We start from the raw sequence: 57,671 nt of genomic DNA, 5'->3' as shown, positions 1-57,671 counted from the left end.
GCCGATGCCTCTCGCGGCGCAGTGTGGGAAGAGGTCATCCTGAATCTCGACGAGAGTGTCTCCATCATCGGCCTGTCCGCCACAGTGTCCAACTCGGAGGAGTTCGGCGAGTGGCTTTCCGCCGTGCGCGGCGACACCACGGTTATTGTCTCTGATCATCGCCCGGTGCCTTTGGACCAGTGGATGATGATTGGCCGCAAGATCTACCCGCTGTTTGAGCCCGAGTCCGGCGGCCAAGTCAATGCCGAGTTGGCACGGCGCATCCGTCGTCTTGAGGCGGGCGATAGCGACGACGGGCGCAACGACGCCCATTCGGGCCAGGGCTTCCGCGCCCGTGCCCGCCACAAGGGCGGTGACCGCGATGCACGTAACTCCCGCGGTGGGCGGGGTGGCCGCGGCCGTTCCGGCGCCTCCCGCCCACAGGACCGCTACCGTCCGCTGGGCCGCCCTGAGACTCTCCAGGTGCTGCAGGGCATGGACATGCTCCCTGCCATCACGTTCATCTTCTCCCGCGCGGGTTGCGATGGCGCGCTCCACCAGTGTCTGCGCAGCCGCATGGTGCTCACCACGCAAGAAGAATCCGAGCGCATCAAGGCCATCATCGACGCAGGCGTCGAAGGCATTCCAGAAGAAGACCTTCAGGTCCTTGACTTCAAGCGATGGCGCGAAGCATTGTCCCGCGGCTTTGCGGCCCACCACGCGGGAATGCTTCCTGCATTCCGACACATCGTCGAAGACCTCTTCGTGCAAGGCTTAGTCCGCGCCGTATTCGCCACCGAGACTCTTGCCTTGGGCATCAACATGCCTGCTCGCACGGTCATCCTGGAAAAGCTGGTGAAGTTCAACGGCGAGGCGCACGTCGATCTCACCCCGGGCCAGTACACACAGTTAACCGGCCGCGCGGGTCGTCGCGGCATCGACACCATCGGCAATGCCGTGGTGCAGTGGGCCCCAGCTATGGATCCGCATGCGGTCGCAGGTCTGGCCTCCACGCGTACCTACCCGCTGATTTCCACGTTTGCGCCCGGCTACAACATGGCTATCAACCTGCTGGGCATGCTGGGCTTCGAGGAGTCACTACGCCTGCTCGATAAGTCCTTCGCGCAGTTCCAAGCTGATGGCTCGGTCGTCGAGGAGACCCGTGAGATCGAAAAGGCGGAGCACCGCGTGCGGGAGCTGCGCAATCAGCTTGACGACGCCATCGATGCACTCGCACCTCCATCACGCGATGGTGAAGACCCAGCAGAGGTCCTCATGGACTACATCCGCCTGCGTCGCAAGCTCACCGACGAGGAGAAGTCGGTGCGCGCCAACAACAATGCGCAGCGCAACCAAGAGGTCGCCGTGGTGCTCAGCCGTCTCCAGCTGGGCGACGTCATCGCCATCGCCGGCAAGAGGCATCCCATTCTTGCCGTCGTGGTCACTCCCGCGAATCAAGTCGCGGACCCACGCCCATGGGTGACTACCGAAACTGGATGGTCTGGCCGCATCGATGTCTCTGGCATCAACAATCCGCCAATCGTCGTGGGCCGCATGAAGCTCCCGCGTCCGGTGCAGAAAAACCCGCGTCGCAACACCAAGTTCATACAAGATTCCTTCAAGCGCAACCGCTACGACCGCCCAAAGAAGATGCGCATGGCGCCGCGCAACCGCACCAACAAGAGGGTGGGCGAGCTACGCGACGCCATCCGCAACCATCCGGCCCACTCGTGGCCAGCAACCGACCGCGAGCAACTGGCGGGTATCGCGCAAAAATTGGCGCGGCGCGAAAGGGACCTCGAGAAGGTCAGCAAGAAGGTCGAGCGGGCTACCGATACCTTGGGCAAGACCTTCGGACGTATCGTCGACTTGCTCTCTGAGATGGACTACGTCGAGTTCGAAGACTTTGGCGAAGACCGCCGCCCAGTCATCACCGATGAAGGCGAGCGCCTTTCCCAGATCCACAGCGAGTCAGACTTGCTCGTAGCGCAGTGCTTGAAGCGTGGCATCTGGAATGAGCTAGACCCAGCGGAGCTAGCCGGTGTGGCATCCCTGTGCCTCTTTGAAAACCGCAAGGAAACCCGTGGCGAGCCGGAAGCGGCCACGGATGCCATGGCCGATGCCATGGAAGCTACGTATCGCATCTACACCGAGCTCATTGCCGACGAGGCCCGCCATAACCTCCCACGCACCCGTGAACCGGAAGCCGGCTTCGCACTCGCCATCCATCAGTGGGCCGCCGGAGCCCCGCTGGGATACTGCATGGCTGCCGCGAACGAAGCCGGTGCGGAACTTACCCCCGGCGACTTCGTGCGCTGGTGCCGCCAGGTGGTGGACATGCTGCAGCAGATCGCCAAGACCGGCTACGAGGAAGACATCCGCCGCAATGCCCGGCGCGCCATCGATGCAATTCAGCGCGGCGTCGTGGCCATCGGCGCTTAAGCACACCGCGTCCCCTGAAATGAAAGGGCGCGGGGTGCGCGGGTAGGCTCATACACATGTCTGATTCGAACAGTACTTTTCCAGTGTCTGTATACGCCGACCGCTTGCAGCGGGCTCAAGAGGTATCCGCCGAGAAGGGGATTGACCTGCTTATTTTGGGTACCGGCGCCGACTTTGCTTATCTTACTGGTTCCTGGGTCTCCTCCCACGAGCGCCTGACCGCTTTGGTGCTTGGCCCCACGGGCAAGCCTTTCATCGTTGCCCCGTCTACGGACATCGAAACGCTCAACACCTCGCCTGTGGCGCAGCTCGGTTTGGAGTTGCGCGGCTGGAGCGATGGCGAGAACCCTTATGAGCTCGCCTGCGAGCCTCTGCGCGCCACGACATCTTCCAGTACCCCCACGGTGGCGCTTGGTGCATCGCTGACCGCTGACCACGTCTTGCGCATCCAGGGCCTGCTTGCTGAGTCCGCCCAGTCTGGTGCACAGCCTCAGTACGTGCTGGCCACCTACTCCTTGGCCGAGTTGTTTACCCGCAAGGACGCCGCCGAGCTGGAGGAGCTGACCAAGGCGGGCGCGGCTATCGACGCCGTCCACGCTGCTGTTCCTGGTCTGCTCATGGCAGGACGCACCGAGGCTGACGTCGCAGCGGACCTGCGCGACCTGATCCTCCGCCAACACGTGGAGGTCGACTTCATCATCGTCGGTTCTGGCCCTAACGGTGCCAACCCGCACTACGACTACGGTGACCGCGTGCTGAGCAAAGGCGATCCAGTGGTCGTTGACATCGGAGGCACCCTGCCTTCGGGTTATCACTCCGACACCACCCGTACTTACGTTGTGGGCGGAGATCTGAGCGCAGCGCCTCAGGACTTCCAGGACGCTTACGCAGTACTGGAGCGCGCCCAGGCAGCTGGCCGCGCAGCAGCCAAGCCCGGCGCGACTGCACAGGAAGTCGACCGCGCTACCCGTGAGGTCATCGAGGAAGCCGGCTACGGCGAGTACTTTACGCACCGCACCGGACACGGCATTGGCCTGTCTACCCACGAGGAGCCCTTCATTATGGCTGGCAACGAGTTGGTCCTTGAGGAGGGCATGGCCTTTTCCATCGAGCCGGGCATCTACGTGCCAGGCAAGTGGGGCATGCGTCTTGAGGACATCGTGTACACCACCGCGGATGGATACGAATCCGTCAACCAGGCCCCCCGCGAGGTCCGCTAGATGGCAGGTGTGTTAATCCTCGGCGGGCGCAGTGACATCGGTGGCGAGATTGCGCAGCGTCTTGCTCCGGGAAACGAAATTGTCCTTGCAGCACGCGGCACCCACGGCATGGACGAGCGCATTAAGAAGCTCCGTGCCGCGGGCGCAATTGCAGTCCATACTCTCGACTTCGACGCCACCGCCGTCGAGCAACACCGTGCCGTATTTCGGGCGGCACGTGAGCTGTGCGAGCACAGCGACGGAATCACCACCGCCGTAGTGGCTTTCGGCATCCTTGGTGACCAAGACCGTGCTGAGCGCGATGAGGCCCATGCTTTCGATATCGCCTTGGTGGACTATGGCGCCCAGGTATCGATGCTGACGGTACTTGCTGATGAGATGACCCGCGGCCACATCGTCGCCTTCTCATCCATCGCTGGGTGGCGTGCCCGGCGCGCCAACTACGTATATGGCTCCACCAAGGCTGGTCTCGATGCTTTCTGCCAAGGACTTGCCGATCGCCTGCACGGCAGCCCGCTCGCACTCATTACCGCGCGCCCGGGCTTTGTCATCGGTTCCATGACCACCGGAATGAAGCCAGCACCGCTTTCGGTGACCCCAGACGCGGTTGCCGACGCCGTGGTTGATGCCATGTCTGGAAAGGGCGCGGGCACTGCTGACGCGCCGCGCAGCCGCACCCTCTGGATTCCGCGTCCCCTCCAGGCGTTGGCATGGGTCATGCGCGTGGTTCCGCGCCCCGTGTGGCGCCATATGCCGCGCTAGCTTGTTCTTGCTTGTTACAGCAAAGGCGAATTCACGTCGAAGATAAACCCGCGTGGTGCCAGCACTCGCAGGACCACTTCGGCGTCGCCTTCCGCGATGTCATGGAACACGAGCCCCTGCCACGGGGTGACCGTAATATCGACGTCGAGGCGTCCGATCAGGTCCGCGAACTCCGCCGGTATTACTCCCTTGTGCAGTCCTGCTCCTAGGTCAACGCGCCCTTCAGGGGTATGCTCAGCCAGCCAGCCGATGGGCTGGGCCGGCTTGTCCGATGTCTCCGTTGCAGGCAGCTTCAGTTCTTCCGTTCGGCCTGTATCCGCAGACGCTTCCTCCGGCGCCTTCGCCGCCGCTTCTTCAATCGCATTAACCAAGGCGGGCACGAGGTCCTCGATGGCCAGCACGGCGTCGGAAAGCACGCCCTGCGTAATCAGCTGAGCACTGTCAGTGCCGCGTAAGAGCGCGCCAAAGTCGACGCCCTCCGCAACAATGTCGCCACTTCCGTCATCGACGCCTAGGAGAAGCTCGGAAGCTGCCTCCAGCCCCTCACAAACCGCCGCAATATCGCGGGCCAGTTCACGCGCGACTGCCGAGAGAGGGGAAGCCAAGACAGGCCGGCTTAGCGTGCTCAATGCAGGAGCGCTAACGCGAGCAACAAGCTGCGTTACGTCGTGAACACCGCGCAGCTCCAATGCTGCATTCTGGGCGAGGTAGACATTGCCATCGCCGAAATCCTGAGCCAGTCCTGCGATTTCAATCCAGTCTTCCGCCGTCGTCGCACCGGCTACCGGTTGGAAACGTGCGACGGTTCCATGGACGGCGTCTTCAAGCAGCAGCGGCGAACCTACGTGAGGCGTTTCAGTGATAACGTGAGGCGCTTCAGGGGTATCAGTCATGGCTGCGAGTCTAACCGTTGCGTTCACCGCCCCTAGATTCCGGTTGTAGAAAACACGTCAGCGGGTGTTGGCCACGGCATGTATGCCGCGGATGGGTAGGGTAGAGGCCATGCCATTCGTTCTGTTTATCGCCTATACCTTGCTTGAGACACTCGCCTTTTGGGCCGTGGCCAAGTGGATTGGAATCCTGTGGGCACTCGTGGCCTTGTTTGTGACGATGTTCTTCGGCATGTCCATCGCAGGCATTGAAATCCGCCGCATCATGAGCCGCCAGATTGTGCGCGGGCAAGACGGGATCTACTACATGGACGGAAACCAAGCTGGCAAGACCGCCGGCAACGTGGGCCTGACGCTGGCAGGCGGCATGTTGCTATCGATGCCGGGGTTTGTCTCAACGCTCATCGGCGCGCTACTCATTTTTGCGCCGACACGCTCCCTGGCGCGCACGATTCTCGCGGCTTCTATGGTGCGCAAGATTGAACACATGGGTACCCGCATCTTTGAAGCTTCGCCCATGGCGCAGCACCATGATTCCTATGGAAGCTTCGGAAACGCTGCGGACTACGGTTCAACAACGGGGTACCCAGGCGGTGCCCAGGGTAGCCGCCCAGAGCCGGAGGTCCTCGACGAGGAAGAGATCCGTCAGTGGACCGAGAACCTCGATCCCGATGACTTCACCGGTGGCTCGTCCGACGACTCCGGAAACGATGCGGGAGACTCCAAGAAGTAATGAAACAGTTTCTGTGCCGCCTAGCGCTTGCCGGCGTTTCAGGCGGCGTTACTTTTTGCGCTGTTGAGCCACTGGGTTGGTGGCCCATGGGGATCCTCGGTATCGCGTTGCTCTTTGCCGCCTTGGTGCCGTGGAGAGGCTCAAGCGTGAGCCTGAAAGCTGGAGCCGCAATCGCCAGCCTTCACGCGTTTTTTCTCTATCTGCTCACCTTGCCGTGGATCGGGGAGTTGGTAGGCAATTTCCCCTACATTGCTTTGGCATTCTGGCTCTCCCTCTATGCCATCTTGCTGGGTATCGGCGGGGCCGCACTTGCCCGCATGAGGTCGGGTTTCCTCTTGTTCCCGTGCTTTTACGTAGCGGTCGAGATGTTGCGCTCGAGCGTTCCCTTCGGCGGCTTTTCCTGGGTCCGCCTTGCGTGGGGACAGATTGAAGGGCCGCTGGCCAATCTGGCGCCGTGGGGCGGGCCCGCGCTCATCACTTTCGCCACCGTTATGTGCGCGTGCGGATTGGTGGGTTTGGCACAGGTCCGCGGAAAACTCCGTGCGGCTGCGCTGGCGGCAGTAGTGCTTCCCTTGGTGGCAGGGCTCGCTGCGGAGCTCGGTATCAACCGCCCGGACCATACTGTGGGCGAAGTCAAGGTAGCCGCGATTCAGGGCAACGTCCCGCGGATGGGCCTGGATTTTGCCGCCCAACGCAGAGCCGTATTGGAAAACCACGTCCGAGTCACACAGGAAGCCGCCAATGCGGCCCAGGAAAACAAGGAAGACCCCATCGATCTGGTGATCTGGCCGGAGAATTCCTCCGACGTCAATCCTTTTAAGGATGCGCAGGCACGCATGCTTATCGAAGCCGCCGTCGACACCATCGACGCGCCCGTTCTGGTGGGCACGCTAACGAAGGACGCGGTGGGCTACCGCAACACCATGCAGGTCTTCGAGCCAGGTAGGGAAGTAGGAGAGCACCACTACAAGAAGTATTTGCAGCCCTTCGGCGAGACGATGCCTATGCGGGATTTCTTCCGCAGGTTCACGGACATGGTCGACCTAGCCAGCGATTTCAAGCCGGGCGACGGCCCCGGTGTGGTCACGATGAACGACGTTCTCGTCGGTGTGGCCACATGCTACGAGGTCTCTTTCGACCAGGCATTCCGCAGTTCGGTGAACAACGGTGCTCAGATTCTTTCGACGCCTACGAACAACGCCACCTTCGGTTACTCCGACATGACCTATCAGCAACTAGCCATGAGCCGCCTGCGCGCCTTGGAGACTGACCGCGCCGTGGTTATCGCCGCAACATCGGGAGTCTCGGCCATTGTCCATCCGGATGGCCGGGTGAGCCAACACAGCGAAATCTTTGAGCCGAAGTATCTCATTGAGACGCTGCCGCTGCGCGAGGGAGTGACCTTTGCCGTGAGGTATGGTTCGCTCCTGCAATGGCTCATGGTTATCATTGGAACAGTCAGCGCACTACTTGCTCTCCGTTCTGCACGCAGGACAGGCAATCTTGAAAAGCCAGGAGCCCGTGGCAAGCAACGTGCGCCTAAACAAAACTCTGCTAAACCGGCAGCAAACAACGAGGAGCTTTAAAACGTGAGCACTACCCACGCTTCCACCTTGGTTATCATCCCGACGTACAACGAGATTGAGAACCTTCCCCTGATCACTGGCCGTGTCCGCAAGGCAACCCCAGAGGTCAGCATTCTGATCGTGGACGATAACTCGCCTGACGGCACTGGTGAGGCTGCAGACAAGCTGGCCGCTGAGGATGACAAGCTGCACGTCCTCCACCGCGAGGGCAAGGGCGGCCTCCTAGGTGCTTACATTGCTGGCTTCAAGTGGGGCTTGGAGCGCGACTACCAGGTCCTCTGTGAGATGGACGCTGACGGTTCCCACGCACCTGAGCAGCTGCACTTGCTCCTCGCTGAGATCGACAAGGGCGCGGACCTCGTCATCGGTTCCCGCTACATACCGGGCGGCGAGACCATCAACTGGCCTGCTTCCCGCGAGTACCTGTCCCGCTTGGGCAACTTGTACATCTCCGTGGCGCTGGGCGCCGGCCTGTCCGACATGACCGCAGGCTACCGCGCATTTACGCGTGAGCTGCTGGAGTCCATTGACTTCGACGACCTGTCGAAGGCTGGCTACATCTTCCAGGTTGACTTGGCTTTCCGCGCTGTCAAGGATGGCTGGGACGTACGCGAGGTACCAATCACCTTCACCGAGCGCGAGTACGGTGAGTCGAAGCTGGACGGCTCCTTCGTCAAGGATTCCCTCTTCGAGGTCACCAAGTGGGGCATTGCACACCGTTCCGAGCAGGCCAAGGACTTGGCTGGCGAGGTCAGCAACATCGCGTCCTACACTTACCGCCACAGCTCTCTTCCGGGCCTGGCTGGCAAGCTCAAAGAAGGCTTTGCCTGGACCGGCGACTTCGCTGACGAGGTACAGTCCCTGCTGAAGCACCAGTTCGGCAGCAAGTCCAAGTAGGCAAAGCAAGCCGAGTAGGCTCCGAGCGGCTCACCATGAGCCGCCTACTAAGACGAAAGGGGCGCGCTACATTCCCAGCAATGGGGAAGTAGCGCGCCCTATTGTGCGCTATCTGCTGCATGTGCGGCGCTGCAGAAACCGAGTTCTAGCTCTGATTCTCCTGCTGCTCCTTGAGCAGACGAGCAGCGGATCGGCGGCGGGAGCGCAGCTGATCGATGCGCTCGGTAAGCAGTTCGTCGAGTTCCTCGATGGAACGGCGCTCACGCAGCATGTCCCAGTGGGTACGCGGCGGCTTGGCTGGCTTGGATTCTACGCCTTCGCCCTCCATAAGGGTGCCCAGCTTACCGTTCTTACACATCCACTCCTCAGGAATTTCCGCATCATCTGCGAAAGGAACTTCGTAGATGTCACCGTCTTCGGTGCGGTACTTGACCATCTGGCGTGGTGCTAGGTCGTGGTCACGGTCCGTCTCGTAGCTGACGGCGCCCATACGGCTACCACGGAGTACGCGATCTGCCATGCAACATCATCCTTTTCATAAAGAGTGCTCGGAAGGGTTGATATAAATCACCCAAGAAACTAACAGTATAACGAAGTACAGCGTGCGTTTGTTCCCACCCCGGGTTAAATGGACTAAGGTGTAACAGGTGATCCGTCAAGCTAGCCGCGACCGTGCTGTCGCATCGTGCCAATGGTGCGGCAAGGAGATCCCACAAGGAGGGCGAGGACGCCCTCGCAAATTCTGTAGCGCATCATGCAAGCAACGCGCATATGAGCAGCGTAATAACGTTTCGGGTACATCAATTCCGAAGAACGCTGTGATCATGACTCCGGAGCGTGCTGATGAATTGCGGGATGGATTATTTGAACTACGCTGCTCAGCCGAGGACGTCGCGATGGCAGCGAAGGAAGGTGCAGACGGGGATGAGCTCCAGGAACTGTGTACTGAACTCGTCGCCTTGGCACGTCGGCTCGAGGAATTGAGATAAGGAAAAATGCAGAAACTTCTAGGTAACCGCAAGCTGGTCATTTCCATTTTCGTGGTGCTAATTCTCGTCGCCACGGTGGTTGCACTTGGCCCGTTGTTCTATTCGATTTACATGGGCCGTGGTGTCCAGACAAAGCCTGTTGATGCAGCGCACACCAAGCCAGCTAGCACCGATGTCGATGGCACCTGGAACGTTGTTGCTGGTACGCCACATAATTTCACCTCGGTTGGTTTCACCATCAACGAGGTTCTGCCTGCTGAGAAGACCACGACCTCCGGCTCCACCAAGGACGTGACCGGCCAGGCTGTCATTAAAGACGGCAAGGTCGAAGAAGGCACGATCACCGTGGACATGACCACCTTGACCACGGATAAAAAGGTTCGTGACCAAAACATGAAGGACAAGCTGTTTATCACGCGCCAATTCCCTGAAGCCACGTTCACTCTGACTGAGCCTGCTGATATTTCTGCAGTGCCAGACGACGGCTCGGTGGCCAAGGTTAAGCTGACCGGCGACCTAACGATCAAGGGCAAGACCAAGAAGGTCACCCAGGAATTCGACGTTGTTCGCGACGGTGAGACCATCGTTATGGGCGGCAACATTCCGGTCAACCGTCTAGATTACGGAATTGAGACTCCAGAGATGATCGCGGCCAAGATTGAAAAAGAAGGCGAAGTAAACATTCGCGTCACGCTTCAGAAGTAACTAGCAATACGGAAGTAACTAGCAATACGCAGGCATGAACTCTCAACATCTAATCCCAGTCATCTGGTTCCGACTCGTAGTGCTCATTGGCTTCGCAGTATTCGTCGGCTTCCAGAAAATGTGGCTACTCCTTGGCATCGCAGTATTGCTCGGCATTCTTACGGGCTGGCAACTTATCACTGCATACAACCGCCGTTAGGGCATGCCCGCAATTCCCACTCACACCACCGTTTAACGTCACAGTGACGTTAAACGGTGGTGTGCACGGTTAGGGCAGAAGCAACCCCAAAAGCCAAACATGGCCCACATTCGGTCACCGGGTCCGAGCCAGACCAAAACCGGACCCAAACCGGGGGCAAGCAGTCGGACCAACAAGCCAGACCAACAACCGGGTCAATATAAATCCAACGAGTTGAGCCGCGCGAGTAGCCCAGGGCAAAGCCAAGCCGCTCGGCGACGTCTGCACCCAGCCGGGGAAATGCGCGTCACAAGAACTAATTGATACGTGAGTGCCGACAAATCGATATAGATGCACGGGGACGTATAGACGTAACGCCACTATTCAATAATTGTCCGATAATGTACATTATGTCATTTAGGATTTGTGTCGTTATCCCCCGGGCCCCTTATATAAGGGGCCCACCTGACCTCACAACTAGCTCACGTGCGCCGGCTCATTCAGTAGTTCCCCTGAGGTCTCCTCAGCGGGCAAAGGCTTACGGCGAACGAGTGCTGCGAATACTGCGCCCGTGATGTTCGCCCACACGGCTGCCACAACGCCTGGCAATGCAGCCTCAGGCGTAAAGAACTGCAGCGCCAGCGCGGAGGCCAAACCGGAGTTCTGAGTGGCAACTTCGATAGCCGTCGTACGCGCTGCTGCTTCGCGCTGACGAGTTACCTTTGCCGTGTAGTAACCAAAGAGGAATCCGATGACATTCTGAATGGCCACACCGAAGAATACAACAAGACCAACCGTCAGCAGCTTATCCTGCGACTTTGCCACAACCGCAGTAACCACTGCACCAATACCGACGATAGCCACCAACGGCAGCACCGGGATGACATAATCAACCGCCTTGCTTGCCACAACGCGCAGCAACAGGCCAAGTGCAACCGGGATTAAGACCGTCTGAACCAGCGACCACATCATACCCATTCCATCAACCTCAGCGCTCTGCCCCGCCAGCCACAGCATCAACAGTGGCGTCATAATTGGGGAAACCAAGGTAGAAACGGACGTCATGGCGACAGACAGCGCCACGTCACCCTTTGCCAAGTACGCCATGACATTGGATGCCGTACCACCAGGAACCGAACCAAGCAGGATTAGGCCGACGGTAACGGCGTCGTTAAGCCCCAGCAGCTTAGCAACAAGCACTGCACTGGTCGGCATAACCACAAACTGGCATACAACGCCAATAAGGATGGGCAATGGACGCTTGGCAACGAGCGCAAGATCCGGGATCGTCAGGGTAAGACCCATCGAGAACATAATGACCATAAGCAGCTGGCTCGTATAAGAGCTAACCGGGACAAAGGTCGACGGACTCATGAAGGCTGCAATTGCACACAGCACAATCACGATGGGAAATGCGTAAACCGCTAGCTTCTCAGAGCTGCTTTGCGCTTCCTGCGCCGCCGACGGATCGGCTACTTCACACTGGTGAGAAGTCATACTCGACATGTGACTCGCCCTTACTACTTGGAAGTTACCCACCTCTTCCCCACTCGCATGTCCGGCTTGCCATCAGGCACCTTCATTGTGAGTGGAATCTGTGGGGGTAAAGGTTAGGGACCTTGCCCCCAGGAACGACACCCCTGAGCCCAACTTCCCTTTCCCGATCCCACCGACGTGGTGAATATCTTTCTATGGATTGATTGATTTCCAAACCATAGCACAACATCCCGTTAAATGAACTAGCAGTTTCGGACGTTGGGATACCGCTAATGAAGGGGTCTAAACTCGCCGCCCCCAACTGTGGTTAAACAAAGGTGACCTTAGGCCACACTTACTATCGGTCAACAGATATCTGGGACTAAGTTGAGTGTATGCAAAAGCTTCTGAGTCCCGATTCAACAAAGATTTCTCGCCCACAGGGATCAACGAGCCAGGCAGATGCTGTACCAGCGAAGTACACCAACGGCTCCCCCATGTCGCTCATCAAAGACATGGAGGCCATCGTCGGTCCGGAAAACGTGCACGGACGCCTATCAGACCTTGTCCGATTCTCTTCCGACGCCGGCCCCTACCGATCCATTCCTCAAATCGTAGTGTCAGCGCGTAGTGCCAGCGACTTGTCCAAGCTCATGACCTACTGCCGCGAGAACGGCCGCCACATGACGTTCCGCGCCGCGGGCACCTCGCTCAACGGCCAAGCAATGTCAGATGACATCTTGGTTGATGTGAAGACCAACTTCACCGGCATGGAGGTCAGGGATGGCGGCAACAAGCTGTGGTCCCGCCCAGGCGTTGTGCTTGGCGACGCCCAGGCAGTCCTCGGCCGGCACGGATTCATGCTCGGCCCGGACCCAGGATCAACCTCTGTATGCACCATCGGCGGCGTCCTCGCCGACAACTCCGGCGGCATGCGCTGTTCGCTGGAGCGCGATAGCTACCACTGCGTCGATGAGCTCGTCTTCGTCTTGCCCTCCGGAACCATTGTCGATACCGCTCGCGGCGACGATGCCTTCCGCGCACAGGAGCCTGAACTTCACGCCAACCTCCTCGCCTTCCGCGACCGCCTGCGAGCGAACACCGAGATGGTGGAGTTCTTGCGCAAGAAGTTCTCCATCCGCAATACCAACGGCCTACGCATTGACGCTTTCCTCGACGAGGACGAGCCGGTCAAGATCCTAAAGCGCCTGCTCGTCGGCTCCGAAGGCATTTTCGGCGCCATCGTCGAGTCCGTCATCAAGACGGTGAAGCTTCCGCAAGTCAAAGCCACGACCTGGGTCGAGTTGCCGAACCTGCGCGATGCAGCCAACTTCGTGCACCCAATCATGGAGGCCGGCGCTGAAGCCTGCGAACTCCTCGTCGCACCGGTGATGCGCCGTTCGGCAGAACACTACGCCCACGCGCCAAAGTCCTGGATCGACCTTGATGACGATGAAGCAGCACTGCTCGTCGAGGTAGGCGGCACCGACCTCGCCGATCTCGAATCCGCGATGGAGCGCCTCAAGGAGGTCCTCAAGGACGCACCGCTTTTACGCCCACTCGAATTCGAGACCACACCAGAGGGCATGCGCGGCGCATGGGAGCTCCGCAACGGTTTGTACGGCCTGCTCGGAGCCGACCGCCCGAACGGCACCACCTACATCACCGAGGACGTCTGCTTCCCGCCCGCAGAGGTAGGCAACGCAGCCGCCGATTTGCTGGATCTGCAGCACAAGTATGGCTACCCCGAGTCGGTGATGGGACACGCCGCCTTCGGCAACCTGCACTTCTTCCTTACCCCGCGCTTCGATCTAGACGAAGAACGCGAATCTTATGCCAACTTCCTGGACGAGCTGGCTGAGTTGGTCATCGACAAGTACCAAGGTTCGATGAAGGCCGAGCACGGTACCGGCGTAAACATGGCTCCATTCCTCGAGCACGAGTGGGGCTCCGAAGCCTTCGAGCTCTTCTGGGAAGTCAAGAACATGATTGACCCGCAAGGCATCCTCGCGCCAAATGTGAAGCTCACCCGCGACAAGTCCGTGCACCTGAAGAATTTCAAGTCCTTCCCCAAGGTCGAGGACATGATTAATCCTTGCGTGGAGTGCGGCTTCTGCGAACCCGTTTGCCCGTCCCGCCACGCCACGGTCACCCCACGTCAGCGCATCGTCTTGCGCCGCGAGATGGCCCGCCAACCAGAAGGCTCTGCGGTCCTGCGCCAGCTGCAAGAGGAATATCAGTACGATGCCGTCGACATGTGTGCGGCGGACGGCACCTGTTCCATTCCGTGTCCCATCAGCATCGACACCGGCGCAGTGATGAAGCAGCTGCGCAAGCAGGAAGCTGGCCCCAAGGCCGAGAAGGTAGCCCTGTCGACCGCGCAGCGTTGGGCGCTCGTCGAGAAGCTCGCGCGTGCTGGCGTCATTTCCGCCAATAAGATTCCGCACAAGCCACTTGAGCTCGGCGCCAACATGGCCCGCAACGTCATCTCCCCTGACTTGCTGCCCACCGTGCCAGGTCCACTCCCTAAGGGTGCGTCCCGTCTACCGGAGACACCGCGTGAAGGCGCACAGGCCTTGTACTTCCCGGCTTGCATCAACCGCATCTTTGGCCGCCCTGCTGGCGCCGCCCCGGATTCGGTGGATCTGCCGCGCGCCGTCGTCGAACTTGGCCGCCGTTCCGGACAACCGGTGTGGATTCCGGATGATGTAGCAGGCGACTGCTGCGGTACTCCTTGGTCTTCTAAGGGCTACACCGAGGGCTTCGAATACCAGGCCACCAAGATCGTCCGCGACCTGTGGCACTGGTCTGAGCACGGCAAGCTCCCCATCATCGTGGATGCCGCCAGCTGTACCCACGGCTTGCTCGACAGTGTCCCAGAGGCGCTCTCCGAAGCGGACAAGGAATTATGGTCCCAGCTGCGCATCATGGACGTCGTCGAGTGGCTACGCGATGAGGTTGCCCCTCACCTACCGATCGTCCAGAACATGGGCACCATCGCCGTTCACCCAACCTGTTCCACTGCGCACATGGGCATCAGCGATGACTTGGTGCAGCTGGCCAACCTCTGTGGCCATGCCAAGGTTCCAGAAGGCGCTATGTGCTGTGGCTCCGCCGGTGACCGCATCATGCTCCACCCAGAGCTGGTGGAATCGGCTACCCGTGAGGAGCGCGCTTCCCTCGAGGCTGAGCACTTCGATGCTTATGTCTCCGATAACCGCACCTGTGAGATGGGCCTGGAGATGATCTCCGGCAAGAGCTACGACTCCATCGCTGTCTTGCTCGAGCGCGCCTCGCGCCCTGTGGTTACTCCTTAACCGCTTATCCTCTTAGCCAGTTAGCCCCTTAACCCTGCCTGGGGCTACTGCGTGGCCGATTGCAGCCTAACGGCGGCCGCCGCGATTGCGATGGGTCGCCGTTACTTGTACGGCGTCGATCATGCCCAGCTCGAAGAGCGCTTCACGCAACGCGAACTGGAAGGTCCACAGCCTGCGGAATACCGGATCGAATCCCGCTGCTGCTGCTTCGCGCAGGTGCCCGTCAAAGTAGCTACGCTGCTCACGCAGCGACTCCGCGTAATGGCTACCCACGTGAGTCTGTGCCACGATGCGAAGATTGGACTGCTTGTCAAAGAGCTTGTGTGTTTCCTCGATGGTCGGGTAATCCAAACCCGGCCAGATATAAGCCCGCAGCACCTGCAGTGCTGCCCGCCCAGCAGGCGTCATCGCATCCGTCGCAAAAGTAGAGGCCAATGCAACTCGCCCGCCTGGCACCAAGGAACGGTCCAGGACGCTCACAAAGCGCTTGCGCTCAGCCGGAGTGAGCAGCTCTAGTTTCTCCACGCTCACAATCGCGTCATAACGCCCACGCCACTGCTTGGGGTGAGGAATCACGGCGTCGCTAAGCTGCACGTGTACCGAATCCGCAGCGCCTTCGAGCAACAAGATCTCGTTGAACTCGTTAAGCTGCTCAGCATCGGCCGTCAACACATCCACCGTTGCGCGTCGACTCACAGCCTCCACCGCCACATTCAACCCCGTCGCGGGATAAACCAAAAGATGCGTACCCGCACCGGAATGCGTGGCGTCGAGGAGCCACTGTGCGCTGCGCCGCTGGCCGTCCCGCAGATCACTACGATCCACGCTCGTTGGCTCACTGACTTTAGTTACGTCAACAAGGTGTTCTTTAGGCTCTTTCCTGCCCGCCTGTTGGCTAAAACTAGGAACCGCCTCGCGGACCGTCGTGGGAACCCCACTGGCAAAAATGCCACCACTGTGTGTAAACCCGTCGCCTGCATATAAACGGACCAGCTCCACAGGAAGCTCCCCCGGAGCAGAAAGTTCCGGCGCAAGCTCCTTAGCCTTGGGCCGATACCCAGTCTGCAGCAGGCAGCGTAAAACCTTCACCAACTTCTCCGAGTTTTCCGTAGTCCACTCGCCTGCTAGATAAGACTCCGCAAAACCAAGCCATCCCGTAGCCGCAATGCGAGTAAACAGCGCATCGTGTAGGACCTCCATGTCTGGACCGTCTTCTGAATCCGTTTCCGGATCAAGGTCGATCTCCGCCAGGTCGCATGTCTTGGCAAATTCCGCCTCTGCGCGTCGGGCTTTAAACTGCCCAAAGCTCACTGAAGGAACATTCGCCACGCTTGGCCATTGCGCAGCGTCAATTGTGTCTAGGTGTGAAAAATTGACCATTTTCTTGGGGTCTCCTTGACCAGCTGCACTAAGGGTTTTGCACTCACCTTAATCTGAAAAGCCCACCTAAATACCTCGCCATGCCGAGGAAGAGCCAGTTTAAGGTATATAAAGTATGCATGTACGGTATCTAGGGTTTAGACTGATTCGGTACAAAAATTTTCGCTTTCTCAGGAAGGTATCACCCCACCATGGCTGAAACCCCTTACCGCCCAGCCGGCGGCCGCCACCACGTAGTCGTTATCGGCGCAGGCTTTGGCGGTCTCAACGCAGTACAGCAGCTAAAGAATGCTGACGTCGAGATCACCCTGATTGATAAGAAGAATCACCACCTGTTCCAGCCGATGCTGTACCAGGTAGCAACCGGCATGATCTCCGCCGGTGAGATTGCTCCTTCTACCCGTCAGCTGCTGCGCGGCCAGGATAATGCCCACTTCGTCAACGGCGAAGTAACCGATATCAACATCGAGGATCAGACCGTTACCGCTGAGCTCGACGGTTTTAGCCGTACTTTCGCATACGACTCCCTCGTCGTAGCTGCTGGTGCCGGCCAGTCTTACTTCGGCAACGACCACTTCGCTGAGTTCGCGCCGGGCATGAAGACCCTGGATGACGCACTTGAGCTGCGCTCCCGCATCGTGTCTGCCTTCGAAAAGGCTGAGTTTGTTGACGATCCTGTCGAGCGCGAGCGCCTCCTTACCTTCATCATCGTTGGTGCTGGCCCAACCGGTGTGGAGCTAACCGGCCAGATCGCCGAGCTTGCAAACCGCACGCTGCGCGACCAGTATTCCAACTACGGCACCACCAGCGCCAAGATTTACCTCTTGGATGGTGCGCCACAGGTACTGCCGCCGTTCGGCAAGCGCCTTGGCCGCAAGGCTCAGCGCTCCCTCGAGCGTCTCGGCGTCGACGTACGTCTGAACGCTATGGTTACCGACGTCACCGAGGACGCTGTCACCTACAAGAACATGAAGAACGAGGACGTTGTCACCCTCGAGGGCGCAACCAAGATCTGGTCCGCTGGTGTGTCCGCTTCCCCGCTGGGCAAGATGGTTGCTGACCAGGCTGGCGTCGAAGCAGACCGTGCTGGCCGCGTCTCCGTCAACGACGACCTGACCGTGGGCCAGCACGACAACGTCTACATGGTCGGCGACATGATCTCCCTGAACCGCCTGCCAGGCGTAGCACAGGTTGCTATCCAGGGTGGCGCACACGTTGCCAAGCTCATCAAGGCAAAGGTCGATGAGGAGTCCACCGCCAACGAGCACGAGGCATTCGAGTACTTCGACAAGGGCTCCATGGCCGTCATCTCCCGCTTCAACGCTGTTGTGAAGATGGGCAAGACCGAGTTCGACGGTTTCCCGGCATGGGTTTCCTGGATGGGCTTGCACATCATGTACGTCCTTGGCTTCCGCAACCGCACCACTGTTGCTGTCAACTGGATCCAGAACATGATTTCCCGCGACCGCGGCAACCTGGAGATCACCGATCAGCAGCGCATCGCTCGCAACTTCATCAACAAGAATAAGTAAATGAAGTCACGCCGATGACGGGCCGGACGCGCACTTCAGCGCCGCCTGCCAGTCATCCTGCATCCCGCCCCCGCCTAGCCAAGCTTTTAAGCTTGCTCACGCGGGGGCGGTTTCTGTTTTGTTCTCAAGCTACTGATTCTGCCGAATCTGCCACAATTTATCTCCGCCAGATAGTGCTTTTTGTTAACCTCAAAGCTTACAACAAGGGGTGCCGTTGAAAACGGCTGAGATTAGACCCTAAGAACCTGCACTCAGTTAGTACTAGCGAAGGGATAGTTGTGGAATCCACGGATCCACGTGGCACTTTGCCACGCGTTTTGACCATTGCCGGAACGGACCCCACGGGCGGTGCCGGCGTCCAAGCCGACCTAAAGTCTTTTATGGCCGCAGGAGCCTACGGCATGTCGGTGGTCACGGCTTTGGTGGCGCAAAATACGCAGGGAGTGCGTGCGGTGCACACTCCCCCTCTATCGTTCCTGCAGGAGCAGTTCGACGCTGTGCTTGACGACGTCGCGGTTGACGCAGTGAAGATCGGCATGCTCGGCACCGCGGACATTGTGGCCAGTGTTTCTCGCTTCTTGGACGCACTCGCCCCAAATACCCCAGTTGTCTTGGACCCTGTCATGGTGGCCACTAGCGGGGATAGGCTCCTCGACGAGGAGGCAGAAGCCGCAGTCCGGCAGCTGTGCCGCCAGGTCACCGTCATCACGCCAAACCTCAAAGAGCTTGCGGTGCTAACGTCCACGCCGCACGCGAGCAGTCTCGACGAGGCGATTTCGATAGCTCAGGACTGGGCCAGCGAAACGGGCACCTATGTCATCGCCAAAGGCGGTCACTTGCAGGCAGGCCACGCAGACAACGCCGCTGTGGGTCCAGAAGGAGTGCTCTGCCGGGTTTCAAGCCCGCGGGTAGAAACGAAAAATACGCACGGCACCGGCTGCTCGCTCTCGTCGGCACTAGCCGCACGCCTTGGCGCGGGGGAAACCCTGCCGGACGCTCTTGAGTGGTCCACCGCATGGTTGCATGAAGCCATTGAAAACGCCGATGGTCTGCGCGTCGGACACGGGCACGGACCTGTGGATCACGGACACCAGCTGCGTCGACAGGCCGGGCTGCTTTAGAACAGTTCGCGAACTGTTAACTGTTTTCGAACCCTTCTCGAGATTCTTTAGGACGGTCATTCTCTAGGACTGTATCTGGACGCTAAAGCAGGTCTGCGCCTGGGCGGGTCAGCACCGCTACCAAGAATGTCGAGCTCTCCTTGAATACCTTCATATCCCACGAGGAGAAAAGGAAGTCAACGCGGAAGCCCACCTCCTTGGCCAGGGTCAGGAAGTCATCAAAGGCCCAGCCGCGGCCTTCACCAAAACCGACGACAAAACGGCCGTCAGAATGCAGCGAGTTGTAGATGTTGCGCATGGCTGCCTCGCGACCATCAACTGCGAGGAAGGTCATAACGTTGCCGGCGGAGACCACAAGGTCGAAGTTACCCTCCGGAATCTCGTCCTCCGAGAGGTCACCTACCACCCACTGGCCGTCTGGGAAATCATGCTCCGCGTGGCTAATGAGGATGGGATCGACGTCGACACCGACGACCTTGTGGCCACGATTGACCAACTCGCCGCCAAGCCGGCCTGTGCCACAGCCTGCATCCAAAATTAGGGAGCCTCGCTCCACCATTGCGTCTACTAGACGCGCCTCGCCGTGGATATCTTTGCCCTGCGCAGCAAGCATTTTCCACTTGCGGGCAAAGTTCTCTGAGTGTGCAGGGTTGGCAGCGGTGACTTCTTTCCAAGTAGGCATGAAAACTAGTATATGCCCCGTGGCAGTGTAGGCTTTACCCGCTAGTTAAAAATTGCCTGCCGAAACCAATTTCGGCTCACGTCTGCTCATAAAGTGAAGGAGGCTGAAACGATGCCGTCTGTACCGTCGCCCTTTAGGCCACGCAAGAAGAACGATCCACCCAGTACCTCCCGCACTTTCTCTGTTCCGGCAGAACGAGCAATCGAACATTGCCGGGTCTTCGTCGATGGCGAGTCGCTTCCGGGCGAGTTCACCCCGCACACGGCTTTGCAAACCGTGGAGGAATACGGACGCGGATTCGTGTGGGTAGGCCTGCATGAGCCTTATGAGTCCCAGATGACCAAGGTTGCGTCCGAGTTTGGTATCCACGAACTGATCGTGGAAGACGCCGTCCAAGCACACCAGCGCCCCAAACTCGAGCGCTACGACGATCAACTGTTTATGGTCGCCCGTTCGGTCAACTACCGCGACCACGATGAGGTTGCTGATAAGCGCCAGATCATCTCCACAGGTGAAATCCAGATGATTCTGGGGAGCAACTTCATCATTACGGTCCGCCACTCTGCCAAGCTGCCAAACCTGGCCTACACGGTCCAGGACGAGCAGGACTTGGTCGAACTCGGACCAGTAGCCATGGCATGGAAAATTCTTGACATGATGGTGGATCGCTACTCCGAGATCGTGCGCCTGCTCGCCATCGAGGTCGATGAGATCGAGGAAGAGGTCTTTACGCCGCAGACCAAGTTCAACATTGACAGGATCTACATGTTCAAGCGTGAGATCTTGGAGATGAAGCACGCCATTGACCCGCTTTCGGTCGCGCTGAAAGCCATGATCAATGACCACAAGGACTTGATCTCGAAGCAGATTCGTTCTTACCTGCGCGACGTCAACGACCACGAGCTCGTGGTCAAGGACCAGGTGGCAGGCTTCGACGAGCGCCTCACCTCGCTTATCGACGCCTCTGTGGCCAAGGTGACCATGCAGCAAAACAGCGACATGCGCACCATCTCTGCGGTGGTCGGCATGTGGGCTGCTCCTACCCTGGTCGCCGGCATTTACGGCATGAACTTCGATGTCATGCCGGAACTGCACTGGCCCGGCGGCTACTTCATGGCGCTAGGCCTCATGGTGCTCGTGGTCGCGGTCATGTGGTGGTGGTTCCGCCGCAACCACTGGCTCTAGGGCGGAAACAAAGCCCTAGAGAGTACACAGCACTCCCTAGGGTCCGCAGCACTATGGGTTGACCATTGTGCGCAGGTTCGTGCGCGCAATGAGTTTGCCGGCTTGGCGCATCTCAATGCACCAGATGTGGGTGCGCCGACCCAGCTGTACTGGTGTTGCCACGGCTTCCAGAATTCCGTCAGACACTGAGCGGATGAAGTCGGTGTTGTTGTTGATTCCAACTACCGGTGCAGCCGCTGCAACGAAGGATGCAATGGAGCCCACGGATTCCGCGATGGAGCAATAAAGGCCGCCGTTGGCCGCGCCCCACGGCTGGTGGTGCTCAGGCTTGACCTCAAGCTGGGCACGTACTTCGTCCTTCGACACAAAAGTAAAGTCCAGGCCGAGCAGCCCGCCAAGGCCGTGGTTGTGGGCGTTGAAAACCGCGATTTCCTCAGCGGAAAGCGGGCGTTCTTGGACGGTGGCGACCATCTTCGCCATGAGTTCAAACTTGTCTGGGTTTTCTTGGCTCATGCCATGACAGAATAGCGGGAAAGTCTGACGTAGGATAGAGCACATGACTGAAAAGACTGAACTCGCCCACATTGGCGTTGTCGGCTTGGCTGTTATGGGCTCTAACTTGGCCCGCAACTTCGCCCACAACGGCAACACCGTAGCCGTCTACAACCGCAGCCCGGAGAAGACCCACAAGCTCATCGAAGAACACGGCTCCGAGGGCAACTTCATCCCTTCCGAGACCGTCGAGGACTTCGTCGCATCGCTTGCGCGCCCGCGCAAGGCCATCATCATGGTTCAGGCAGGTAAGGCTACCGATGCAGTAATCGACCAGCTGGCTGCAGCCATGGATGAAGGCGACATCATCATCGATGGCGGAAACGCCCTCTACACCGACACGATTCGTCGTGAGAAGGAAGTAGCTGCCAAGGGCAAGCACTTCGTTGGCGCCGGCATCTCCGGTGGCGAGGAAGGCGCGCTCAACGGCCCGTCCATCATGCCCGGTGGCCCTGCTGAGTCCTGGAAGACCCTCGGCCCCATCCTGGAATCGATTGCTGCCAAGGTTGACGGCACCCCGTGCGTGACCCACATCGGCCCGGATGGCGCCGGCCACTTCGTCAAGATGGTCCACAACGGTATCGAGTACGCCGACATGCAGGTTATTGGCGAGGCCTACCAGCTGCTGCGTTACGGCGCTGGCCTCGAGCCTGCCGAGATCGCTGCTGTGTTCAAGGAATGGAACTCCGGCGATCTCGACTCCTACCTCATCGAGATCACCGCTGAGGTTCTCGCACAGACCGATCCGGAAACGGGCAAGCCGCTTGTCGACGTCATCGTTGACGCCGCCGGCCAGAAGGGCACCGGCCGCTGGACCGCCATCAATGGCCTAGAGCTGGGTGTTCCGGTTACCGCCATCGCTGAAGCTGTCTTCGCTCGCGCTCTTTCTTCGGCTACCGAGCAGCGCGCAGCGGCCCAAGAGGGTGAGCTTCCAGCCGGCGTCATCGAGACCGACGTCGACAAGCAGGCGTTCATCGAGGACGTGCGCCAGGCGCTCTATGCTTCCAAGCTCATTGCTTACTCCCAGGGCTTCGATGAGATCAAGGCGGGCTCTGAGCAGTTCGGCTGGGACGTTGACCCACGCGACCTTGCCACCATCTGGCGCGGCGGTTGCATCATCCGCGCTAAGTTCCTGGACCGCATCCGCGAGGCTTATGACACCAACCCGCAGCTGCCGGCCCTGATTCTCGATCCTTACTTCAAGGGCGAGCTCTCCGAGCTCATCGCGCCTTGGCGCCGCGTGGTTGTCACCGCGACCCAACTAGGCCTACCGGTACCGGTCTTTGCCTCTTCCCTGTCCTACTACGACAGCCTGCGCGCTGAGCGCCTGCCCGCTGCCCTCATCCAGGGCCAGCGCGATTTCTTCGGCGCTCACACCTTCAAGCGCGTGGACAAGGAAGGCACCTTCCACATCGAGTGGTCGGCCGATCGCAGCCTGAGCGAGCTTTAGATTCAGCTGGCTTGACGCCACCGAATCTTGCGCAGCGCTAGGTCCTCTTCTTGGGGTCTTGGCGCTGCACTCGTTTTAGCCCTAGGGCCTCCGCGCCGTTCAATCCGGGCCTTGTGTGCTTTCGGGATTACGGAATCATGAGGCTTGGCCACTAAGCTAAAGGACAATGACTACTTTCGCCGACCTCGGCTTACCTCAAGAAATCGTGCGTGTCCTCAACAAGCAGGGCATCACGGAACCTTTCCCTATCCAGCAGGCGGCAATCCCCGACGCCCTCGCTGGCAAAGACGTCCTCGGCCGCGGCCCGACGGGTTCTGGCAAGACCTTCACCTTTGGACTTCCCATCCTCACCCGATTGGCGCACACTGGTGCCTCGAAGCCGGCTCGCCCGCGCGCTTTGGTGCTTGCACCGACGCGTGAGCTCGCGACGCAGATCCACGATCGCCTCGATGAGCCCGCGAACGCTTTAGGCTTGCGCGTCCTTTCTGTGGTCGGCGGCGTGAACATCAACCACCACATCCGCTCGCTCGCCCGCCCCGTCGATCTGTTGGTGGCAACTCCTGGACGCGCTCAGGACCTCATCAACCAGGGCAAGCTTTCGCTTGACGACGTCGCGATTACTGCGCTCGACGAAGCTGACCACATGGCTGACATGGGCTTCCTCCCACAGGTCCGCAAGCTCATGGCGCTCACGCCCAAGAAGGGACAGCGTTTACTCTTCTCTGCCACACTAGATGGCGATGTGGACAAGCTGGTCAAGCAGTTCATGCACTCCCCTGTTACGCACTCAACCGCACCGGTTGAAGCAGCAGTCGACACCATGACCCACCACTTGGTTTTCGTTGGGGACCGTGATGGCCGCAACGACGTGGTTGTGCGCATCGCCGCACGCGAAGGCAAGACCATCATGTTCATGCGCACCAAGCACGGTGTAGACCGTCAAGCCAAGAAGCTGCGCCGCGTAGGAATCAATGCCCTGCCGCTGCATGGTGATAAAGGCCAGGGCGCGCGCACGAAGGCCATTGAGGGTTTCGCTGATGGCTCGGTTCCCGTGCTTGTGGCCACCGACATTGCAGCCCGCGGCATCGATATTGCGGACGTCTCGCTGGTCGTGCACGTGGACCCACCTGCTGAGCACAAGGCCTACCTGCACCGCGCCGGGCGTACCGCGCGTGGTGGTGCCTCTGGCGCGGTGGTCACTTTGGTCATGGATCAGCAGCGCGATGAGGTTGCCAAGCTCATCAAGAAGGCCGGAGTCATAGCCTTCGAGCTTGATCTAAGTGATCGCCCTAATCCTGCTGGCGCTCCGGAGCTCGCCAAGATTACTGGCGCACGCAAGCCTTCTGGTGAACCCCTTCCGCCGCCGCACCAGAACAATCCGGCTTCGCGGGGCGGTAGCTCCAAGCGCCAGAACGCTGGCGGCCAGTCTGGACAACCTGGACGCGGCGGACACGGTGGCCGTGGTGGCCGTGGTGGCGCGGGTGGCCGCGGCAGTCGAAACCGTTCCCGCAATGGAAAGCCAGGGGGCTCGGGCCGCCGAGGTGGTGGTCAGCGCTAATGCTGCTCCAGCCCGACGAGTGGCGCCCCCGCTACGATGCGCATGTTGCACGTGCTGAGGAGCTCCTAGCCGAGTTTCGCCACCCCGGTGGCTATCACCCGGTCTATGATTTCCTCTTCGAGTACTACCCGGTGCGGCCTTCTCATCTTCGACGTTGGCACCCAGGCTTTGGGGTTACGCTCTTGGGCGAGCCGGGACAGGTTCCGCACGAGGAGTGGCGCGACTACCGCCGCACGGGTCAGGGTGTACACCTCGATCTGGACTCTTTCTGGCAAAGACGCGGGGAATCTATCACCTATATCCGTAACCTGATGGCAAAGACTGCGGCCAATCCTGCACAGTTTGACTGCTTCGGGTTGCACGAATGGGCGATGGTTTATAAAACGGACACTCCGCGCCATGACTTACCGCTGCGCTTGGGCGCGGCGGGCACCAATGAGGTCGTCGAAAACCATCGAGTCCGGTGCACCCACTACGATGCTTTTCGCTTCTTCACTGAGCCAGCACGTCCGCTCAACCTCACTGTATTGACGCGCGAAGGACAGCCGGACAGCGATCAGAGCGGTTGCGTCCATGCGACGATGGACCTGTACAAGTGGGCATGGAAGTTAGGCCCCTTGGTGCCCGGTGAGCTATTCATTCAAACCTTGGAGTTAGCCATTGAAGCCCGCACTCTTGATATGGAAGCTTCGCCGTATGACTGCCGTGATTGGGGCTTCGGCGTGGTGCCTATTGAAACCCCAGAGGGCAAAGCTGAATACGTTGGGCGCCAACGTGCGCTGGCAGCCAAGGCTAAACCGCTGCGTCAACGGCTTGTCACCCTCGTGGATGAGGCGTCGGCGGCTACAATGACAAACCGATAAAGTGAGCATAAGCCCGGGTGGGGCTATGGAAACGGCACGAGCCGTCCAGTGCGGAAGGAATACTCATGGCACGACATTCCAATGGCAAGAACACGTTCGCGATGGCGGGTTGGGTGTTGGCCCTCCTGGCCGCACTTATTCTCGCTATTGCGGTGGGCTTGTTCTTCCTTCTGCGGGGCGGGGACTCCCCTAAAGCCACGACGGCAGCTGACTCAGAAGTCGCCGAAACCACGGCAGAAGCCAGTGCCGCAGCTTCCACGAGCAAGGAAGCACCCAGTTCCACGTCCACGGCTGCGGATTCGAGCGCCAGCTCCACGAGCGCTGCGCCGGATAACGAAGCTGGGGCCGCCTTGGCGGACAACACCCTTGTCCTGCTTGATACTTCAGAGGGACTCGCTCCCTACTTCAACCCTGTAACGCAGGCCCTAGCGGAAACAGCCACTGCTCTCGGTGAGAAAGATGGCCTAGTGAGCCTGTGGAACTATTCCTCACCTATTTCCGAGACCGCCACAGTGGGATACCGCCAAAACATTGGCTTCGGCGAGGCCGGCCCAGTGGCGTTTGCGGTTCAGCAGTTCGGTACCGGTGGTGTTCCCCAAACCCGTAGTGCAGTCACTGCCGCGCTGACGAATGCCTCTGAGCAGGCTGCTGGTACTGGCAAGAACGCTAAGGTCCTCCTCGTCACCACGGGCACCGCGCAGGACATGGATGATTCCACATTCAAACAAGTACTCAACGAAGCCAAATCCAAGGACGTAACCTTGTCCGTCGTCCACGTTGGCGAAGGCGACAAAGACACAGTGCTTGACGACGCCGCAGATTCCTTCACCGCCGTTGCAGACCCAAGCGATGAGGCAGCAGTAGCCAAGGCACTCAAGGCAGCCGCTGGCGCGTAGCGCTTTGCACCAGCCGCGTGCCGCGCACCAATTGAAAAGTAGATAGTGCGGCTAGATTCTGCCAGACAAACAAAACAGCTACAGGCCCCGACTCACGTGAGCTTGAGTCGGGGCCTATAGCTTTGGTCAAAGAACTCCTAAGAGGTCTTGCGCTTGCGGCGAGCAGCGAGCTCGTCGATTCCTACAACAGTTTCTTCTTCGAACTCGTCGACGCGCTCGGCCGGGAAAGAGGAAATGGTGCCGGAGAGCTCCTTGAGGATGCCAGGCACAGCAATACCGAATACACCCTGGCCGCCGGCCAGAAGGTCGATGACCTCATCGTTGGAGCGGCACTCGTAGACGGTGGTGCCGTCGGAAACGAGGGTCAGCTCAGCAAGGTCATTGACACCGCGGTCGCGCAATGAATCAACAGCCACGCGAATGTTCTGCAGCGAGATCCCAGTGTCAAGCAAACGCTTAACGATCTTCAAGACAAGCACGTCCTTGAAGGAGTACAGACGCTGCGAACCGGAACCGCGGGCGGTACGAATGGAAGGGTTAACCAGGTTGGTGCGTGCCCAGTAATCAAGCTGGCGGTAAGTAATGCCGGCAACCTGGCAAGCGATTGGAACACGGTAACCCAGTTCCTCGTCAGGCCCCACATCGAAAAGGGACTCTTGGACGTATCCTTCGTCCGCGCCGAAGGTGGCGGTGTACTCGTCGCGTTCGCCGTTGATGCTCACGTAATTACTCCAATGGTGTTTGTTGGAAGCTCTAAAGCTTTATTAAAGGCCACCACCCTGACCCCGTCAAGGGCAAGGCATGACCAAACTCTCTAGTGCAACTTTAGACTTCTTTATCCCCATTGTCATCATTAGTCACACGCGTGTCATTAGTTTCTTTTCCATCGTTTTCTTCAAGAAAGTCCTCTTCAGACACACCTAGAGAGCGCATCATCGCCTCAAAATCGGCATCTGCCTGGGGATTTCCTGAAGCAGAGCTGTCTGAGCCGAGGGTTTTCCCTGCTTCTTCCGCAGCGGGGGGAACGGGGGGATCAAAGTGAAAACCGAAGTAGGCTTCCATGTCATCTGCCGTCACAAACACCGACACTTTATTGAGCAGCTCTTGATCGACGGTGATTGGAACTCCAAAGTGTTCGGAGACTACAAGCGCATCGGTGAGCTTAGCGTCATGAACTTCCCCGGTTTCATCGACGATGTCAATCATCAAGGTGCCTTCGTAGTAATTGACTATCTCGATCGAGCCAACGCCGCCGGCCATTTCGATGAACTCCAGGAGTAGATCATGCGTGTTAGGGCGAGTCTCGCTATATCCGTCGAGGCGCTGCATGACGCGCGACCCCTCAAGCGGGGAAAGCCACACGGGGAGGATCTTGTTTCCTTCTACCCAACGCAGCAACGCGCATAGTTCATTTTCCGGCTCCATTACATGGATGCCGTGGAACTCAAGACTAGTTTTTTCCATACTCTCCACTCTCCCACATTTGGGCCGATCGTGGTGGCAGGCCCAGCGCAAGAAGTGAGCTCCGCGGGCCGGAAGGTCTTGAGTCCCCGAGTCTGTTTAAGAGTTGTACTCGTTGCGCAGGTCAGTCTTGACCAAAGTGGCGTGCAAGGAGACGACCAACGCGGTCATCTGCTGGGAGAGTTCCTCCGCTTGGTGAGCAGCGGTGTCAGATTTGGAGTTGGCCACTGGGGAGGCAACCTGCGCGATGAGGTCAGCCTGCCGGCGAGCATTGTTGCGCAAGGACTTAAGCTGACGCTCCTCAAAGCCGAAGGCCTTGAGCGCCACAGCTGCAGAAACCGCGGCGACGTCGTCAGCGTCAAAGAATCCAGACGCATCCGGAGAGATGAGGCCAACCTTGACCAGGCTTGCCACCTCTGCTTCAGTGGAGCCAGCCTGGGCGGCAACTTCCGCGTCTGTCAAACGGGTGACGGCCGGTGCACGGAACTGATCGGGGCGCAGAAGTGTTTCTGCCTTGCCCGCAGACACGATAGCCATAACCTGACCAGAATCCATGGCTTCAAGCTGCTCACGAATAACCTTCAGCGGCGTGTAGTTGTCTCGCTGAGTAGTCAGGATGTAGCGAAGGCGATCGACGTCTTCCTGAGTGAAGCGGCGGTAACCGGACGCAGTACGTTGTGGCGTGATCAGACCTTCGGATTCGAGGAAGCGAATCTTCGACACGGTAACGTCAGGGAACTGCTTGTTCAGCTGCTCCAAAACGACGCCGATCGACATGGTCTTGGCCTTCTTCGCCTTCACTGCCCCTTTACGCAGGGCTGCGGCGTTGGACTGTGCTGCGCTCACGATATTTCTCTTGGTGCTTCTCTCAGGGTCGAACGTGATTCGTTATTACTGGTTGGCGATGAAAACCAGACGGAACTTGCCGATCTGAATTTCGTCGCCCACGTGCAGCACCTGGGAGTTGCGAGGCTCGCGGTTGACGTAGGTGCCGTTGAGGGATCCGACGTCGACGACCTCGAACTCGCCCTCATTCACGCGGAATTCGGCATGGCGGCGAGAAACGGTGACATCATCAAGGAAGATGTCAGCCTCTGGGTGACGGCCCGCAGTGGTGGTGGGCTGGTCAAGAAGGAAACGGGCGCCAGCATTTGGTCCGCGCTTTACAACGAGAAGTGCTTGCCCCTCAGAGAGGTTCTCAGCACCAGCAACGGAGGTCTCGTTACCCGCCGCGGCGCCGTTTTCCATCTCCTTGAGAAGGTCTGCACGGAATACAGAAGTGGTTTCTACCTGCGGTTCCGGGGTTCCGGTCTGCTCGCTCATTTTTACCTCCGAATGGTCGGATTCATGTTGACTTATTCCATATTAGCGACTCGCCCGCGCGCGCGAGCATCGTCACCCTATTTGTTTCGTAAATTATGTTAACGGAAAATATTGCCGATGCCCTTAAGTACCGAATTTCCAACGCCGGACAAGGGATTATCCGAGACCATGTAAGTCCACGTGGCGCTCGGGCGAGCCAAGCCAGAATCTTCCATGTGTGCCCCCGCTTCGTCAATGCTGACCTTCTTAAAGGTATCCACGGATTCCTCCACCGCGCGCTGTGCTAGCTCCTTGAATTCGCGCACCGCAATACGGTGATATTCATCAATCGGAGTCTCACGCGCGATAGCACGAAGATGGATGGACTCACGCACATCATCCATGAGTTCCAGGTGGTCTGCCCAGGCGAGGTCCAGGTGATAAAGCATGATTTCACGCGCAGCGGCGATGCGAGCACTTTCTGGGACCTCTGCCAGTTCGGCCGCCCGCTGCGGCGCACGTTGCTCGAGTTCCTCCCAGGCTTGGGCGGAATCAAGCAGCTTTGCACGGCGTTCGTCGATGATGATGCGCTGATCAGCTAGGAGCTGGTTGTATTTCCAGGTTTGCGCGTGGATTTCCAGCAACTGGCCCTCGGTAACGCGTTGGCAGTGCGCCACGAAGTCAGAGACACGCTTCGATTGAATCAAGCCGGTTTTATCCGGCTGCGCCGACAGCGCTTCGTCGCCACCGCCTTGCTTGACGACGTCGTCCTCCAAGGACACGAAGAACAGAGACAGACCTGGGTCGCCTTGGCGTCCTGCGCGACCACGCAGCTGATTATCCAGGCGCGAGGTGCGATGCCGCGAGGTGCCAATGACTGCGAGGCCACCAAGCTCGGCAACTTTGTCCCTATCTTCTTCGGTGGCGCCGCCCAACTTGATATCAGTACCGCGGCCTGCCATCTGAGTAGACACCGTTACACGCCCAATGTCGCCGGCTTCGGCCACAATCCGCGCCTCTTCGGCATCGTTCTTCGCGTTAAGAACGCTCACGGCAATGCCCCGCTCACGCAAAGCTGCCGCAAGATCCTCAGATTCGGCCACGTCGTGGGTGCCTACCAGCACCGGCTGCCCAGTGGCATTGATGGCAACGATTTCTTCGACGATTGCTTTGGACTTGTCCTCGACCGTTGCATAAATACGGTCGGCCTCGTCAAAGCGCTGCAGCTCCTTGTTCCTGTCGATGACCGAGACGTGAAGGTCATAGAACTGCCGTAGCTGATCCGTTGCTTCGACTGCGGTGCCGGTCATGCCGCACACCAGCGGGTAGCGGCGCATCAGCTCCTGCAGAGTGATGGTGTCAAGGATACGGCCGCCCTCGGAAACCTCGAGTCCTTCCTTCGCTTCGACGGCCGCCTGCAGTCCGTCTGGCCAACGCTGCAGGTCCGCTACCCGTCCGCGGGAGGCGTCAATAAGCTGCAGCTTGCCGTCTGCGACGATGTAGTGAATGTCGCGAATCAGCAACGCCTTGGCGTGGAGCGCAAGGTTGACCTTCACCAGCACGGTGCCGATGTTTTCCTCGGAATATAGGGAATCGATGCCAAGCTCCCGCTCGACGCGTGCTGCGCCGTCTTCGGTAAGCGCTACCGTGCGGCCGTCCTCAGCAATGACGTAATCGAGGTCCTCACGCAGGCGGGAGACAACGTTGGTGATATGGCCTGTGGGGGCTTGACCGGGGCGATTGCCCGCCAGGACGAGAGGCACGAGGGCCTCATCCACCAGAACGGAGTCCGCCTCATCGACAAGCGCCACGTCCGCGCGGGCCTGAACGGCCTGGGAGCGATCCGTGATCTGGTTGTCGCGAAGCACGTCAAAGCCAAGTTCATTGACGGGGGCATAAATGATGTCGCAAAGGTATGCCGCGCGACGCTCATCCGCTGTCTTCTTTTCGGTAACTGAGCTAACTGTCAGACCGAAAAACTCCACCAGAGGGCGCATCCATTCAGCATCACGATCTGCAAGATAGTTGTTGACCGTCACAAGATGAACGCGCTTGCCCGTGAGCGCGAAACCGGTTGCCGCCATCGCGCCAACCAGAGTTTTGCCCTCACCGGTGGCCATTTGGATGACGTCACCGGTGAGCAATCGAAGCACGGCTTGGGACTGTACGATGAAAGGATGCATTCCCAGGGTGCGTTCACTGGCCACCGCAAGAGCCGCCAAAAATGTGGCTTTATCTGCAATTTCACCATCCCGCACGGAGTCGCGCGCGGCCTGGGCAACCGCGGCGTCGTCAAGCGCGGCTAGCTCCTGCGTGGCAGAACTTGAGCTTTCAACGATCGCTTTGGACTTCTTATCGTTTCGCTCAGACTGCGCACCCATGGCTTTCCAGAACCAACCAAATGCACCCATGCTCGTCTCCGTTACTTCCAACGACTTAACGTAAATTAATTTAACTCTTTCGACTCTAGCTAACCCACTGTGGCCTATGTGGCGAAGGCTCTATATCCTAGAATTTATGCAATCCGTGAACGTGAAGCTCCCGTCCTCCACCGGAACCATGATGGCGGGAACCATCGACTTTCCAGACTCTGCGCCGCAAGCATTCGCCATCTTTGCGCACTGTTTTGCAGGCTCCCGCCACACGCCTGGCGCCGCCCGCGTTTCCAAGCAGTTGACCAACTTCGGCGTAGCCACCCTCCGCTTTGATTTCCCTGGCCTGGGCCAATCAGAGGGCAACTTTGCAGAAACCAGCTTCAGCCAAAATGTGGCCGATATTCAAGCAGCCGCCACATGGCTCGCTGAGAACTATTCCGCACCGCAGCTGCTGATGGGCCACTCTCTCGGCGGCGCCGCTTCCTTGGCCGCGGCAAGCGGAATCCGCTCACTCAAGGCAGTAGCTACCATCGGTGCGCCTTTCGACCCGGCACACTCCGTGCTTCACTACGCAGACAAAATCGGTGAGGTCGACGCAAACGGTGAAGTTGAGGTCACTCTGGGTGGACGTGCGCTTACCATTTCGCGTCACTTCCTTGAAGACCTTGCTGATACCAATCCAGAGGAGTACCTGCGCCACCTGCGCAAGCCGCTCATGATCCTGCACTCCCCGATCGATCAGACCGTGGGCATCGATAATGCACAGAACATCTTCCTTAAGACTCGCTACCCCAAGTCTTTGGTGGCGCTCGATAAGGCGGATCACCTCGTGACCAAGCAGGGGGCTGCCGCACGTGCGGCGGACCTTATCGGCGCATGGTTCGAGCAATTTATTGTTCCAGAGAACGTGCCAGCGCACGTTGACGATTCCGCGGCCCAGGCACAGCCTGCAGTGGGCACCAAGTTCGGCGTTGTGGTGCGCCACAATGACCTCTCTGTCCCTGCGGACCGCACTAAGAAGCAGGGAGGCAAAGGCCAAGGTTTCACCGCTGAGGGCCTGCTCATGTCCGCATTGGCAACGGCTAGTACTCAGTCCATCAAGCAGGCGGCCAAGGGCATGGCGCTTGACGACGTCGAGGTAACCGTCACCCACGTTCATGACAAGACTTTTGAACGCCGCATTGAGTTGGTGGGTAACCTAAGCACCGACGAAAAGGCGGAGCTTTTCAAAGCAGCGACTACTTCTGAAATAGAACAGCTTCTGGGCGCTGCCCACATCGTGGATGTACACGCATGATCGTGCTCAATCCATTAAGCCCAGAAGCCCGTTGTCCTTGTGGGCTTGGCCTCAGCTTCGGTGAATGCTGCGGGCAGTATCACGGTGGTAAACCCGCGCCCACTGCCGAGGCTTTGATGCGCTCCCGCTTCTCTGCTTTTGTGACGGGTGATGAGGAATACTTGCTCAGGACCTGGGACCCAGACACCCGCCCTGAGCGAGTACACCTAGAGGACAATGGAATTCGCTTTTATCGCCTAGACATAATCGACACAGAGGACGGCGGGCCGCTCGATACCACCGGTGTTGTGGAATTTGAGGCCTTCTATAAGGGCGCCGCAGTAGGTTCCCAACGTGAACGTTCTCAGTTCCGCCGTCAAGACGGGAAATGGGTCTATAGCTCCGGTGACTTTTAGTTAAAACAACAGCTCATCTAGGCGATTGGAAACAGTGAATACGACTGATGTAATCTAATCACGTTGCGTCCTCAAGGCGTGACGGCGGACTATGGCGCAGTTTGGTAGCGCACTACACTGGGGGTGTAGGGGTCGCAGGTTCAAATCCTGTTAGTCCGACAAAATGGCTCCAAGCAGATTCTGCTTGGAGTCTATTCGTTTTGCTACTTAGCCCATTTTCTTCAAAAGGCCCAGATAAACAATCACGACCCCCGTTTGGCTTAATGCCACGGGGGCCGTTGTTGTCCACAGCCGGTGTGACGGCTGAAGATGTCTAGTTAAAACTTAAGCGCCAGCGTTACCGATTTGGTCATCCAGCTTGTCGCGACCCTGCTTGATCTGATCAGCCTTGTCCTCGCCCAGCTTGCCCTGCGCTACCTCTGCACCCTTGTCGAGCACCGAATCGGAGATCTGCTCTCCCTTATCCGAGTTGAGTGCGTCCTTAGCCTTATCAAAAATACCCAATTCCTCAGCCTTTCCAACTAAAGTTTCTTGCTCTAACATTCAACATGCTCGCATTACAACCAAGACTGGCTGAACGAACACGTGTCCCACCGTACATACGAATATGCCTTCCTGCCATAAGAAAATTCTTAAGTGAGTTCGCTCCCGCAAATCTTCTTAGTTAAACCCTTGATCAAAGATTCCTGGTGCTACCGTAAGAGGTCAAGAATTTAATGCCGATACTTGTTTTGGGCAATCCTCGGAACTAGAACCTAAGCGGGCACCTAGTAGAGCTCAAAGTATCGTTAATACCGAAAGTTTCAATAACAGCCGAGGACTACGCGGACTATGCCAACACCCTCCACAAACAGCTCATCCCCCACCGAGCTTCACTCTTTTGCGGATTCGTCTTCTTCTGCAGCTACGCAAGCAACCGAGGAATTCTTTGGGCTCGTGTGGCCAGGCAAGAACTCCGCCGCCCAATTAGCTCACACACCCACCGCACTACACAAGGTGGCACAAAATGGCGAATCAGACTCTCCAAATACTATTTTTGAAGGCGACAACCTGGATGCGCTCAAGGTGCTCGGCTCAGAGGGCTTTAGGGCAGACGTTATCTATATCGACCCGCCGTATAACACAGGCAAAGAATTCGTTTACACGGACAATTACCGCCGAAGGCGAAAAATGGGGTCCGGAAGTTACGGACAATGGCACGCTGAATGGCTTTCCATGATGTACCCACGCCTATTTCTAGCTAGAGGAATTCTAAAGGAGACAGGATTCATTTTTGTCTCGATTGGTGAAGACGAATGCGCGAACCTGCGCAAAATCATGGATGAGATCTTCGGAGAGGACTGTTTCGCCGGGCAACTGATTTGGAAGAAAGGCGGAACCGGCAAGAATGACTCGAAGTATGCCGTTGTAGAGCACGAATACATTTTGTGTTACGCCAAGTCACCAGATAACCCTGGCTTCAATGTGGACGAGGGCGCGCACACATCAACAAACTATAACTTCAGCGACGAGCGCGGAAACTACTCACTGGTTCGTCTAGATTCCAAGACGCTGGGATACCTGCCGACCCTCGACTTCCCCATTACGGATGAGAAAGGCCGTCAGTACTGGCCTGACCAACCCACGGGTAAGGAGAAGGTCGCGCGCTGGCGGTGGGGACGAGAAAAGGTCGCAGCGAATTACGATCAGCTCGTCTTTCGGCGGGGGTTTGTCTATACCAAGAACTATCAAAAGAAAGGGGCTCGTCCCCGTTCAATCTTGGACGGGGAGCGTTTCGGAGTAACCCGCGCTGGACGACGCGACGCTGAAAATGTCATGGGTGTTCAAGGAGTATTTGAGTTTCCCAAGCCTGTCCGGCTCATCAAGCATCTCGTAGCCATTGCCGGTGGACCCAACGCTGTGGTCCTTGATTTCTTTGCGGGCTCAGGAACCACAGCCCAGGCTGTCTTAGAGCTCAACGCCGAAGACTCTGGCAACCGCAGTTTCCATCTCGTTCAATTGCCACAGCCCACTGCTCAGAACGGCCCTGCCTACGCTGCTGGTTTCCGCACCGTGGCCGAAATCTGCGTTGGCCGGGTTTCCGCCGTTCCGGGCGCCACTTTCCGGCACTTCCAGCTGCAAGCATCATCGGTTCAAGACGACTAACTGGTCTTTTTACCCGACTCCGGATCCTCGGTGCCTGCTGGTCTACCCGGAACGCCAAAGAAGTCTAAAACGCGGTCAGTGGCAAAGCCTTGTCCTACCTCTGCTCTGTCGTCAACGCGGCCACCAGGCCAGATGTGTGATCCACCGCCGATGCGGATGTGCTGCAGCGGAGCTTTACAGCCGACCCATGTTTGTTGCAAAGCGTTGTTGACCAGCCGCATAGTTGTGACATCCGTCGTGCACTGATTGCGCTTCCGGTTGGTCTCCATAACCGTGGCCACCGAATCGTATTTTGTACCGTGGCGGGTTCCGCCGTAATACTCCACCACTGGGTCATCGGTGCCGTGCATGTCAAGGCGCCCCACTGGATCTCCGGAACAGTTCTTGTGGATGCCCTCGTAGTAGGCAGCAGAAACCGTGGCGATCGAATGGAAAGTTTCCGGCATGCGGCAAGCCAGGAACGCTGCGAAGCCACCGCCGTTGGACAAGCCAGCTGCGAAAATACGGTTGTCATCGATAGCGTAAGTCGCGCGCAGACTGTCAACCATATCCGCAACGAATTTGAGGTCTTCTTCCTCAGTCGTCTTGGCATACGGTGCTGGCGTCCATGCCTTCTCGACGCCAGCTGGATACACAACAATGGCCTGCGCAGCATTCATCTCTGTGTAGCCTTCAATCGCTTTAGGTTCCTCGCCCCAACCGTGGAAGACCATCACCAGCGGCCAGCGCTTCTCAGTGTCGTATTTCTCCGGAACGTGCACAATGAAGTTACGCCCAGAAGGCAAATTAATGGAGCGGCTTTCCCCTGGCTCTGGGCCATCAAAAGGCGCAGACACCGGTATTCCGAGCTCAGAATTCTTATCCCACAGCGACGCCGATTCCGGTTTTATCGGAGCAGGCGTTGCACAAGATGCCAGGAAAAAGAGGCAGGCACAGACGGCAGCAGTTTTAAGTACGGCATTGGGAGTGAGCACGGGCTAGTCACGTCCTTTCTGCCATGCGTTCCAAAGTTGCCAGTATCGGCCCTTAGAATCTAGCAGCTCGTTATGTGTGCCCCGTTCAATAACACGTCCGCTTTCCATCACTAGGATGCAATCGGCCTGGGAAGCTTGATCCAGTCGGTGCGCAACGATCAGCGCAGTGCGGCCATCCGTCACAGCGTCGGCAGCTGCCTCCAAAGCCCCCGCGCCGACCGAGCCAGCCTCGGCCGTGGCTTCATCCATGACAACCACTGCAGGGTCCAGCAGCAATATGCGCGCCAAAGCGAGCTGTTGCGCCGCGACCGGTTCAAGCTGTATTCCCCGCGCACCGACAACGGTGTCCAAGCCATCAGCAAAGGTGTCTGCCCAGTCTGCTTGGACACCGCGCAGTGCGGCCCACATCTCCTCGTCAGTGGCATTCGGACGCGCCAAGGACAAGTCATCACGCAAAGTGCCTGAAAAGACATAAACCTCTTGGGAAACCAGCGCGAGACGGGCGACTCGCTCGGCGTCGGAAAGCCGCGACACCTCGATCCCATCAACCTGCACTGAGCCTGCACTCGGAACGCGCAACCCCGCAGCAAGCGCAGCGACGGTGGTCTTACCTGCGCCGGACGCTCCCACGAGGGCCACAGTTTGTCCAGGAGCTATATGAAGGTCAAGGTCTTCAACTGCCCACGCATCAGTGTTTTCCTCACTGTCGTAGCTCCTGGCATAGCTGAAGCTAACACCCCGCATAGAAACATCACCCCGCGGCTGCGGCGCACCAGCTGGCGGAATTGGAAGCGGCGGATTAACCGTCACCCCAACGATTCGAGCTAGTGAGGCATAGCCCGATTGAACCGTGTCGAGCACTCGCATTAGCCCCATGAGCGGTCCCCGCAGACGAATGAGCATCAGCATTGCCGCGGTAACGGCACCCACGGTCATCGCACCACTAGAGGTGACCCAGAAGCCGACGAGGAGACCTACCCCAAGCATCACCAGCTCCACCGCGGTAATCCACAGCTGCAGGACCATCATCGTGCGGCGCGCGCTATAACCGTTTTCCACCACGGCACGCGAGGCCTGACTAATGCCGCTGCGCATCCGCGGCTCCATCGCATATGCCCGCACCGTGGCCCGGCCATGAATAGTCTCCAAAACCCTGCGCGCACGCTCAGCCATGGATGCGCGCTCATTTGCATAACGCTGCGGTGCATGCCGCAGATAATTGCGTGCCGCTACAAAGTAGATGGGTCCCGCGCATGCCACCACCAAGAGGTATTGCCAGTCCAAGGAGATTAGAGCCACGGCCGTGGTAACAATCGCAAAGATCGAGCTAGTCAGAACCGGGACCGTCTCAGTAACCGCTGCGGAAAGTTCACTCACGTCATCTGTTGAGCGTGAGACCAAATCACCGGACCCGGCCTCCTCGACGCGGTGGACTGGCAAGCCCAAGGCAGTGCCCACGGTTTCCTCGCGCAGATTCGCAATGACCCTCTCTGTAAGACGTGAGAGCAAGTAGAACCCGCCAGCGGACAACACGGCCGAGGCTATCGCCACGAGCACGAGTTCCACGCCAATCCATGCGAGGCCGCGCAACTCGCTTTCACCCGACACCACCGCATCAACCACCCGGCCTAAAAGGATAGGGATATAGACGTTCGCCACCGCACCGCCAATAAGTAAGAGGAAGGCTACAAAGCTGCGGCGTTTAGCGTGCGCAATCGCATGCAGATGAGCGGCAACCTTCTGCCGTACCTGCGGCCACGTTGCAGTAGGAAATCGCATGGCTACTCCCCCTTCCCGGTGTGTTCGCTAAGCCTCGGCGCCTCAACTGTCTCGGCAACTGCTGCCCACGCTGGCGCATTCGTGTAGACCACGGTGGTTTGTCCCGCGCGTGCTTGGGAGACCCGCTCGGCTATCTTTTGCTCCGTCACGGAGTCGACGGCCGTGGTTGGATCCTGCAAAATCAGGACTTCTGGCGCTGCTGCGATAGCACGTGCCAACGCAACGCGTTGCCGCTGGCCACCAGATAAGGCTCCACCGTTCTCCCCGACGTCCTTGCTCAGTCCACCCGGAATATCCTCGGCGGCCGCAACCTGCAGCGCTTGAGCTGCCACAGCGGAATCCTCATGAATATTGGACTGAACACTGCCGGCAAAAAGGTCAGCCGCATGGGGTGCCACCAAGAAGCGCTCACGTGGTAGGTCATCGAGTTCTTCCGGCGCAGCGCCCTTTACAACGTGGAGACCAGGTCCCCACTGCGGAGCCTGAGGCGTGCTGGCTGCACGGAACGGGCTGTCCAAAAGCTCCGTGATGCGCCGCCCGCTTGCCTGCGCAGCCGCCCACCGGGAAGCAATGTTTTTGCCCATCATCGTCATTGGAGTGATGACAAACTGCGTCAGGCCCACCACGGTGATCAACTCGCCCACTGTCACCGTGCCGTTTACGGCCAAAGCTCCCGCAGCAATCGCCACGGCAATGACGTAGATGGAACCGACTGCCTCCGTTATCGCGTTGAGGCGTGCCTGCGCACCGTTTGCATCAATCGTGCGTTCATAAGCAGCGTCAGAAACCGCCGAATAACGCTTGCGCACTGTGCCAATAGCACCCAAGCCCTTCAGGATGCGCAGGCCTTGTACAACATCTGTCGCCGTAGCTGAGGCCTGGGCCAGCGCCGCCTGCCGCGCACCGGACCGTGAGCGCAAAGGTTTGGCCGCCACCAAGGAAATCCACACAACCACTGGCCCGCCGAGGAGCACCGCAATGCCTAGGGGCACGTTGACCCGTGAAGTCACAATCGCCACGTAGACAATCGAGCAGACCTCAGCCACGGGAAACACCGTCATGATGACGGCCTCGGACACGCGTTTCGCATCCGAGGAGGCAATGGAAAGCAGCTCACCGGCTGTACGCGCACGGCCCCCGATGCCCCGCGGATCTTGAATGCGATCTGTAACCGCCATGCGCAAGTCGTGGCCCACTTCGAGCATCGCACGGGAGAACATACCCCGCGCAAACCAAGCTGCCACTGCATTGAGCGCGAAAATCGCTACGAGAATGCCCAGCCAACGCAGCAATGCGTCGAAGGAATGGATGGCGATCGCGCCGTCAATGGCACGGCCGACGATGACGGGTGTCATACCGTTGCACACGAACGATATCGACATCAAGATCGCAGCGGGGATGGTCTTCTCGCGCCGGGAAAACACGGTTTTCAACAGCCACCGTGGGTCCTTGGGCGCAGGAAGATTCGACATGGTAAGCCATTCTATTTCAGAGCCTTGGATTTTCTGGAACCAGCAAACGCGGTAGGTTATTTTCACTATGTCTTCGCACTTGCCTGAGCCCTCGCATTATCCCAGCTACAGAAAAGCTTCGGAGAAGGAGAATCCAACGTTTCGGGGAGAGGCGCACCGCACGCGCTCAGCACTTTCTTTCGCGCATGGTGCTGATACCTACCACGACGTGCGTCCGAGCTATCCAGGCGAAGTTGCCGAGCTCATCGCGGACGCCCACACAGTCCTTGATGTTGGTGCCGGTACGGGAAAGCTGACGGAGACTCTCACCAACCTCCAGGTGCTCGCCTGCGATCCATCTCCGGACATGACTCGGGTTCTGCGTGAACAGTTGGGGGTTCCTACGTGGCGTTCGGTGGCAGAGAGCACTGCGCTTGGCGACGCCTCCGTGGATGCCGTTGCCTGTGCACAGACCTGGCATTGGGTGGACGTCGCCAAGGCATGCGGTGAATTCGATCGCATAGTCCGCCCAGGCGGCAAGGTGCTCCTGGTGTGGAACACCCTCGACGTTGGTGCCGATCCGTGGTTGCTGCGGCTGGCGCGCATCATGCACTCGGGCGATATTCAGCGACCTGGCTTCTACCCCGAGGTCGCTGCCCCTTGGGAGATCACAAAGGAGCTGCGTCTGAAGTGGAATCATATTCTCACTCCAGAGCAGCTCCATCAGCTCATGCACACTCGCTCCTACTGGCTGCGTAACACTACCAAGATTCACGAGCGGATGACACACAACCTGAACTGGTATTTGTATGAGCACATGGGCTTTGCCGAGGGGCAACCTTTGGAAATTGCCTATCGCACTGATGCCTTTGTGCTCACGCGAGCTGACGCTGCCTAGAGGATGACGGTTGCCAGCAGGGAGCCGACCACGCAGGACGTGAATACGGAGATGGCGCCCGGGATAATGAACGAGTGGTTGACCACGAACTTGCCGATGCGGGTGGTACCTGTGCGGTCGAAACCGATGCATGCCAGGTCGGAAGGATAAGTCGGGAGGATGAAGTAGCCATAGGCTGCGCCGTAGAAACCGACGATGATGGCTGGGTCGATGCCCAGGGACAGGCCAATCGGAGCGATTGCAACGAGGGCGGCAGCCTGGGAGTTAACCAGCTTGGAAACGATGAGCAGCACGATTGCGTATGCCCATGGCGCAGTCTGCACGATACTGCCCAAGTTAGCTTCGAGGGCATCGATGTGAGACTCGAAGAATGTATCAGCCATCCAGGCAACACCGAAGACGGAGAATACTGCCGTCATGCCAGCCTTGAACACAGGAGTGGAAGCGATCTTCTTGTTGTCGACGTTGCAGAAAATGAGGATGATTGCGCCAGCGACAAGCATGACCATCTGAATGACAAGGTTCATCGAGAGGGCCTTCATCTCACCATCCTCGTTAGGGAAGGACGGGCGCAGGACATCAAAGGCTCCGAGGATGACGACGACTGCGATGGCGGTCAAGAATACAACGACGGAGCGCTTGGCGGAGGGCGGGAAGACCTCGTCGAGTAGAGAGTGGCTAGAGGATTGGATGGACTTCGCGAACTCTGGGTCCTTCATCTTCTCCTGGAATACAGGGTCCTTATCGAGGTCCTTGCCGCGACGCAGTGACCACAGCGCAGCGAGGAGGACGCCGGAGAGGGAAGCCGGGATGGCGACCATGAGGATCTGTGGGATGGAGTAGGAAACACCAGTGATGCCAGCGTTCTCAGCGATGATGGATGCCAGGGACACGGTGGCCACAGAAACCGGCGAAGCGGTGATACCCATCTGGGCAGAGGTGGAAGCGACGGCCATGGGGCGTTCCGGGCGAATGCCCTTCTTCAGCGCGATGTCCTCGATGATGGGAAACATCGTGTACACAACGTGTCCGGTACCGCAGAGCACGGTGAGGAACCAGGTGGTCAGCGGAGCAAGGATGGTGATGCGTTCAGGGTGCGCGCGGAGGAATTTCTCCGCGAATTGCATCATCACCTGGAGGCCTCTGGCTTGTTGGAGGGTTGCGGCACAGCCGATGACGGCGATAATGGTCAGCATCACGTCCACTGGGGGCTCGCCCGGCGCAAGGCCGAAGACGAAGACCATGATGATAAGGCCGAGGCCAGAGATAAGGCCTAGGCCGAGGCCGCCGTAACGCGTACCTAAGAGAAGCGCAGAGAGAATGATGATGACTTGGAGGACGATCGCGACTGCTGAGGTCGGGTCGAGAATGGAGGCTAACATGAAGAGCCTTTCTGGAAGTCAATACTTGATTACCCTCTCAGAATATCCGAACGGGCAGAATCACAGACAATCAAAAAGGCGAGCCATTCATCACACTTTTCAAAGTGTAAGAATGGCTCGCCTTTTTGGTATAATCGCAGCGTAACGGCCGTACTGCTAGCGCTTCCCCATCGCGATTAGCGCTTGGAATTCTTTCCGCGGCGCTCGCGCACGCGGACAGCAATGCGCACCGGAGAGCCGTGGAAGCCGAAGCGCTCACGGAACTTACGCTCCAGATAGCGGCGGTAGCCAGCATCCAAGAATCCAGTGGTGAATAGAACGATGGTGGGCGGCTGCGTGGACGCCTGGGTGGCGAACAAGACGCGCGGCAAACGATTGTTCTTCATCGGTGGTGGGTTGGCAGCGATTGCCTCGCGCAGCCAGTTGTTGAGCTGGCCGGTAGAGACACGCTGGTCCCAACTTTCCAAAGCTTCAATCATCGCAGGCTCGAGACGCTGCAGGGCGCGCCCAGTCTGAGCGGAGATGTTCACGCGGGTCACCCACGGCAGGTGGCGCAGCTGCTCGTCGATCTCGCGGTCGAGGTAGTAGCGGCGATCCTCATCCATAAGATCCCATTTGTTGAAGGCAATAACCAAGGCCTTGCCTGCCTCCAACACCATGTTGAGAACGCGCTGGTCCTGCTCGGAGACCTCTTCGGAGGCGTCGATAAGCATGATGCAAACCTCCGCCGCGTCGATGACACCGCGGGTGCGAAGAGACGCGTAGTACTCGTGGCCCTGGGCATTCTTGACCTTCTTGCGCAGGCCGGCAGTATCGATGAACTTCCACAGACGCTGATCAAGCTGAACCAGGGAGTCAACGGGGTCAACCGTGGTACCAGCAGCATTGTCTACAACGGAGCGTTCCTCCGAGGTGAGCTTGTTGAGCAAGGAAGACTTACCGACGTTTGGCTTGCCCACCAGGGCCACGCGGCGCGGGCCGGAGGTGATGGAGGCGTGGCGTGGCTCCTCAGGGAACAGGCGCAGGATCTCGTCGAGAACGTCAGCGCCACCGCGGCCGTGCTGTGCCGAGACAGGCCAGGGATCGCCCAGGCCCAGAGCGTAAAACTCAGCCATGTCGGCGTACATGGTCTCGGAATCAAACTTGTTAGAGACCAAGATGACCGGAACTTCGGACTTCTGCAGCTTGCGGGCCATGACCGCGTCGGTCTCGGTAATGCCGACCTTGGTGTCGACGACGAACACGATGACGTCGGCGGTATTCATCGCCAGCTCTGCCTGACGGGCGATTGCGGCGTGAATGCCCTTCACGTTGGGGTCCCACCCGCCGGTATCTTGGACGAAGAAACGCTGGCCGTTCCACTCGGCGACATAAGAAACTCGGTCCCGGGTCACGCCCGGGTGGTCCTCCACCACGGCCTCACGGCGGCCGAGGAAACGATTGACCAAGGAAGACTTGCCCACGTTCGGACGTCCGACAACAGCGACCGTACAGAGGTTTTCCTCAGTGTGCTGATCATCAACGCCGAACGCGCGGGAGAGCTCCTCCCACTCTTCTTCGCTTAGTGGATCTTCGTCGTTGTCGAAGTCCTCACCAAAGTCGGCTTCACCGAACTCAGATTCGTCGATTTCAGACTCATCAAACTCGTAGTCAAACTCGTTGGCGTCGAAGTCCTCAGGAGCCCAACCGCCGTGTGGATCCCTGACTGTCTCCTCTTCGAGTTTGCCCACTGGATAGTGAAACTCGGTTTCGAAGTCGCCTGAGACGGCATTGTCTTCTTGATGCTCAAAATCCTTAGCCATTGGCGGACTCCTTCACGATGTTAATAAGGGTGTCGAGGACTTCTTCGAGGGTCATCTCAGAAGTATCGACGATGGTTGCATCCTCCGCCGGACGCAGTGGTGAGGTGGCGCGGGAGGAATCAGCAGCGTCGCGGCGTTCAACGCTGGCAAGCACGGTGTCAAAGTCGGAGTCGATACCCGCAGCAACGTTTTGGTCATGACGACGCTGGGCGCGAACAGCGGCTGATGCAGTCATGAAAGCCTTCGCAGGAGCGTCCGCCAACACGGTGGTGCCGATGTCGCGGCCTTCAACGATGGCACGGTGTGCCTCACGAGCGAGCTTGCGCTGCAGCTCAACAAGGTTCTGACGAACCTCAGGTACTGCGGAGACAGCCGAGACGTTGCAGGTGACTTCGTCTTCACGAATGACGCGGGAGACGTCCTCTCCCGCTAGCAGAACCTGCTTGGAATCAGGGTCGTCAGAGACTTCCAACGGGAGGTCTGCAGTGGCGGCGATGACGGCCGCCGTATCGCTGGGGTCCACGCCGGCGCGCAGAACAGCCAACGTAGCCACGCGGTACATCGCACCGGTGTCCACGTACTTTGCGTCGAGACGCTTAGCCAGTGCGCGGCAGGTGGTGGACTTACCGGTTCCGGAAGGTCCGTCGACGGCAAGTATCATGCCGCCTTCAGGCATGTTAGAAATCATCTTCTCCTCCATTACATCCCCACCGCCTTGTACAGGCTCGCGAGCTCGTTGGAGTTCAGCGCACGCAGAATACCGGGCTTCATCTCACCAAGCTGGAGCGTGTGCAGCTTCGTGCGCACGAGGCGCTGAACTGGGAAGCCAGCTTCCTTGAGCATGCGACGGACGATATGCTTGCGACCTTCGTGCAGCTCGACGCGGACCAAGGAATAGCCCTGGTTCTTGTCCACGATCTGAACATAGTCAGCCTTGGCGAGTCCGTCTTCGAGTTCCACGCCTTCTTTCAGAGTGCGTACGAGGCCATTTCCAGCCTCGCCCAAAACAGTAGCGAGGTAGGTCTTACGAACCTCGTACTTGGGGTGCATCAGGCGGTTTGCCAACTCGCCGTCATTGGTGATGAGAATGAGTCCCTCGGTATCGGCATCAAGACGACCGACGTGGAACAGGCGCTGGCCTGCTGCAACACGGTCACCAATCAAGTCGCCGATGCACGGACGGCCAAGCTCATCGCTCATGGTGGACTGCAAGCCACGCGGCTTGTTGAGAATGAAGTACCGGGTCTCTTCGTTGACGTTGATGCGCACGCCATCAACACGGATGACATCGACGTTCGGATCAACACGCACGCCCTGCTGCATGACGATCTTGCCGTTGACCTCTACGCGGCCAGCGTCGATCATGATTTCGGCGTGGCGACGCGAGGCTACGCCTGCCTTAGCAAGCACTTTCTGGAGGCGCTCTCCCTTGGGGTTATCACCAACCAACCAGTCGGCGCCCAAGTCACGAGCTACGGAGTCTGCGGTGGCCTTCTTCTTATTTGCGCGTTCAGGCTTGTCTACGTGCTGACGGCGGGCCGGTTTCGCATTGGAGACAAACATGTCGCTGTCTCGCTTCTTCTTTTCCGGTGTGCCGTCTCGGCGAGCGGGTGGGGTCACGATAAGTGTCCTTTTCAATTGAAGTTATGAAGTTACCTGGGCCATGCTACCCCACTGCTTCCCCACGTGCTAATGCCCAAATGCCTTGTACCGGCCCAATACCGAGCTAGTCTGACCTAATTCTGAGCTAATGCTGCGCTAGTACTCCGCATCAATCTGCTCGAGGTCAGGCAACAGCGGCGCCAGGTCCGGCAGGCGCTCCAGTGAGTCGATTCCCAACAACTCCAAAAAGAGTTCGGTCGTTTCATAACGGTGCGCCAGACCCTCTTGGGGCAATTCCCTAACCAGTCCACGTACGGTCAGCGTGCGCATTACGCCGTCCACGTTAACGCCACGGACTCCAGCGACTTGCGCGCGGGTAACGGGCTGGCGATAGGCAACGACAGCGAGGGTCTCTAACGCAGCGCGGGAGAGCTTGGTTTGGGACCCGTCGAGCAAGAACTCCTCAACCGCATCAGCGTTGTCTTGGCGGGTATAGAAACGCCAGCCCTCGGCGGTCTCCCTGAGATCAATTCCAGATCCGCGGGAATCCAATTCGCGCTGAATGGCGCGCAAGTGGTCGCTGACAACGGACTTCTCGAGTTCTAGGGCACGCGCCAAAGACTCAACGGAGGCGGGTGAATCGATAACCAGAAGAATGGACTCAAGACGCGACCGTTGCTGCGAAATCAGGGGAAGTTCCATGCGGGCAACTTTACTGCACGAAGACCGTGCGCCAACAAGCCACTAGCGAGACGCAAAAAGCACGGTCTCTCCCCTATCCTCTACTTGCTGGAACTAGTCCCAATTGGCCGCTGCCACAACGGCTGGGTCGACGTCAAGGCCGGTCCACGACAAATCCAGAGGGCCTAAGGACTCGGGCTGCTCGGCTTCGACGGCCTTCGCTTTATACAGCTCCAGCAGAGCTAGGAAGCGGCCCACGACTTCCATCGACACCGTGCAGTCACGGGTCAACGCATCGAAACTCATCCATTGCCCTTGCCCGAGAAGCTTGAGGGTGCTGAGAATCTTGCCGGCCTGTCCCGGCACTGACACCGCTACTTGGTGAATGTGCCCAGTTCCCACTTCCTCAGGCGGCTTAGGCCGAAATACGCTGGCAGCAATCTCTGCAAAGGACGCTGGCGTGTGCCCTAGGCGCACCGGTGGCAACAAGTCCACAAAGGGTTGCTCGATAGACACCGCCCGCGGATAGCGGCGGCGAGCTTCGCGCTGCCATTGCGCGAACTGATCGGCAACCTGCTTATAGGCCTTGTACTGCAAAAGACGTGCAAAAAGCAGGTCGCGCGTCTCAAGGAGCTCGAGGTCATCAAGATCATCTACTTCCCCGCGCGGCAACAAACGAGCTGCCTTAAGGTCCAGCAAAGTTGCAGCCACCAACAGAAACTCTGTGGTCTCATCGAGATCTGCCGTGGTGCCAAGCTGCCGGGTGTACTCCACGAACTCATCGGTGACCTCAGAAAGCGCGACCTCGGTCACGTCGAGCTTCTTGGACTGGATCAACTGCAAAAGCAGATCAAAAGGGCCCTCGAAATTGCGCAGCGCAATTCGAAAGCCCGTAATCTCCGGTTGTGTCACGTGGCCGGCACCTAAACGTTGGAGCGCTCGATGACCTCTTTAGCGAGGTTGCGGTACTGCTGAGCCGCCTGGGAGCTCGGCGCCCAGCTAGTAATAGGCTCACCCGCCACCGAGGTCTCGGGAAAGCGAACAGTGCGTGTGATGACGGTGTCAAAGACCTTGTCACCGAAGTACTCGACCACGCGGTCCATCACCTCACGCGCATGCTTGGTGCGGCGATCGAACATAGTGACCAGAATTCCCATGACTTCCAGGTCAAAGTTAATGCGCTCGGAGACCTTCTCCACGGTATCGGTCAGCAGAGCAAGGCCGCGCAGGGAGAAGAACTCGCATTCCATAGGGATGATTACGCCCTGCGAACAAGCCAACGCATTGACGGTAAGCAGGCCAAGCGAAGGCTGGCAGTCAATAATGATGAAGTCATAGTCGCGGCGAATCGGACGCAATGCACGCGCCAAGGTGTGCTCGCGGCCCACCTCATTAACCATTTGAATCTCCGCAGCGGAGAGATCAATGTTCGCCGGTACCAAGTCCAGGTTAGGAACCGAGGTGTGTTGAATCGCGGAGTGAATCGACGTTTGGCTGTCAAGCATGACGTCATAAATGGTGTCTTCGATCTGGTCATGCGTGAGACCCAAGCCTGCGGACAAAGCACCCTGCGGATCAAGGTCAACGAGCAGGACTTTACGACCTAGCTCAGCAAGGCACGCACCCATGTTAATGGTAGAGGTCGTCTTACCCACGCCGCCCTTTTGGTTACACATCGAAATGATGGTGGCTGGACCATGCTTTTCCAGCGGAGCCGGTTCTGGCAGCTCACGGATAGGACGACCAGTCAGCCCAACCTGCGCTTCAGAGGCTGAAAACAGTCCCTCTTCACTCACAGTCACACCTGCTTCCTTGACCACAATTCGATCATAAATACGATCTCACACCGCCACGCGGACAGCTCATTACAACGTTGTGATTATAGAGTACCCTCTTCACCCTAAATATCGCGATAATGCGTGACTATCCAGCCTGAAGACTTGAATTAGTGAAAGAATCACCGCGTCGGCCAAAGAACCACGCCAACTGAATCCTTATTCGGGTCGTGCAGAGTCACGACCAACACCGCCGACTGCAGCCGAGTTAATGTTCGCGTCCACACCCGGAGTATTCCTGCCTCCAAACTGGAAGGCGCAATGTTCAGAGACTCAAGCCTAGGCTCTCGGATGGGCTGTACGCCAAACTTCCCGCAACGAATCCGCGGTGACATGGGTATAGATCTGCGTCGTCGTCACCGAAGAATGACCCAGCAATTCCTGTACCGTACGCACATCGGCGCCGCCTTCCAGCAGGTGGGTGGCGAAGGAATGGCGAAGCGTATGCGGGGATATTGACTTGTTCAATCCAGCACGCTGGACCGCAAGTTTGAGCGCAGCCCAAGCGCTTTGCCGCGACAATGCACCGCCACGTGTATTAAGGAAGAGCACGTGCGACTTTCCCTTCGATAACACTGGCCGCGCACGCACTAAGTACTCCTCAACCGCTTTCTGTGCCTGCGAACCCACAGGCACCATGCGCTGTTTGTTACCCTTGCCTGTCAGGACCAGAATCCCGTCGTTATCGCTCATATCGTCCACGGACAACGCGATGACCTCGGAGATACGCGCACCCGTCCCATAGAGTATTTCCAGCAGCGCACGGTCGCGAATATCAATTGGCGTCGCGGTCTCCCCATCCGGCACTGAGTCAATGAGTTTTTCTACCTCGTCCACGCGCAGTGTTTCGGGCAGGTGCGCAGCGTTCTTGGGAGGCGCCACCTCCCCGGCCACGTCCACGTCAAGTACGCCCTCAGCCACGCCAAACTTGTGCAGACCTCGTGCCACGATCAACGCCCTGCTTGCCGACGCCGCGGCTAGCCCACCGCGCAAAAACTTCAGGTATTCCTCGACCATGCCACGGTCGACATCCGCGAGATCATCAATCCCATTGTCCGCCAGCCACCCCAAGTAGCGACGAACATCGCGACGATAGTTGCTCAACGTGTTTGCCGAAGCCCCCTTTTCCACGGCCAGGTGGTTGAGCCACGTTTGGGCGAGTGCTTCCGCTTTCACAGCTTCTTCAGGTCTGGTCCTAGTCGACGCCCCGCCATCGACTTTGGACGAAGTTCGAAAGGCTCGTCAACGCTGCGCGGGGTTCGACCACCTCGCAACACCGCGTACGCGGCAAGAATTCCCGTACACGCAATGGAGTTGGCGATCTCACCGGAGATGACTTGGTCGACGGCATCGTCAAGCGCCACCCAAGCAAAGCCCATGTCTGCTTCCTCGTCCCCCTCAGCGGCCAGCCGCGGCGCTTCTGACAAATCCCGCGCTAAGAAGACGCGAACGGCCTCCTCACAGAAGCCCGGCGAGGTGATGATGTCGGCAAGCACCGACCAATCCTGCGCAGCCAAACCTGCTTCTTCCTGGAGCTCTCGGCGCGCCCCAGTTAGCTCATCTTCGCCCTTAATGTCGAGTAGTCCTGCAGGAAGCTCCCACAAACGGCGGTCAACGCTGCGACGGTACTGATGAACCATCGCAATGCGCTCCGCGTCGTCAATAGCCACGATGGCCACTGCACCAAAATGCTCAACGACTTCTCGGAAGGCAGTGGTGCCACCAGGCATAACTACCTCGTCTCGGCGCACGGCGATAATCGGGGCGTCGAGAAGCAGCTCGCTTCCCACGACCTCAAAATCGTGAGACATTTTAGATGTCCTCCGGCAGTGCAGGCGCAGCCGCATCAGCGGACGCCGCGGAGCCATAGGCTCCCTTGCCGCCGTCGAGCTGCTCCTTGACCGCCATCACAGCAGCCATACGGGAAACAGTGCGATTGCTCGAGTCGACAGTGGAAATCCCGGACTTCTCTTCCCGCAATCTACCAATGATTCGATCATCTGCGGTCTGCTCCACTCGTGCTGCCACCACGGTGTTTCCACCGGCCGCATCAAATGCCTTGAGGAAGTTCACTGAAGCTTCGGTGTAATAGCCGGAAACGCCCTTGCCACCGACATACACCACTGCCTGAGCAGGCAAGATAGTGCCGTCCTCGTAGTCGATGTAGCCGGCGTCGCGAAGCGCCTGCAAAAGATTTGCGCGGTCCTTAGTCGATGAAAGAGGTTCCGTGGTCTTTGGATCCATCAACAGTGCTGCACCCAAAGCCTGACCGGAGTGCGTGCCTGCATCCACATTCTTGGTGTCGAGCTTTGTTCCAGCAGGAAGCGCATTTGTCACCAAAGACAAAAGCTTATCCGCGCCTTCCTGGCGGAAAAACTCATCGGTCAAGGTGATTTGTCCTGCGTCTTCTGCGTCAGCAGACTTCAGAAGATCGCGAACAGCACGGACATCCCCTTCATCGGCCTCGCCCGTCGCAATGACCATAACTGGACGCTGTGCGAGGCTGCCATCGACTACCAAAGGAGCGAGCTTATTCATCACCGAGTCGCTTGAGTCAGCTTGCGCCTTGAGAATGTCTTCTGACTGCGCCTTCTTCTGGAACTCCTCGCGCAGAGAATCATCTCCGCCTGCCCCGCCAGAAGGCATGTTCGGAGCGATGGCCAATGCGCCCAAGGCAACGCCAAGAGCCGTACCAAACCCAAGTCCCGCGACGAGAAGCGGCTTAGCTCCCATTACTTAAACCACCCCTGCACGCTCAATGCAATGTTGTTCCACGTATCAATCAAGTTCTGGCCAAAGGAAGCGTCACCGCCAAGTCCCACGATGAGGACAATTGCTGCCAGAGCTACCAAAATACCCAGAACAGCCCACAGCCAGCCGGTGTTGGTCGAGCTGGGCGCGGTATAGAGGTTGATAACTGCATCGGCATCGACCAACCGAGTGCCGGCCTTCATGCGAGAAAGCAAGGCTGCCGGAGTTGCGTGGGCTTCGTTGGCAAAGACATCATCGAGATCGATAGAGCCGCCGACCTGAACGATCATCTGCGCTCCATGGTAGTCAGCAAGAAGCAATGCCAAATCCGTAGCGGAGTCTGTTGCCGCCGGGAAAGTCATTGCGCCGATGCCTAGATCCTGGATGCGCTCAAGGCCTTCAGCAGTGCCGTCTGGTTCCGCCGGAAGGATAACCCGCGCGCCACTGCGCAGGGTCTCAGAGCTGATCGCGGAAGGGTCGCCAACGATAAAGTCAGGCTTGTATCCCAGCTCCGCTAAGGTGTCCGCAGCACCATCAACACCGATGATGATGGGTTCATACTCGCGAATGAAGTTGCGCAGCAACTTGACCTTGTTGCGGTGATCCTCCGAAGGAGAAACCACCAAGACCTTGCGGCCGGCCATCTCTGTGCCGGAATCGGGAACGCCTAGGCCATCGATGAGCAGCGGCCCTTCAGCGTGAATGAACTCGATGGAGTTTCCGAAGTACGCCTCCATGTGGTCAATCAGCTCGCGCTGTGCTTCAGAGAACTTCTCCTCCGCCTTCTCCCGAGTGACGATGCTGCCAGAAGCAATCTTCTTATCGCCAACGAAGACGGTACCTTCTTCGCTAATGCGGGCCTTCTTGCCATCCTTGAAGCTGGAAACGAACTCCTCGCCCACTCCCTCAACGAGGGTGACATCGGCGTCGAGAAGCATGTGCGGACCGTAGTTAGGGATTGATCCGGTGGTGAACTCTGCGACGTTGATGACTGCGGCAGGTTTGATATCGACCAGCGTTTGCGCTTCTTGGCGCGAAATGTTGGCGGCATTGATGACGGCAAAGTCACCTTCGGCGAACTTCTTCATGCCCTTTCCGCCTGGCGTGCAGTCGCGCAGCGCGCCGTGTTCACCAGGCAGATCGGAATTTCGGGAAAACAGACTCATGCGCCACATTCTCCCCCGTCACGACATCAATGTGTGGAAGGCGCGCGGAACTGAGCCACTTCTGATTGGGCGCGATCAAACAATTCCTGCGCGTGCGCACGCCCCGTCTCAGTGTCGTCGAGGCCAGCGAGCATGCGCGCGAGCTCCTCAACGCGTTCCTGGGGGCTCAAGTCGCTCACTCCCGAGGTGAACTTCTCCTTGGATACGTGCAGGTGAGAGTCCGCATAGGCGGCTACCTGGGGCAAGTGGGTCACCACGATTACCTGGTTGGAGGTTGCAAGCCGCGCTAGACGACGCCCAATCTCCACCGCCGCGCGACCGCCAACGCCCGCATCTACCTCGTCGAATACGAGGGTTCCGCCATCGCCGTCGGAGAGCACAACCTCCAGCGCCAGCATGACTCGGGAGAGCTCACCGCCCGAGGCCGCACTAGCCAATGGTTTGCCGTTGAGCTGGAACTCGACTTCATCAGCACCCGTCTTCGAGTACTTGGTCTGGCGAACGTCCACCGTGAGATCAGAATTCGGCATGGCGAGGCCGTGGATTTCCTCCGAGACTAACGAGCCTAGGTTCTTGGCGGCCTTGGTACGAACCTTGGTCAAGGCGACGGCTTTTTCGACCATTGCTTTCTCGGCTTCCATCACTTTGGCACGGAGCTCATCCAGGGCTTCGGCCGAGGTATCCATCGACTCAAGTTTGGCTGCGGCTGCGTCGCGCCACGCCAAGACACCATCGATGTCCGCGGCATACTTGCGGGTCAACTGCTTGAGATCCTGTTGGCGGCGCAGAGACTGCTCTAGCAGGTTTGGGTCTGCTGGCAGCGCACCGAGGTATGCGCCAAGTTCGCTAGCAATGTCGGAGAGCTGGCTGGTGAGCTCGCTGAGCCTCTCACCCAGCGCTGCAAGCTCTTTATCGGTTGCACCCACCAATGCGCTTTCGGCGCGCCCCAGCAAGCTGGACGCGGCCTCCGCATCATCGTAGGAATCCTCGCCATCAATGGCGGACAGCGCTGTGGCGGCAGCCTCACGAAGGGTATCGACGTCCTGCAAGCGTTGAATGAGGGTGACCAGCTCGGCGTCCTCGCCAGGCTCCGGTGCGACTTCGCCGATCTCTTTGAGCGCAAACTGCAGGCGGTCTACTTCCTGGGCCAGCTCGCGCCGCGACTCGGTACGGTGCTTGTAGTCTTTGGCTAGCTCACGCCAAAAGCGAAAGGCCTCTGTATATGCCTGCCTAACGGCCGCAATTTTGGGATCCGAGCGATCAACTGCTGCGAGTTGCTGCTCAGGAGCAAGGAGTCGCAATTGGTCATTTTGGCCATGGACCGTGAGAACGTTTGAGGAAAACTCGCCCAAGGTAGCGGCGGGTACTGCCCTGCCGCCGAGGTAGGCACGCGAGCGCCCTGCCGAGGACACGGTACGAGAGACGATAAACTCACCGTTTTCATCGGGATCGCCGCCCACGGCTTCAACCACTTCCGCTGCCTGCGGATGCGAGGTGGCGAAACGTCCTTCAACAGCTGCCTTTTCTGCACCATCGCGTACACGCGATGCGTCGGCGCGGCCACCGGCAAGCAAACGCAAGCCCGTGACAACCATGGTCTTACCAGCGCCGGTTTCGCCGGTGAGGACGGTAAGCCCCTCGGCGAACTCCGCCGAGGAGCGTTGGATGACACCTAAGTCTTCAATGGTGATGTCAACTAACATGCGCTAGCTACACCTGCCTTTCTGTTACTTAGCTTTGCGGGCCGCGCCATCCGTGGACAGGCAAGTGCAGCTTGGACACGAGCCTGTCGGTGAAAGGCTGATTATCAAGGCGCACCCATTTGACCGGGTGTGCACCGCGGACTGCCTCAACGCGGGCACCTGGCGGCATGGAAATTTCGCGGAATCCATCGAGGATAACAATCGCGGGTGTGGTGGCTGTCGCCGACTCTACCGCGATTTTGGAATCAGGTGAGACCACCAAGGGCTTGGTAAATAGCGCGTGGGCATTGTTCGGTACTACCAACAAGGCATCCAGCGAGGGCCACAGGACCGGGCCACCTGCGGAGAACGCATAGGCCGTAGAGCCCGTGGGAGTTGAAATCAGGATGCCGTCGCAGCCGAAGGAAGAAACGGGGCGGCCATCTACTTCCAGGATGGCGTCCAGCACACCAGAACGGTTGAGGTTTTCAACGGAGGCTTCGTTAAGGGCCCAGCCACGATCCAACAAGCGACCATTGCAGTCTGAGACCTCAATATCGAGGGTCAAGCGGTCCTCGACCTCATAGTTGCGGTCGATGACTCGGACGAGCGCCCGCTCTAGCGATTCTGCTTCCCACTCAGCGAGGAATCCAACGTGCCCGAGGTTGATGCCCAACACTGGAACGTCCACGGCACGTGCCATGTCGGCGGCACGCAGGAAGGTGCCGTCACCGCCCAACACGAGGACAAGCTCGCATCCCGCGGCAGCAGCCGGAGTGTGCTCGACGTGTTGCAGGTTTGGCAGGACGTGCGCAGCGGCGCTCACGCGCACCTTGATGCCAGCGTCCTGCAAGATTTCCGCGGCGCGAATGGTTGCTTCGAGGTTGTCAGCACGGCTGGCGTGCGGAACGAGCAAAATTTCGCGCTTCACTGGGGCCCCTCCTCGATGGCCACACGGACCATGTCTTCAATGTCTTCTTCTGAGGTTACCCATCCGTCTTTGACGAGCCACAGGAAATACTCAACATTTCCGCTCGGGCCAGGCAAGGGCGAGGCTGCAACACCGCGCACGCTGACGCCCAGGGTTTGCGCAAAGCCGGCAACGTCTTGGGTTACTTCCTGACGCAGCTGCGGCGAGCGTACGACGCCCCCTGCCCCAATGCGGTCCTTGCCAACTTCGAACTGTGGTTTAACCATCGGCAGCAACCAAGCGCCGTCAGCCATAACGTCCACGATTGCGGGGAGAACCAGTTTGAGGGAGATGAACGAAAGATCGCCCACCATGGCGTCGCAAGGCCCTTCCGTGAGCTCGAGAGTCAGGTTGCGGATGTTGGTGCGGTCCATGACCTTGACGCGGTCGTCGTTCTGCAGGCGCCACAGGAGCTGGCCATAGCCGACGTCGACGGATAGAACTTCGCGGGCCCCGTTGCGCAGGCAGACATCGGTAAAGCCGCCCGTGGACGCACCAGCATCCAAAACACGCTTATCCTTGACATCAACATCAAAAGCTTCTAAAGCGCCGAGTAGTTTGTGGGCACCACGGGATGCCCAGTCATCGGCCGCGTCAGCTTCGACCTTGATGGAGACCTCGGGCTCGACAACCGTGGCAGGCTTCGATGCCTTGAAACCGCCAACCGTTACTCGGCCGCCTTTGATCATCTCGACAGCCTGCTCTCGCGAACGAGCAATTTTCCTGCGGACTAGTTCCGCATCCAAACGACGCCGCTGTGGTGGCATTAGTTCTCCTGCAAGGCCTCACGCAAAACCGCGTGGGCACGGTCTAACTGGGCTACTTCTTCGCTTAACGAGGCCGCTTCGACACCCAAGATTTCAGACATTGCATTATCGACCTCTTCTGGTGCCATGACGGCCCTGGGATCATGCGGCTTTATCGCCATGCCGCAACAGCCTTCTCTGCGAATTCACTGCGTGGCTGAATATAACGCGGCGGCTCGGGCATCGCCCACGCAACCTCCAGTACTGTGCGCAGTGCTTGGATGGACGTTGACTTGGATTTTCCCCCCTGCAACACAATGTCATAACCGTCGACGCGGGCACGGAAATCTCCTTGCGCACTTGGTTTCGCCACCGCTGTGGGCAGAGAAAGCTCATGGAAACCCGCACCAACAAAAGTAGGTCGCTGCTCTACCGGGGCTTCGATGAGCTCCAGCTCTCCAGAGACGCCAGTCAAGACATGGAAAGTGTTCATAGCTGCAGCGTTGCCACCGGCGATATCCGTGTTCAAGCGGTCGCCGACAGCCAGAGGTTTCTTAGAGCCGACCTTCTTGGCGGCATAGGCGAACATGGCAGGCTCGGGCTTTCCCGCCGAAATGGGCTCTACCCCAGTAGCCGCAGCCACAGCTCCAACGAGGGCACCGTTGCCCACGGCGAAGCCACGCTCGGTGGGCAACGATGTGTCCAAGTTCGAGGCGTAGAACTTAGCACCATTGTTGATGGCATAAGCAGCCTCAGACAACTGTGCCCAGCCCACACACTTGTCCATGCCTTGCAGAACAGCTGCCGGCTTGTCATCGGCGCTGTTGACTACTTCGTAGCCGGCGTCACGAGCAAGAGCGCGGAAAGAGTCCGCACCAATAATGAGGACCTTGGAGCCAGCTGGTATCTCAGCGCCCATGAGAACCAAGGCAGCCTGCGCAGAGGTGACCACATGTTCGGCATCTGCGTGTAGACCTATCTCCCGGAGCATCTCAGAGACTGCCTGCGGGCTACGCGAGGCATTGTTGGTTACATAGACCGCCGGGACGCCGCAGGAGTTGATGACGTCGACAACGCACTGAAGAGGCTGACCGCCCTCCCAGACGGTGCCGTCAAGGTCCAAAAGGAGGGAGTCGTGAGCTTTAAGGATGTTCATTTCTAGATCTCGGCCAGGCGCTCAGTTGCGTCGGTCCAATCTCCTTCATCAATCTTGACGGTGTGCTTGAACCACTCGGTGGCCTCATCATTTCGGCCGGCTTCGAGCAGCGCATTGGCGTAAGCGTAGGACAAACGGCAAGCGGAAAGGCCGCGTGCTTCCTTGGTGGGGTTAGCTCGCTGAATGGTCACGACTGCCGACTCTGGCTGCCCCATGTCAATACGGGCGCCGGCGACGACGATGGCAAGCTCGATAGCGGAATCTGGGTCCAACTTGCGAGCCTCTTCACTACGACCAAGTTCAACGGCCTTTTCAGGACGGCCAAGACCGCGTTCGCAGTCAGCCATGACCGCCAAGAGGCCAGGACCGCCAGAGATACGGCGCGCGGCACGCAGCTCAGAGAGGGCTTCCTTCCACTCGCCTGCGTGGTAAGCAGCAATGCCGTTGGCTTCACGCGCTACGGCAACGCGGCCCGCACGATCCTTGGCGGCACGTGCGTGACGCAATGCGAGCTTAGGATCATCGTCCATCCAGGTGCCAGCCATGATGAGGTGCTTGGCCACAGCCTCCATGTTTTCCTTGGACAGTGAACGCAAATCCTGAAGAACAGAAGGATCAAGATCCTCGATATCGATGTCCGAAGGAAGGTCCGGATCGGTCATGCGGCGGTTAATACGCTCCTCGCGGTAGCCGGAACGCTGCGGATGCGCCTTGCTCTTGTCGTTCCTGTTGCGGCCATTACCACGACGCTCATCACGATTACGGCCGCCACGGTTGCCATTGCGGTTGTCTTCACTGCGGCCGCGACGATCATCGCGCCCTCCACGGCGATCGCTATTTCGATTCCCACGTCGGTCATCGCGGTGATCGTCGCGACGGTCATTATCTCGGTAGTTGCGGCGGTTCTCGCGGCGCTCGCCTCGATCCTCTCCACGGAAATCATCACGGCGTTCTCCGCGGCGTTCTCCGCGGCGCTCATCGCGACGATCACTACGGCAGCGCTCATTACGGGCGCCATAGCCGCGACGACCTGAGCCACCTTTACCGGACCCGTTGCCGCCATCATTACGACCGTTGAAACTGCGTTCAGACATTCAGCCTTACTCTCTTCTTGATTAAAACTCGTCCGTTTCTAACGGCCTAGTCTACAGGCCTTTATGGACAAGACAGAAACTTCTACCCTACGCATTACACGGCTGATATCCAATTCAACCCAACTAAGCCAAACAGAACCAAATAGCAAAACCAACATGCGAAACATAAGGCGCTGACGTTTAGCCCCAAGTAAAACAAAACGGAGCCTCGAATACCACGCTAAAGCCCGGACGCAACCAAACACTAGAGATCATGTGGGTTCTACACATGGATGAACTATCGGCAATTGAAGTAAAACGTCAAGTAGCGCCTGTGCTGTTCCGTTGTTTCGGG

Annotated in this window: 53 protein-coding genes, 1 tRNA gene and 1 riboswitch (1 of these 55 running past the window's edge); of the genes, 22 read left to right on the top strand and 32 right to left on the bottom strand. The window is 58.6% G+C overall.

Annotated features, from left to right (window positions below; translation table 11 throughout):
• The 3 genes in view from CHU71_RS06745 to CHU71_RS06735 are tightly spaced (at most 56 nt apart) and all read left to right on the top strand, a layout consistent with a single transcriptional unit that may run on beyond the window.
• On the top strand, positions 1–2,421 hold the 3' portion of the coding sequence (locus CHU71_RS06745; RefSeq protein WP_147760573.1) for an RNA helicase. The gene continues 408 nt to the left of window position 1, outside the view; only the last 2,421 of its 2,829 coding nucleotides appear in the window; the start codon falls outside the window, past its left edge; it ends in the stop codon at positions 2,419–2,421.
• A 56-nt stretch (positions 2,422–2,477) separates the two neighbouring features.
• On the top strand, positions 2,478–3,641 hold the full coding sequence (locus tag CHU71_RS06740) for a Xaa-Pro peptidase family protein (protein WP_147760572.1): 1,164 nt from the start codon (positions 2,478–2,480) through the stop codon (positions 3,639–3,641).
• Positions 3,642–4,403, top strand: coding sequence for an SDR family oxidoreductase (locus tag CHU71_RS06735; protein ID WP_147760571.1), 762 nt, complete (start codon positions 3,642–3,644; stop codon positions 4,401–4,403).
• Positions 4,404–4,417: 14 nt separating this feature from the next.
• Here CHU71_RS06735 and CHU71_RS06730 read toward each other — a convergent pair whose 3' ends face one another.
• Positions 4,418–5,296, bottom strand: a complete 879-nt coding sequence (locus CHU71_RS06730) for a hypothetical protein (protein ID WP_147760570.1) — start codon at positions 5,294–5,296, stop codon at positions 4,418–4,420.
• Positions 5,297–5,405: 109 nt separating this feature from the next.
• Between CHU71_RS06730 and CHU71_RS06725 the strand changes: the two genes are divergently transcribed.
• Genes CHU71_RS06725 through CHU71_RS06715 form a run of 3 tightly spaced genes read left to right on the top strand, consistent with a single transcriptional unit; the run spans position 5,406 to position 8,509 of the window.
• On the top strand, positions 5,406–6,026 hold the full coding sequence (locus CHU71_RS06725) for an FxsA family protein (protein WP_236593733.1): 621 nt from the start codon (positions 5,406–5,408) through the stop codon (positions 6,024–6,026).
• A complete protein-coding gene (lnt, locus tag CHU71_RS06720; RefSeq protein ID WP_147760569.1) occupies positions 6,026–7,612 on the top strand; it encodes an apolipoprotein N-acyltransferase in 1,587 nt (528 codons plus the stop codon). The genes CHU71_RS06725 and lnt overlap by 1 nt, the downstream gene beginning before the upstream one ends.
• Before the next feature lie 3 nt (positions 7,613–7,615).
• Entirely contained in the window at positions 7,616–8,509 is an 894-nt protein-coding gene (locus CHU71_RS06715; protein ID WP_046645992.1) for a polyprenol monophosphomannose synthase, read from the top strand.
• A gap of 145 nt (positions 8,510–8,654) precedes the next feature.
• On the opposite strand, the gene CHU71_RS06710 is transcribed toward CHU71_RS06715, so the two are convergent.
• The gene (locus CHU71_RS06710; RefSeq protein ID WP_034657500.1) at positions 8,655–9,029 is read right to left on the bottom strand and encodes an RNA polymerase-binding protein RbpA; all 375 of its coding nucleotides are present in this window, start codon (positions 9,027–9,029) and stop codon (positions 8,655–8,657) included.
• 130 nt (positions 9,030–9,159) lie between these two features.
• Between CHU71_RS06710 and CHU71_RS06705 the strand changes: the two genes are divergently transcribed.
• Genes CHU71_RS06705 through CHU71_RS12830 form a run of 3 tightly spaced genes read left to right on the top strand, consistent with a single transcriptional unit; the run spans position 9,160 to position 10,402 of the window.
• Positions 9,160–9,498: a hypothetical protein gene (locus CHU71_RS06705; RefSeq protein ID WP_082254344.1), complete on the top strand. Its 339-nt coding sequence runs from the start codon at positions 9,160–9,162 to the stop codon at positions 9,496–9,498.
• A 6-nt stretch (positions 9,499–9,504) separates the two neighbouring features.
• Positions 9,505–10,203: a YceI family protein gene (locus CHU71_RS06700; RefSeq protein ID WP_070420295.1), complete on the top strand. Its 699-nt coding sequence runs from the start codon at positions 9,505–9,507 to the stop codon at positions 10,201–10,203.
• Positions 10,204–10,237: 34 nt separating this feature from the next.
• A complete protein-coding gene (locus CHU71_RS12830) occupies positions 10,238–10,402 on the top strand; it encodes a hypothetical protein (protein ID WP_165482971.1) in 165 nt (54 codons plus the stop codon).
• Between the two features lie 456 nt (positions 10,403–10,858).
• Here the strand turns inward: CHU71_RS12830 and CHU71_RS06695 are convergent, their stop codons facing one another.
• Positions 10,859–11,887 (bottom strand): bile acid:sodium symporter family protein, encoded by a 1,029-nt coding sequence (locus CHU71_RS06695; protein ID WP_187272040.1) that lies wholly within the window; start codon positions 11,885–11,887, stop codon positions 10,859–10,861.
• 365 nt (positions 11,888–12,252) lie between these two features.
• On the opposite strand from CHU71_RS06695, the gene CHU71_RS06690 reads away from it, so the two are divergent.
• Positions 12,253–15,174 (top strand): FAD-binding and (Fe-S)-binding domain-containing protein, encoded by a 2,922-nt coding sequence (locus tag CHU71_RS06690; protein ID WP_147760567.1) that lies wholly within the window; start codon positions 12,253–12,255, stop codon positions 15,172–15,174.
• Between the two features lie 66 nt (positions 15,175–15,240).
• On the opposite strand, the gene CHU71_RS06685 is transcribed toward CHU71_RS06690, so the two are convergent.
• A complete protein-coding gene (locus tag CHU71_RS06685) occupies positions 15,241–16,554 on the bottom strand; it encodes a class I SAM-dependent methyltransferase (protein WP_100618647.1) in 1,314 nt (437 codons plus the stop codon).
• A 191-nt stretch (positions 16,555–16,745) separates the two neighbouring features.
• Between CHU71_RS06685 and CHU71_RS06680 the strand changes: the two genes are divergently transcribed.
• Positions 16,746–18,086 carry an NAD(P)/FAD-dependent oxidoreductase gene (locus CHU71_RS06680; RefSeq protein ID WP_005531479.1) on the top strand — a complete coding sequence of 447 codons (1,341 nt, stop codon included), beginning with the start codon at positions 16,746–16,748 and terminating at the stop codon, positions 18,084–18,086.
• 194 nt (positions 18,087–18,280) lie between these two features.
• Positions 18,281–18,377, top strand: a riboswitch (TPP riboswitch).
• Positions 18,365–19,207 carry a bifunctional hydroxymethylpyrimidine kinase/phosphomethylpyrimidine kinase gene (gene thiD, locus CHU71_RS06675; protein WP_100087850.1) on the top strand — a complete coding sequence of 281 codons (843 nt, stop codon included), beginning with the start codon at positions 18,365–18,367 and terminating at the stop codon, positions 19,205–19,207. Its footprint overlaps the riboswitch before it by 13 nt.
• Positions 19,208–19,289: 82 nt before the next feature.
• Here the strand turns inward: thiD and CHU71_RS06670 are convergent, their stop codons facing one another.
• Positions 19,290–19,889, bottom strand: a complete 600-nt coding sequence (locus CHU71_RS06670; protein WP_100087851.1) for a class I SAM-dependent methyltransferase — start codon at positions 19,887–19,889, stop codon at positions 19,290–19,292.
• Positions 19,890–20,000: 111 nt separating this feature from the next.
• Between CHU71_RS06670 and corA the strand changes: the two genes are divergently transcribed.
• The gene (gene corA, locus CHU71_RS06665) at positions 20,001–21,074 is read left to right on the top strand and encodes a magnesium/cobalt transporter CorA (RefSeq protein ID WP_070420300.1); all 1,074 of its coding nucleotides are present in this window, start codon (positions 20,001–20,003) and stop codon (positions 21,072–21,074) included.
• A gap of 51 nt (positions 21,075–21,125) precedes the next feature.
• Here corA and CHU71_RS06660 read toward each other — a convergent pair whose 3' ends face one another.
• A complete protein-coding gene (locus CHU71_RS06660; RefSeq protein ID WP_172453480.1) occupies positions 21,126–21,587 on the bottom strand; it encodes a PaaI family thioesterase in 462 nt (153 codons plus the stop codon).
• Positions 21,588–21,630: 43 nt separating this feature from the next.
• Here CHU71_RS06660 and gndA point away from each other — a divergent pair, with 43 nt between their 5' ends.
• From gndA to CHU71_RS06640, 4 genes are all read left to right on the top strand, one after another.
• Positions 21,631–23,076, top strand: a complete 1,446-nt coding sequence (gndA, locus tag CHU71_RS06655) for an NADP-dependent phosphogluconate dehydrogenase (protein WP_005531471.1) — start codon at positions 21,631–21,633, stop codon at positions 23,074–23,076.
• A 166-nt stretch (positions 23,077–23,242) separates the two neighbouring features.
• A complete protein-coding gene (locus tag CHU71_RS06650; RefSeq protein ID WP_147760566.1) occupies positions 23,243–24,634 on the top strand; it encodes a DEAD/DEAH box helicase in 1,392 nt (463 codons plus the stop codon).
• On the top strand, positions 24,634–25,497 hold the full coding sequence (locus tag CHU71_RS06645) for a 3-methyladenine DNA glycosylase (protein WP_147760565.1): 864 nt from the start codon (positions 24,634–24,636) through the stop codon (positions 25,495–25,497). Before CHU71_RS06650 ends, CHU71_RS06645 begins: the two co-directional genes overlap by 1 nt.
• Positions 25,498–25,562: 65 nt before the next feature.
• Positions 25,563–26,393 carry a vWA domain-containing protein gene (locus CHU71_RS06640; RefSeq protein ID WP_147760564.1) on the top strand — a complete coding sequence of 277 codons (831 nt, stop codon included), beginning with the start codon at positions 25,563–25,565 and terminating at the stop codon, positions 26,391–26,393.
• A 137-nt stretch (positions 26,394–26,530) separates the two neighbouring features.
• Here the strand turns inward: CHU71_RS06640 and CHU71_RS06635 are convergent, their stop codons facing one another.
• The 5 genes from CHU71_RS06635 to secA2 form a co-directional block, all read right to left on the bottom strand.
• Positions 26,531–27,115, bottom strand: coding sequence for a MerR family transcriptional regulator (locus CHU71_RS06635; protein ID WP_005531463.1), 585 nt, complete (start codon positions 27,113–27,115; stop codon positions 26,531–26,533).
• 103 nt (positions 27,116–27,218) lie between these two features.
• Positions 27,219–27,857 carry a bifunctional nuclease family protein gene (locus CHU71_RS06630; protein ID WP_100087854.1) on the bottom strand — a complete coding sequence of 213 codons (639 nt, stop codon included), beginning with the start codon at positions 27,855–27,857 and terminating at the stop codon, positions 27,219–27,221.
• A 96-nt stretch (positions 27,858–27,953) separates the two neighbouring features.
• The gene (locus CHU71_RS06625; protein WP_005531459.1) at positions 27,954–28,700 is read right to left on the bottom strand and encodes a MerR family transcriptional regulator; all 747 of its coding nucleotides are present in this window, start codon (positions 28,698–28,700) and stop codon (positions 27,954–27,956) included.
• Between the two features lie 45 nt (positions 28,701–28,745).
• Positions 28,746–29,177, bottom strand: a complete 432-nt coding sequence (gene odhI, locus CHU71_RS06620; protein WP_046646002.1) for an oxoglutarate dehydrogenase inhibitor Odhl — start codon at positions 29,175–29,177, stop codon at positions 28,746–28,748.
• Between the two features lie 98 nt (positions 29,178–29,275).
• On the bottom strand, positions 29,276–31,567 hold the full coding sequence (gene secA2, locus CHU71_RS06615; protein ID WP_100087856.1) for an accessory Sec system translocase SecA2: 2,292 nt from the start codon (positions 31,565–31,567) through the stop codon (positions 29,276–29,278).
• 106 nt (positions 31,568–31,673) lie between these two features.
• On the opposite strand from secA2, the gene CHU71_RS06610 reads away from it, so the two are divergent.
• The 3 genes from CHU71_RS06610 to CHU71_RS06600 all read left to right on the top strand — a co-directional run bounded on the left by CHU71_RS06610 (position 31,674) and on the right by CHU71_RS06600 (position 33,382).
• On the top strand, positions 31,674–32,828 hold the full coding sequence (locus tag CHU71_RS06610) for an alpha/beta fold hydrolase (protein WP_070508587.1): 1,155 nt from the start codon (positions 31,674–31,676) through the stop codon (positions 32,826–32,828).
• Positions 32,825–33,223 (top strand): YchJ family protein, encoded by a 399-nt coding sequence (locus CHU71_RS06605; protein ID WP_034657491.1) that lies wholly within the window; start codon positions 32,825–32,827, stop codon positions 33,221–33,223. The genes CHU71_RS06610 and CHU71_RS06605 overlap by 4 nt, the downstream gene beginning before the upstream one ends.
• A gap of 85 nt (positions 33,224–33,308) precedes the next feature.
• Positions 33,309–33,382, top strand: a tRNA-Pro gene (locus CHU71_RS06600).
• Between the two features lie 165 nt (positions 33,383–33,547).
• Here the strand turns inward: CHU71_RS06600 and CHU71_RS06595 are convergent.
• Positions 33,548–33,727 (bottom strand): Rv0909 family putative TA system antitoxin, encoded by a 180-nt coding sequence (locus CHU71_RS06595; protein WP_147760563.1) that lies wholly within the window; start codon positions 33,725–33,727, stop codon positions 33,548–33,550.
• A gap of 327 nt (positions 33,728–34,054) precedes the next feature.
• Between CHU71_RS06595 and CHU71_RS06590 the strand changes: the two genes are divergently transcribed.
• Positions 34,055–35,368, top strand: coding sequence for a site-specific DNA-methyltransferase (locus CHU71_RS06590; RefSeq protein ID WP_187272039.1), 1,314 nt, complete (start codon positions 34,055–34,057; stop codon positions 35,366–35,368).
• Here CHU71_RS06590 and CHU71_RS06585 read toward each other — a convergent pair.
• Genes CHU71_RS06585 through CHU71_RS06575 form a run of 3 tightly spaced genes read right to left on the bottom strand, consistent with a single transcriptional unit; the run spans position 35,365 to position 39,593 of the window.
• On the bottom strand, positions 35,365–36,342 hold the full coding sequence (locus CHU71_RS06585) for a PHB depolymerase family esterase (protein ID WP_255456407.1): 978 nt from the start codon (positions 36,340–36,342) through the stop codon (positions 35,365–35,367). The genes CHU71_RS06590 and CHU71_RS06585 overlap by 4 nt on opposite strands.
• A gap of 3 nt (positions 36,343–36,345) precedes the next feature.
• Positions 36,346–38,121, bottom strand: coding sequence for an ABC transporter ATP-binding protein (locus CHU71_RS06580; RefSeq protein ID WP_147760561.1), 1,776 nt, complete (start codon positions 38,119–38,121; stop codon positions 36,346–36,348).
• Positions 38,122–38,123: 2 nt separating this feature from the next.
• On the bottom strand, positions 38,124–39,593 hold the full coding sequence (locus tag CHU71_RS06575) for an ABC transporter ATP-binding protein (RefSeq protein WP_187272038.1): 1,470 nt from the start codon (positions 39,591–39,593) through the stop codon (positions 38,124–38,126).
• Positions 39,594–39,660: 67 nt separating this feature from the next.
• Here CHU71_RS06575 and CHU71_RS06570 point away from each other — a divergent pair, with 67 nt between their 5' ends.
• The gene (locus CHU71_RS06570; protein ID WP_147760559.1) at positions 39,661–40,470 is read left to right on the top strand and encodes a class I SAM-dependent methyltransferase; all 810 of its coding nucleotides are present in this window, start codon (positions 39,661–39,663) and stop codon (positions 40,468–40,470) included.
• On the opposite strand, the gene CHU71_RS06565 is transcribed toward CHU71_RS06570, so the two are convergent.
• From CHU71_RS06565 to CHU71_RS13015, 17 genes are all read right to left on the bottom strand, one after another.
• On the bottom strand, positions 40,467–41,852 hold the full coding sequence (locus tag CHU71_RS06565) for an anaerobic C4-dicarboxylate transporter (RefSeq protein ID WP_147760558.1): 1,386 nt from the start codon (positions 41,850–41,852) through the stop codon (positions 40,467–40,469). The two genes, CHU71_RS06570 and CHU71_RS06565, sit on opposite strands and share 4 nt — an antisense overlap.
• Positions 41,853–42,028: 176 nt before the next feature.
• The gene (der, locus tag CHU71_RS06560) at positions 42,029–43,654 is read right to left on the bottom strand and encodes a ribosome biogenesis GTPase Der (RefSeq protein ID WP_005531435.1); all 1,626 of its coding nucleotides are present in this window, start codon (positions 43,652–43,654) and stop codon (positions 42,029–42,031) included.
• A complete protein-coding gene (gene cmk / locus CHU71_RS06555; RefSeq protein ID WP_147760557.1) occupies positions 43,647–44,342 on the bottom strand; it encodes a (d)CMP kinase in 696 nt (231 codons plus the stop codon). The genes der and cmk overlap by 8 nt, the downstream gene beginning before the upstream one ends.
• Before the next feature lie 11 nt (positions 44,343–44,353).
• Positions 44,354–45,274, bottom strand: a complete 921-nt coding sequence (locus tag CHU71_RS06550) for a pseudouridine synthase (RefSeq protein WP_147760556.1) — start codon at positions 45,272–45,274, stop codon at positions 44,354–44,356.
• 138 nt (positions 45,275–45,412) lie between these two features.
• Positions 45,413–45,958 carry an SMC-Scp complex subunit ScpB gene (gene scpB / locus CHU71_RS06545; RefSeq protein ID WP_046645379.1) on the bottom strand — a complete coding sequence of 182 codons (546 nt, stop codon included), beginning with the start codon at positions 45,956–45,958 and terminating at the stop codon, positions 45,413–45,415.
• Positions 45,959–46,051: 93 nt separating this feature from the next.
• On the bottom strand, positions 46,052–46,849 hold the full coding sequence (locus CHU71_RS06540) for a ScpA family protein (protein WP_147760555.1): 798 nt from the start codon (positions 46,847–46,849) through the stop codon (positions 46,052–46,054).
• An 11-nt stretch (positions 46,850–46,860) separates the two neighbouring features.
• Entirely contained in the window at positions 46,861–47,733 is an 873-nt protein-coding gene (locus CHU71_RS06535) for a ParA family protein (protein WP_034657531.1), read from the bottom strand.
• Between the two features lie 318 nt (positions 47,734–48,051).
• Complete coding sequence (gene xerD, locus CHU71_RS06530) at positions 48,052–48,948, bottom strand: site-specific tyrosine recombinase XerD (protein ID WP_147760554.1); 897 nt, start codon at positions 48,946–48,948, stop codon at positions 48,052–48,054.
• On the bottom strand, positions 48,945–49,583 hold the full coding sequence (locus CHU71_RS06525) for an NUDIX hydrolase (RefSeq protein WP_100087864.1): 639 nt from the start codon (positions 49,581–49,583) through the stop codon (positions 48,945–48,947). The genes xerD and CHU71_RS06525 overlap by 4 nt, the downstream gene beginning before the upstream one ends.
• 1 nt (position 49,584) lies before the next feature.
• Complete coding sequence (locus tag CHU71_RS06520; protein WP_147760553.1) at positions 49,585–50,505, bottom strand: copper transporter; 921 nt, start codon at positions 50,503–50,505, stop codon at positions 49,585–49,587.
• Positions 50,505–51,698 carry a putative cytokinetic ring protein SteA gene (steA, locus tag CHU71_RS06515; RefSeq protein ID WP_172954271.1) on the bottom strand — a complete coding sequence of 398 codons (1,194 nt, stop codon included), beginning with the start codon at positions 51,696–51,698 and terminating at the stop codon, positions 50,505–50,507. Before steA ends, CHU71_RS06520 begins: the two co-directional genes overlap by 1 nt.
• A gap of 17 nt (positions 51,699–51,715) precedes the next feature.
• On the bottom strand, positions 51,716–53,392 hold the full coding sequence (gene recN, locus CHU71_RS06510) for a DNA repair protein RecN (protein WP_147760552.1): 1,677 nt from the start codon (positions 53,390–53,392) through the stop codon (positions 51,716–51,718).
• A gap of 28 nt (positions 53,393–53,420) precedes the next feature.
• Positions 53,421–54,302, bottom strand: coding sequence for an NAD kinase (locus CHU71_RS06505; protein ID WP_147760551.1), 882 nt, complete (start codon positions 54,300–54,302; stop codon positions 53,421–53,423).
• On the bottom strand, positions 54,299–55,108 hold the full coding sequence (locus CHU71_RS06500; RefSeq protein ID WP_147760550.1) for a TlyA family RNA methyltransferase: 810 nt from the start codon (positions 55,106–55,108) through the stop codon (positions 54,299–54,301). The genes CHU71_RS06505 and CHU71_RS06500 overlap by 4 nt, the downstream gene beginning before the upstream one ends.
• Positions 55,108–55,269: a hypothetical protein gene (locus CHU71_RS12825; protein ID WP_005531410.1), complete on the bottom strand. Its 162-nt coding sequence runs from the start codon at positions 55,267–55,269 to the stop codon at positions 55,108–55,110. Before CHU71_RS12825 ends, CHU71_RS06500 begins: the two co-directional genes overlap by 1 nt.
• Positions 55,260–56,243, bottom strand: coding sequence for an HAD-IIA family hydrolase (locus CHU71_RS06495; protein WP_147760549.1), 984 nt, complete (start codon positions 56,241–56,243; stop codon positions 55,260–55,262). Before CHU71_RS06495 ends, CHU71_RS12825 begins: the two co-directional genes overlap by 10 nt.
• Before the next feature lie 2 nt (positions 56,244–56,245).
• Positions 56,246–57,337: a hypothetical protein gene (locus tag CHU71_RS13015; protein WP_255456406.1), complete on the bottom strand. Its 1,092-nt coding sequence runs from the start codon at positions 57,335–57,337 to the stop codon at positions 56,246–56,248.
• Between the last annotated feature and the right edge of the window lie 334 nt (positions 57,338–57,671).

Origin of the sequence: Corynebacterium sp. LK14 (assembly GCF_008042215.1) — a bacterium.
Taxonomy (GTDB): domain Bacteria; phylum Actinomycetota; class Actinomycetes; order Mycobacteriales; family Mycobacteriaceae; genus Corynebacterium; species Corynebacterium striatum.
Note: the sequence above shows the minus strand (reverse complement) of the source record. Positions and strands in the feature narration are given on the sequence as shown.

Excerpts from the sequence above, each read along its gene's own strand:
- CHU71_RS06695 (WP_187272040.1), bottom strand. The coding sequence starts at position 11,887 with ATGTCGAGTATGACTTCTCACCAGTGTGAAGTAGCCGATCCGTCGGCG.
- gndA (WP_005531471.1), top strand. The coding sequence starts at position 21,631 with ATGACTGAAAAGACTGAACTCGCCCACATTGGCGTTGTCGGCTTGGCT.
- CHU71_RS06565 (WP_147760558.1), bottom strand. The coding sequence starts at position 41,852 with ATGTTAGCCTCCATTCTCGACCCGACCTCAGCAGTCGCGATCGTCCTC.
- CHU71_RS06640 (WP_147760564.1), top strand. The coding sequence starts at position 25,563 with ATGGCACGACATTCCAATGGCAAGAACACGTTCGCGATGGCGGGTTGG.
- der (WP_005531435.1), bottom strand. The coding sequence starts at position 43,654 with ATGGCTAAGGATTTTGAGCATCAAGAAGACAATGCCGTCTCAGGCGAC.
- CHU71_RS06725 (WP_236593733.1), top strand. The coding sequence starts at position 5,406 with ATGCCATTCGTTCTGTTTATCGCCTATACCTTGCTTGAGACACTCGCC.
- steA (WP_172954271.1), bottom strand. The coding sequence starts at position 51,698 with ATGTGGCGCATGAGTCTGTTTTCCCGAAATTCCGATCTGCCTGGTGAA.
- CHU71_RS06500 (WP_147760550.1), bottom strand. The coding sequence starts at position 55,108 with ATGCCACCACAGCGGCGTCGTTTGGATGCGGAACTAGTCCGCAGGAAA.
- corA (WP_070420300.1), top strand. The coding sequence starts at position 20,001 with ATGCCGTCTGTACCGTCGCCCTTTAGGCCACGCAAGAAGAACGATCCA.
- CHU71_RS12830 (WP_165482971.1), top strand. The coding sequence starts at position 10,238 with ATGAACTCTCAACATCTAATCCCAGTCATCTGGTTCCGACTCGTAGTG.
- CHU71_RS06690 (WP_147760567.1), top strand. The coding sequence starts at position 12,253 with ATGCAAAAGCTTCTGAGTCCCGATTCAACAAAGATTTCTCGCCCACAG.
- CHU71_RS06575 (WP_187272038.1), bottom strand. The coding sequence starts at position 39,593 with ATGTCGAATCTTCCTGCGCCCAAGGACCCACGGTGGCTGTTGAAAACC.
- odhI (WP_046646002.1), bottom strand. The coding sequence starts at position 29,177 with ATGAGCGAGCAGACCGGAACCCCGGAACCGCAGGTAGAAACCACTTCT.
- CHU71_RS06700 (WP_070420295.1), top strand. The coding sequence starts at position 9,505 with ATGCAGAAACTTCTAGGTAACCGCAAGCTGGTCATTTCCATTTTCGTG.
- CHU71_RS06590 (WP_187272039.1), top strand. The coding sequence starts at position 34,055 with ATGCCAACACCCTCCACAAACAGCTCATCCCCCACCGAGCTTCACTCT.
- CHU71_RS06685 (WP_100618647.1), bottom strand. The coding sequence starts at position 16,554 with ATGGTCAATTTTTCACACCTAGACACAATTGACGCTGCGCAATGGCCA.
- CHU71_RS12825 (WP_005531410.1), bottom strand. The coding sequence starts at position 55,269 with ATGGCGATAAAGCCGCATGATCCCAGGGCCGTCATGGCACCAGAAGAG.
- secA2 (WP_100087856.1), bottom strand. The coding sequence starts at position 31,567 with ATGGGTGCATTTGGTTGGTTCTGGAAAGCCATGGGTGCGCAGTCTGAG.
- CHU71_RS06645 (WP_147760565.1), top strand. The coding sequence starts at position 24,634 with ATGCTGCTCCAGCCCGACGAGTGGCGCCCCCGCTACGATGCGCATGTT.
- CHU71_RS06710 (WP_034657500.1), bottom strand. The coding sequence starts at position 9,029 with ATGGCAGATCGCGTACTCCGTGGTAGCCGTATGGGCGCCGTCAGCTAC.
- CHU71_RS06670 (WP_100087851.1), bottom strand. The coding sequence starts at position 19,889 with ATGCCTACTTGGAAAGAAGTCACCGCTGCCAACCCTGCACACTCAGAG.
- CHU71_RS06735 (WP_147760571.1), top strand. The coding sequence starts at position 3,642 with ATGGCAGGTGTGTTAATCCTCGGCGGGCGCAGTGACATCGGTGGCGAG.
- cmk (WP_147760557.1), bottom strand. The coding sequence starts at position 44,342 with ATGATTTCTAACATGCCTGAAGGCGGCATGATACTTGCCGTCGACGGA.
- CHU71_RS06660 (WP_172453480.1), bottom strand. The coding sequence starts at position 21,587 with ATGAGCCAAGAAAACCCAGACAAGTTTGAACTCATGGCGAAGATGGTC.
- lnt (WP_147760569.1), top strand. The coding sequence starts at position 6,026 with ATGAAACAGTTTCTGTGCCGCCTAGCGCTTGCCGGCGTTTCAGGCGGC.
- CHU71_RS06630 (WP_100087854.1), bottom strand. The coding sequence starts at position 27,857 with ATGGAAAAAACTAGTCTTGAGTTCCACGGCATCCATGTAATGGAGCCG.
- CHU71_RS06520 (WP_147760553.1), bottom strand. The coding sequence starts at position 50,505 with ATGGGAGCTAAGCCGCTTCTCGTCGCGGGACTTGGGTTTGGTACGGCT.
- CHU71_RS06680 (WP_005531479.1), top strand. The coding sequence starts at position 16,746 with ATGGCTGAAACCCCTTACCGCCCAGCCGGCGGCCGCCACCACGTAGTC.
- CHU71_RS06610 (WP_070508587.1), top strand. The coding sequence starts at position 31,674 with ATGCAATCCGTGAACGTGAAGCTCCCGTCCTCCACCGGAACCATGATG.
- CHU71_RS06525 (WP_100087864.1), bottom strand. The coding sequence starts at position 49,583 with ATGTCTCACGATTTTGAGGTCGTGGGAAGCGAGCTGCTTCTCGACGCC.
- CHU71_RS06605 (WP_034657491.1), top strand. The coding sequence starts at position 32,825 with ATGATCGTGCTCAATCCATTAAGCCCAGAAGCCCGTTGTCCTTGTGGG.
- recN (WP_147760552.1), bottom strand. The coding sequence starts at position 53,392 with ATGTTAGTTGACATCACCATTGAAGACTTAGGTGTCATCCAACGCTCC.
- CHU71_RS06650 (WP_147760566.1), top strand. The coding sequence starts at position 23,243 with ATGACTACTTTCGCCGACCTCGGCTTACCTCAAGAAATCGTGCGTGTC.
- CHU71_RS06580 (WP_147760561.1), bottom strand. The coding sequence starts at position 38,121 with ATGCGATTTCCTACTGCAACGTGGCCGCAGGTACGGCAGAAGGTTGCC.
- CHU71_RS06570 (WP_147760559.1), top strand. The coding sequence starts at position 39,661 with ATGTCTTCGCACTTGCCTGAGCCCTCGCATTATCCCAGCTACAGAAAA.
- CHU71_RS06730 (WP_147760570.1), bottom strand. The coding sequence starts at position 5,296 with ATGACTGATACCCCTGAAGCGCCTCACGTTATCACTGAAACGCCTCAC.
- CHU71_RS06495 (WP_147760549.1), bottom strand. The coding sequence starts at position 56,243 with ATGAACATCCTTAAAGCTCACGACTCCCTCCTTTTGGACCTTGACGGC.
- CHU71_RS13015 (WP_255456406.1), bottom strand. The coding sequence starts at position 57,337 with ATGTCTGAACGCAGTTTCAACGGTCGTAATGATGGCGGCAACGGGTCC.
- scpB (WP_046645379.1), bottom strand. The coding sequence starts at position 45,958 with ATGGAACTTCCCCTGATTTCGCAGCAACGGTCGCGTCTTGAGTCCATT.
- CHU71_RS06740 (WP_147760572.1), top strand. The coding sequence starts at position 2,478 with ATGTCTGATTCGAACAGTACTTTTCCAGTGTCTGTATACGCCGACCGC.